Origin of the sequence: Desulfopila aestuarii DSM 18488 (genome assembly GCF_900143695.1) — a bacterium.
Classification (GTDB): Bacteria; Desulfobacterota; Desulfobulbia; order Desulfobulbales; family Desulfocapsaceae; genus Desulfopila; species Desulfopila aestuarii.
In genome coordinates this window covers 230,687-288,357 of record NZ_FRFE01000001.1, presented here as the reverse complement: position 1 = coordinate 288,357, position 57,671 = coordinate 230,687, and the positions used below count along the sequence as shown (strand labels likewise).

Here is a 57,671-nt window from a genome sequence, read left to right as displayed (position 1 = left end):
GTCAGCGGAGTTCCGGTGTATTCAATAGGTTGAACGTCCTTGGCGTTTCCCAGATCCGCGTTCTGGGAGGTGAGGGTCATCTTGTCATTATCAATCTTCAACTGGATGGTATGAAAGATATCCTCGGTAAAGAGATTGATTCTTTTCAACGATTCCAGAAAAGGGATCCTGTTGATCCTGGCGCAGTTTTCCAGCTGAACGGCATTGACAATGGCCCTATACTGCGGGAACTCTCCCTGTTTGAGTCGAATAACCATAACAGCCTGATTGTCGCGCACCACCATCTGCTTCTCTTCAAAAGAGATTTCGACACTGTCACGAGACTCACAAAACTTTTTCCATTCCTGAATACCTTTTTTGGGGATAAGGGTTACAGGATTCAACCGCAGATTATCTATCTCGCCAGCCACATCCTTTTCCATGATGGAGAGGCGGTGACCATCAGAAGATATCATTCGCAGATAGTTACCGTCCTCTTTCTTCTCCTTTTCAAAGAGGACAGACGTGAGCGAATAGATATTTTCCTGCTCACTGGCGATTGAAAAAATGACTTTGTCGATCAGATCGAGAAATATGTGGGACTCAAAGGAAACAAAATTATCGTCCTCATATTCAGGAAATTCGGGATACTCGTCATTGGCCATCCCTGCCAGGTTATAGGTACTGTGACCTGCAGTGATGACAACCCAGCTATTTTCAGTCTCTTCGATGGTGACACTCTCGGAGCCTGACTCACGGACAATCTCAAAAATTTTCTTTGAGGGAAGGGTTATGTTCCCGCTGCTCGCTATATCAGCCGGAACAAACAGCCGTAACCCCACTTCAAGATCAGTTCCAGTAAGTACGAGACCGTTACCCTGGGCTTCGATAAGAACATTGGAAAGAATGGCCATGGTGCCTTTCTTGTTGGTGATGTTCTGCAGGCTGTTGAGGCCATCCAGAAAAGCATTTTTTGCAACCGTGCATTGAAGCGGCATAGGGGACTCCTTTCGATGAAGCCGTAAATTTCTTTCAAGTTATATTTGCACTAGCACCCGGAGACATCAAAAACTACTTTATGTATTTGATATTGAATTAAATATGAAACAATATGCAGGAGAAAAAGATGTACCGGGTTGTGAAAATCATGCTATCAGCAGGTTCTTTGACTTCCTATATGGCGATAATATTGCTCGCTTTCCGAAGTGACTGATGATAACCAAATTCACCGTGGTTGATTTTGGTTCGTCCAATATGCAAAAAACGGTGTTAAAACAAAGTTATAAGGAAAAGTCAAATGACCCCGTAGTCTAGCCAAATTTGAAGAAAAATTCAATGAAATAATGGGTTGAAGGGCCGGTGGGAAGACAAAATCATCATGCTCATTTTCAAATAGACACGTATTTTGCATAGAGTTTTTTTTAAAGAAAGACCTAAGAGACCTGTCTAGATGCACTTCCAGAGAAATGATGAAGCAAAAAAACATAAAATCAATTTGTTACTGTTTAGCATGTAAATCTTTTATGTAAAAAAATTATTGAAGAAGACCCTCTCTCCTTTACCTTAAGCGACGACCTTTTCTTTTATAGTATCTTTTTAAGATTATTTTTATTAAGCCTGTTGAAATGTTAGTAAAGTATTTAAAATACTGCTTTGCTTAAATAAAAAAGTAAACAATCAGAAAAGGATAAAAAGACGGTTTTGGTGGGAAATACCTTTTCAACAGGGTTTTCCACAATCCGTTAAAGGGTTTTCCACATCGTATGGAGCAACGTGTTGTTGATATCCTGTTGATAGATGTTGATAACTCATATTTAACGTGTTTTTTTAATAAGTTATTTTGTTTTTGTAGAAGATATTGGTATCAACTACGAGTAGTGAATCTGCAGCAGGAAGGACGGCCATCAAGAGAGGAAATGTGCGTGGAGATTCAAGGAAGGGCTAACCTCAAAGATGTCATTGACCAGTTGTTGACAGCGGCGGTTACTGATGGTGTAACGCCCGGAGCGGTTGCCGGGGTAGCGGTTGTTTCTAAAAAATACGAGAGGAAGAGCTGTATATGCAGTTCCGGCTTTACTACAAGAGAAAGGACCAGGACCAAGGTCACAGCGAAAACTGTTTATGATCTGGCTTCACTGACAAAACCCCTTGTGACGGTGCTCTGTACCTTGCATTTGGTTGAGAGAAAGGTGTTAACCCTGGATATGGTCCTTTCCGACCTACTTCCTTTTTCCACAGTTCCTGACGATAAAAAAAATATTCAACTCAGACAGCTTCTCGGCCATTGTTCAGGGTTTCCGGCGCACCGCCCGTATTTTATAGAGGCTTTGGCTGTTAAAAAGGGTGGGCGAAAAGATTTCTTTTTACAAAGTATCCTGGATGAACCTCTCGAATATTCTCCTGGAAAAATGAATATTTATAGTGATCTCGGTTTTATATTGCTTGGTTACATTATTGAGCAAAAGACAGGCAAGAGTCTTGAACAATTCCATAGGAAAAACATTCTGGAGCCCCTGGGACTGCAAAATCATTTTTGGTTCACCCCCTCAGTCGAAAAAAGAAACATCGACCATTGTGCAGCCACTGAGATATGTCCTTGGACGGAAAAACCGTTGTGTGGTGTCGTTCATGATGACAACTGTAGGGTAATGGGTGGTATGGCCGGTCATGCTGGTCTATTCGGTACCGTTGAAGGTGTACTGCAAATGGGCCAATTTATGGTTGAGGTGTGGAATGGCTGGAGGACGACAGAACTTTTTTCCAGAGAACTTTTGAAACTCTTTCTAACACGTTTTCCAGGATCAACCTGGACCTGTGGCTTTGATACACCTTCAGCCGAAAATTCAAGCAGTGGCAGATATTTTGGTCCTGCAAGCATTGGTCATCTCGGTTTTACCGGCTGTTCAATATGGATTGATCTGGCAAGGGGATGTGTCGTCGTGCTTTTGACGAACAGGGTTAATCCATCACGAAAGAATATTAAGATAAGGCAGTTTCGACCGCTCTATCATGATGCGGTGATGAAACATTTATGCCTTTAAAGAATGGATTTGGGAAAAGAAGCTTGGATAAAAAAAATCCCTGCTCACAAAATATGAGCAGGGATGGTCTTACTCTGCAACGAAGAACTTCTTACCACCAGGAGATGGTCTGGTCGGCTTCAAATATCATATCAACTAATTTATCGTAGTCGGGAGCTTCCACGTTAAGGTCAAATGACATTGATTCCCTGTCACGGGTAACAATCTCAACCAGTTTTTTTACGGTTTCATCGGGTTCTGATCTGTAGACATTGAGTATTTTCATAGTGGTGGTTCCCCGGATCTATTTAATTCCGTACGGAATGATATGGGTCATTTCACGCAGCTTCTCACCAAGTTCTTCAATGGTAATGGCGGTGAAATCGCACTTTTCAACATTGGCGGGGACTGTTGTAAGAATATCACCCTCCATATCTCTCAACATTTCGATGGTTTCCATACCATGCTCGTCAAATGGCGGCAGTTCGGTATCCATCACTACCCCGTAGGCGTACATATTCTCCACGGCCAGTCCTAATGCTGAGCGGATACCATCTACGGCGTAATCCTCATGTCTGTACATCAAACATACTTTTTTATATTCCATTGTCCTTACCTCCTACAGACTGAGATAGCAGTCGAAGTCTTCAATGATGATGCCATGCTGCGCCTGGGTAGCCATTTTTTTCACGGTCAGCCCTTTAGGGATGTCCTCGATGTCGTAACCCTGCTTTTTATAACTGTCGACACAGATGGATACATCGTCAGCAATTTCGCAAAGCTCAGGAAAGGCAGGATCTTTGGCAAGATGGGTAGCTTTCCAGGTGAAAAAGACTTTGACGTTTGATCCCTTGGCTTTGGCAGCCTTGGTTATGCCCATTACATGCTTCATGCAGCTTTCGGTAGTGACAAATATTCCTAAACTTTTTGCCATGATATACTCCTGTTGGAAAGATAAGGCGAGGTTGACGCACCTCTACTAGACTTGTTTTCGATGGAACTCGAAAAAGACAAGACCCTCCGGCGAAAAAATTTCTTACCGGAGGGGGAGGGAGATATCAGCCTTTCTTGATAAAAAAGGAGATGTAACCGGTTTCTTCTTTTTCACCAAGGTACTCGTGTCCGGCACGTTCACACCAGCCGGGGATATCGTTACGGGAGCCGGGATCGGTACCGTCGATCTGGAGAACTTCACCGGCGGCGAGTTTTCCTATCTCTTTTTTGGTTCTCAAAAGCGGCATGGGGCAGCTCAAACCTTTGGCATCCAGAACCGCGTTGGCAGTTGTCCCTTCGGCAACTTTTTTGAAATCACTCATGATGATCCTCCTGACAAAAAATAGTAGAGGTTGTACTACTGGGTAGTATGTTAGGAATTGAACACAATATTTTGGCGTCTTCGGAAGTATTTAATGACCTATACTGTAGAGGCAAAATTCTGTCAAGAGTTAAAAAATATGGAACAATTTACTGGTATAACATAAAAAAATAGCTGTTTTGTACGACAGGGTGGTGTTTTTGGTAGAAATGAATGACTATTCATTGTTGTGGTTCTTGACAAAAAAAAATAGGCTGTGTAAAGCAGTCATTATTTACGACTCCAATAATTACTTTTTTAATGTCTCGTCAGGAGGACAATAATGAGTGAAGAATCGGTATTAAAGAAGAAAGTTCAAGGCTTGTATAAGATATTCTGCCAGAGTGAGTGGAATCCTACTGTAACCGGTGTTGTTGTAGGATTTTTTTCCGTTATGATGATGGCCTGGTGGAGACCCTGGGGTGCGGTTGGTGCTATCCGTAACTGGGGTGACTGGATAATGTATGGAATAGGATCTATCTTTGGCACCGATTCCGGAATACTTTCCCTGTACGAAGAGGCTCCGGCCGCAATTTTTGCTAATTCCGGTTCCGTTATTGGCCTCGGTTTTATAGGCGGGGCATTTGTCTCCGCCTGTCTTGGCAATGAATTTGCTCTGAGGGTTCCGCCTTATCGTGAAATGGTTAAGGCGGTTATCGCAGGTATTTTGATGGGTGTAGGTGCATCCCTTGCCGGTGGCTGCAACGTCGGTGGATTCTATAATGCCATCGGCAACTTAGCGGCAAACGGTTTTGCCATGATGTTGGGTTTGGTTTTTGGTGTCATTTTAGGTCTGAAACTTCTTTACCTGGAGATGGAACATATAAGCTGGGGTGAGGGTGGCTCGAAAACGATTTCTTTTACGCCGATGGTTATCCGCATCATGGCTGCCATTGGTATTTTGGCTCTCATTGCGGGATCATATATATATAGCGGCAATGAAGACAGTGATTATATGGCTTCTCTTGGTGGAGTTCTGCTGATTGCCGCAGCCCTTGGTTATTCCATGCAGCGTGGTCGCTGGTGCATGGTTCAGGGGTTCCGTGAGCCGCATATGACCGGTGACTGTACTATGGCCAAATCGGTCATGCTCTCTATCATCGTGGTGGCGATTGGTGCCGCCATTCTGAAATATGAAGTTCCGGTCAGGGCAGAAGGTGAGGCTATACTCAATCCCATTAACTATGTCCGCGGTACTTTCGGCTGGGGTGGTGTGGTTGGTGGCTTTATTTTCGGCCTTGGTGCCATGTTTGCCGGTGGTTGCGGATCGGGAACTCTCTGGCGGGTTGGTGAAGGGCAGGTCAAGCTTATGATGGTTGTTCCGTTTTTCGCAGTTGCCAATTCAATGATGACTGGCTGGATCAACGACAATGATTTTGAGGTGGACGGAGTTCTTGGATCCTATGTATATCTTCCCGATGTTTTGGGTTATGGACCGACCCTGACCCTTATCGTCGGTTTCATGATTATCTGGTACCTGTCTGTAACCTGGAATGAGGACACCAATAAATTTATTGTACCAATGTAATATATGATATTGCGTTAAAAAACGAAGTATAGCTGTATCAAATCGCAAAACCCCTTTTCATCAGGGTTTTGCGATTTTTTTTGGTCGTCATGTCTTCCTTTTTGTCCTGCGAAAGTGCGGCCATGACCATCGTGTTATTCAAGTTGAGGGGCGTTGCAAAAATCAGGCGGAAACTGTACTCTTGTCGGTGCTGATATTCACATCTTTTATGGAGATCCGTACTTGATTAAAGAGCAGTCGAAAATACTGGTGGCAGACGATGATCTGATGGTCCGATCAACAGTTTCCAAAATATTGGAAATGTTTGGACATCACGTTATAACCGCGGATGATGGCCGAAAGGTGCTCGATATTGTCGACGACAGTTTTGATGTTATCATCCTCGATATCAATATGCCGGATATGGATGGCTTTCAGACCATCACCGCCTTGAATAATCTCAATTTCGATATTCCCGTTCTCTTTCTCACCGGCGCGGGATCCATGGATTATGCGGTAAAGGCTATAAACCTTGGAGCTTACGACTTTCTCACCAAACCAATTGAGGATCTCGATATATTCAACGTCAAGATCCGCCGGGCTATTGAGAAAAGGATGTATGTCCTGCAGGAAAGGCGCTATAAAGAGGCCCTGGAAGATGACGTAAGGCTAAAGGCTGAACAGCTGGAGGATAAAAACCGGCTGCTTCTCACTTACAGCAAAAGTCTGGAACAGGCGACTGTTCAGCTCATGACCAGCCTGCAGAACGCGATGGAGGAGAAGGATTATTACACGGCCGGCCATACCATGCGGGTAACGGAATATGCGCTGTTGCTGGGCCGCGCTATGGATCTCTCGGAAGAGGATCTCACAGTATTGCGAAGAGCAGCCCAGTTCCATGATATAGGTAAACTGGTCATTGATCTTTCCTGCATACAGAAACCGGGAAAGCTTACCGATGAGGAATGGCTGCTGATAAAAAAACACCCCAGCGTCGGTGCAAATATCATAGAACCCCTTGGTTTCATGGACAGGGAACAGTTCATTATCCGTCACCACCATGAACGTATGGATGGTAAAGGCTATCCGGACGGTCTTTCTGGCAAAGATCTCGATCTGCTCACCCGGATTCTCATTGTGGTTGACAGTTATGATGCCATGACGTCTCGGAGGAACTATCGACGAAATCTCAGCATGCAGGAAGCTGTGGAAGAGTTGTATAACTGTAGTGGCAGCCAGTTCGACCCCGAGACCGTAGACTATTTTGCCAAAACTATTGTCGATTTCACCCCTGATAAGTCTGTCTTTTCAAACGAGTATCTCGATGGGGTTTATCCTGTTACTAAGAAGTAATTCCGCTTATTCATTATTAAATAAATTATGAAAATTACAGTAGAAGAGGTTTTGCATGTAGCCCATCTGGCCAGGCTCAATCTCAATGAAGAAGAATTAGTGAAAATGACCGGGCAGCTGGATACTATTCTCTCCTATGTCGACAAGCTTTCCGAGCTGGACACGACAGGTATCGAGCCCACTACCCACGCCCATAATTCTGTGAATGCCTTTCGTGAAGACGGGGTGGTTACCTCACTGCCGCGGGAGGAATCCCTTGCCAATGCCCCGGAAGAAAACGGGGAAATGTTCAAGGTTCCGCGAATTATCTGATTTCTCAAGATTCTCACACGTTATATACAAAATTACGGTCGAACGATAATCGGCCTGTTTTTCTTTGAGGTGGATATGCAGCCCTATGAATTGACCATGGCTCAGGCCCTGGTAAAGCTCGATGCAGGTGAACTCTCTTCACGCGAATTAACCCAGAGCTGCCTCGACAGAATTGAAAAGGTGGACAGCGACATCCACTCATTCATAACCTTGGATGGCGAGGCGGCACTTCTACAGGCTGATCAGGCAGATCAAAAGAGAAAGGAGGGAGATAATGGAAAACTCCTTGGTATCCCGCTTGGCCTAAAAGATCTGCTTTGTACCAGAAATCTGCGTACTACCTGCGGTTCGAATATTCTTTCTAATTTTATCCCGCCTTATGATGCGACGGTGGTGGAATCTATCAAAAAAGAGGGCGGGGTCATACTTGGCAAACTCACCATGGATGAATTTGCCATGGGCTCCACTTCCGAGACCTGCTCTTTCGGGGTCCCCGAAAATCCCTGGAAAAAAGGGTATGTGGCCGGAGGTTCTTCCGGAGGCTCAGCAACATCGGTTGCTTCAGGCGAGTGTTTTGTCACTCTTGGTTCTGATACCGGTGGCTCGATTCGACAGCCGGCATCGCTCTGTGGGGTGGTCGGACTAAAGCCGACGTATGGCAGGGTGTCTCGTTATGGACTGGTGGCTTATGCGTCCTCCCTCGATCAGATCGGCCCTTTTTCCAGAGATGTGGCCGATTCAGCATTGATGATGAACGTTATCAGTGGCTACGACCGGCGCGATTCTACATCTGTAAACAGGGAAGTACCAGACTATAGCCAGGCGCTGGTGGAAGGGGTCAAAGGATTGAAGGTGGGGGTGCCTCGTGAGTATTTCGGCGAAGGGCTCGATCCTGAAGTACGTACCATTGTTGAGAACGGCATCCGGATACTACAGGAGCAAGGAGCGGAAATTGTCGAGGTCTCGCTGCCCCATACCGAATATTGCATTGCCGTCTATTATCTGATAGCCCCAGCCGAAGCAAGTTCCAACCTTGCCCGCTATGACGGTGTGGCGTATGGATATCGGGAAAAAGAGGCCGAGACCCTCCTTGAGATGTATAAAGAGAGCAGGTCTGTCGGGTTTGGTGCAGAGGTCAAACGCCGCATCCTGATCGGTACATATGCGCTCTCTTCGGGTTACTATGATGCCTACTATAAAAAGGCATCCCAGGTGCGGACCCTTATTCTGGGCGATTTCAATAGAGCTTTTGAACAGTGTGACGTGCTCATTTCCCCTGTTGTCCCCACTCCAGCCTGGAAAAAAGGCGAGAATGTCGATGATCCGTTATCCTTATACCTCTCCGATATTCTGACTGTCTCGGCAAATCTTGCCGGGATTCCGGGAATGTCGGTGCCCGGCGGTTTCAGTAGCGAAGGGCTACCGGTGGGAATTCAATTGCAAGGGCCTCATTTTCGTGAAGATACTCTGCTGCGGGTTGCCTACAACATTGAAAAGGGCACAGGCCTTGGTGGAAAGCTGGCCTCACTGTAACAATTATCAAAGAATTTCACGAACAGGTTATAAAAAGGGGCTCCATGGCCGCAACAGCAGAGATTGTCACAATCGATGGCCCGTCAGGTGTCGGTAAGTCAACTATAAGTAGAAAGGTGTCGGCGGCTTTGGGCTTCACGTATCTCGATACGGGGGCCATGTATCGGGGGGTTGCTTGTTATCTTGAGGAGTGTGGTGTTGATATAGGTGATGAAACGGCTGTTGCGAAGGCTCTGGCCAACCTTGATTTGCAGCTTCTACCGGCAAAGGATGCCGATAGTGATGTCGGGGTTATCATCTGTGGCAAGGATGTGAGCGCGGTAATCAGGACACCGCAGATGTCCATGGCCGCATCAGCAGTATCAAAACTGCAGCCGGTCCGGGAAAAGCTGACGGCAATGCAGCAGCAGGCAGGTAGCAAGGGTAGAATAGTGGCTGAAGGTCGTGACACCGGAACCGTTGTGTTTCCAGAGGCTGCCTATAAATTTTTCCTGGATGCAACTCCGGAGGAACGGGCTCGTCGCCGTGTAAGACAATTGCATGAAAAGGGCCAGATTGTTGATGAAACGGAAATTCTGGCCTTGACTATAGAGCGGGACAAAAACGACCGGGAACGTTCGCTTGCCCCGTTGAAAAAGGCAGACGACGCACTGCTTATCGATACCACCGAAATCGACATCACAGAAGTGTGTGGTAGGGTTCTTGCCGCAGTTAAAGCTAAACGATCTGTATAAAAAGTCGGCACTGTCGTCACAAAATGAAAAAGCCGCAGAGGGGAATTCCTTCGGTCTGCGGCTTTTGAAGCATTAGGCAATTCTGTCGTTACTCAGCGACAAAGTCAGCTCTTCTGTTCTGGGCGTAGGAATCTTCATTCTGACCAAAAAAGAGGGGGCGCTCCTCGCCGTAGGATATAGTGCGCATCCGGGACCCATCTATTCCCAGTCTGACAAGATACTGTTTGGCATTCTGTGCGCGCCGCTCGGCCAGAGCGAGGTTGTATTCGTTGGTTCCCCGTTCATCGGTGTTGCCTTCCACAACGATGCGGGTGCCTGGCGATTGTTTTAAGAAGTCAGCGTTCATTACCATCCTGTCGGTCATGTCCCCACGGATGGCAGACTGGTCAAAGTCGAAATAGACCGGGCTCAAACCTTCAGATGAACGGCCGTGAAGTCGTTTATATTCATCGCTGGCATTATCACCCAGACCACCGGCTCCGCTGCCGGATGCGTCGTCAAGGCTGCCCACAGCGGGCAGGTTGTCCTGGGAAAATTCACTGCCGTCGGCAGGGGGAAAAGAGGTGGTTTTGCCTGAATTAAGACCGCCGGCATCGGGAGCTATAACCGGTTTTTTGGTGCAACCAGCGGCCAGAAGCAGTGATCCTGCACAGGCGGTGAGTAAAAGTAGAGTGCTGATCCTCTTCTTCATGGTGTCTCCTGTAAAACGGTAAAAGGAAAGTATATAGAAATTCCAGACCGGGACAATCCTGGGTATTAACCCGTCATTCTAGTCTCATTGCTTGCGAAATCAAGAGAATTTGATTCGATAAGATGAAGAATTACAGCGGTTGTCCTTCACCGTCGGTATCGTTGCGGCTATCTTTTGAAATGAATCTGCAGTAAATTGGCAAAAGTTTTTTTTGGCTGTTTTCCTGGAGAGATCGATGTGCTGACAGTCAACACACAGATCCATTGGGAAATATTATCCATGCCGAAAGGGTAGTCGCTGCTATACTATTACATATATAAACAACAATGACGTCAATGTGTTTCTCTCCCATCAACCTTGTACCGGTATTTGTTCATGACGCTTGAAAATGAAAAATCTCTGGTGTTTGCCGCGACCTGCGGGGCTGGCACCGAATCCATGGTGGCCGAGGAAGTTACTTCTTTTGGCGGCAGGGATATGGAATCCGGCAAAGGGGTGGTGAGTTGGCGTGGCTCCCTGGAGAGCGGTTATCGGGCTTGTCTTTGGTCTCGATTTGCTTCGCGGGTTTTTCTTGAACTGCACACTTTCACCATAACCGATCAGGATTCCATCTATCACGGTGCCAGACAAATCGACTGGGACAATCATTTTGATCCACAGACCACCTTTGCGGTGGACTGTACGGTAACCGGTGACACTGTCGAGTCTATCCACAGTCGTTTTGCCGCTCTACGAGTAAAAGATGGTCTGGTCGATCAGTTTCGGGAGCGGTTTGGTGAAAGACCCTCCGTTGATGCTGAACGACCAGGCGTTCGGGTTCATTTATTGGTAAGGAACACCACAGCGATTCTATCTCTGGATCTTTCCGGCGACAGCCTCCATAAACGGGGATACCGGGTGGAGAATTCGCTTGCACCATTAAAGGAAAACCTGGCAGCCGCTATTGTCCAGGTGAGTGGCTGGCCGCAAATGCAGAAGTCTGGTGCCTCTCTGGTGGATCCAATGTGTGGGTCGGGAACGCTCCTTATTGAAGCTGCCTTGATGTTCGGGGATAGCGCTCCGGGACTTTTCCGCAAATATTTCGGTTTTATGGGCTGGAAGGGGCACGACAAAAATATCTGGAGTCGTCTGGTGGATGAAGCAATGGCCCGGGAGGAAGCTGGTACCAATCAGGTCTGGCCGGTGATTGTCGGCTATGATGCAGATCACCTTGCGGTGCGGGCGGCCCGGATGAACGTGAAGCGGGCTGGCCTTGACGACCGGATCCGCATTGAGCGGGCTGAGCTTGCGCAACTTCCGTCACCTCCCGAAAAGGGACTGGTTCTCTCTAACCTGCCATTTGGCGAACGCTTATCGGAGACTGAAGAGGTTTCCTGGCTTTATCGGGCGCTTGGGCGGATAATGAGAGAGCGTTTTTCCGGCTGGCGGCTGGCTGTTTTTATCTCGAATCCGGATTTGACCGACAGCTTCAACCTGCAGTGGGAAGAAAAATTTCGTCTCTATAATGGACCGTTGCATTGCCGGGTTCTGACAACCCTCGTTCCACCTCCGGAAGAACAGGACTTTCGCTGGCAGATGACCGGCTGGGTTCCAGAGGGTGATGGGGCTGATTTTGCCAACAGGCTAAAGAAAAACCTGAAAAAAATGCTAAAATGGTCTGTAAAAGAACAGATCAGCTGCTATCGCGTCTATGATCGTGATTTGTTAGAGTATAATGTCAGTATAGACATTTATGAGAAATGGGTTCATGTGCAGGAATATGCACCTCCTGTCTCAGTAAAAGCTGAGAGTGCCGCGGCCAGGTTCCAGTTGGTGTTGAGATGTGTACGGGAGATTCTCGGCATCAGGGCTGACAGGGTTTTTATCAAGACTCGAGAGAGGCAGCGCGGTAAGCAGCAGTACCAGCAGAAATCGGCTAGAAAAAAGATGGTTGAGGTACGTGAAGGCAGCTGCAGTTACCTGGCAAATTTTACCGATTATCTGGACACCGGTGTTTTCCTTGACCACCGGCCCATACGTATGCGGATTCATGAGGAGGCCGTGAATAAGCGCTTTCTCAACCTGTTCGGTTATACCGGAACAGCAACCGTTCAGGCTGCTGCCGGAGGTGCGGTGTCGACGACTACAGTTGACTTGTCAACTACCTATTGCCGCTGGGCGAAGATGAATCTTGCCTTGAACGGTTTTGCCTTTGAGAGAAATCGGGTTATCAGTGCGGACTGTATGGTGTGGCTGGCAGAGGAGAGAGGGGAGTATGACCTTATTTTTGTCGATCCTCCAACCTTTTCCAACACCAAGAAAGAGAGGCGGGTGTTTGACCTTCAGCGCGATCATTATAATCTCCTGACGCTTGCCATGGCTCGGTTGGCGGATAACGGTCTACTTATCTTTTCAACCAATTTTCGCAAGTTTGAGCTTGATTCCCGGCTTCGTGAGGAGTACCAGGTTTCAGATATCAGCCGAGCCTCTATTCCATTTGATTTTGAACGAAACCGGAAAATCCACATGTGCTGGGAGTTTAGAAAAAACGAGGTTTGAAAGTTTTTCCCCTGGCAATAGAAAGGAGTTTAATGTTGCGGGAAAGTTATCGATATATTACGGATAATGAAAAGTTGGACATATTTACCTCATCAACCAGGCAATTGGACATTTCATGACTGAAACGACGCCCTTTCCGCATCCTGCACCCGTGACCATAGCTGGGTTGAGAAACCATTTCCACTCTACTTACCAGCTGGGTGAAAAGCAGGTCGAGCTGATGGTCAACAGCTCCAGGAAGTCTCTCGACAAGATTCTGGCGGAGGCCAGGACAGCCCTTCAGTCGGATAATGTTCCGGCGGAGATGGTGAATATTGGTCACAGTTTGAAGGGCTTGCTGTTAAATATGGGAGAGCCGGAATGGGCTGAGATAGCCAGAGACCTGGAAAAATCGGCAAGAGCCGGTGAGGTGCGAGACTATAGCGCTCTGGTTGCTCTTTTGACTGAAGGGATGGCGACGGTTCTCGCCTATGATGAGAAAGAGTGACAGGTTATTGTGTGTGTTGGAGTATCAAGAGAGCTGGATCGCAGTTTTTTTTTGATTTTCCCGTTTGTTTACCGGGTTTGTGAAGAAACCGACTATTTCTAAAAAGGGTGAAATCGTGTCGTTGATTGAAAGCGAGATAGACAAACTACAGAAAAAGACTGTCGATCTGAAAAGCACCAACGCAAAGTTGAAGAAACGGATCAAAGCGCTGGAGAGTGCCCTGGAAAAAGCTGAGCAGAACAGCAGGGTCAAGAGCGAATTCCTGGAAAATATGAGCCATGAAATCCGCACGTCCATGAACGGCATTGTCGGGATGACCAGTCTGGTGCTTGAAACGAAGCTCACCTCCGAGCAGCAGCAGTACCTGGAAATGGTGAACACTTCAGTCGATCGTTTGCAGGAGGTGGTGAGTGAGGTGCTTGACTATTCCAAGATCGAGGCGGGCTTGCTTGACCTGGAACCCCAGGACTTTAATCTCAAGGAGAGCCTCGACCACGATCTCTATCTGCTCCGTCTGGCTGCCGAGCAGAAGGGGATAACCCTCACCTGCAAGGTCGACCCTGACGTTCCGGAAAGCGTCTATGGTGACCCGAAGCGGCTGGTGCAGGTACTCACCAACCTGGTGAACAATGCCATCCGCCACACGGAATCGGGCGGGGTTTCAATTTTTGTCAAAAATGACGGTTACGACGACAGTAACCGTTTATCCCTCCATTTTTCAGTGCATGATACTGGTACTGGCATCGATCTCGAGAAACAGCAGCGGATTTTCCAGGCCTTCAGCCAACCAGGCTCCCGACAGACCGCTTCTGCAGAAGGGATTGGCGTCGGTTTGACTATCTGCTCCCAGCTGGTGAAAATGATGGGTGGCGAGCTCGGATTGGCAAGCAGCCGCAAGGGCTCTACCTTCTGGTTTTCTGTACCATTTAGGGAGGTGGTTGATATTGATCTCGAATTTGAAATGGATCAGCTGGCGGCAGAGCGCGAAGCCCGAACCTCCACGTACGCCCTGCAGGGGGCCAGGGTCCTGCTGGCAGAAGATGATCCGATCAACAGACTCCTCACCGAGACCTTGCTCACCCAGGCTGGGGTTGAGGTGACCAGTGTGGAAAATGGCGAGGAAGCGAGTCGTTTAGCTGAGGTCAACGATTATCAGATCATCCTGATGGATGTACAGATGCCGGTGGTGGATGGCCTTGAGGCAACCAGAAAAATACGACAGGTGGAAAAAAAGAGCGGAAAACGACGGACCACCATTATTGCTCTGACCGCCCTTGCCATGCAGGGTGACCGTGAGAAATGTCTGCAGGCGGGGATGGATGATTACATATCTAAACCGATCGAGAAAAAGCAGCTTTTGAACATGCTCACCACATATCTCACCAGTTCGGCACTTGTGGTTGACGGCGATGTGGAGAGCAAGCAGCAACTGGTCCAGTGTCTGGTCGAAAATGGTTGGAATGTGACCATCGCCGAGTCGGGTCGATCGGCGATGTACGAGGCCTCGCTCAACCCCTTTGATCTCATTCTGCTTGATACCCGCATGCCGCAGATGGGTGGAATCGAGGCGGCAAAAGTGATCCGCCGGCTTGAGGAGTATTCCGGCCGTCATGCCCATATTGTCGGCATTGGCTGGGGCGGGAGTGGTGAAGAGCAGCGCTGCCTTGAAAATGGTATCGACGGCTATATTGCCCGGCCATTCACCAGGGAGAAAATTACCGAACGATTAAAGCAATTGCGGGTCTGAATGAAACATTGACTTATTCAAGGTAACCCAAACCAGGTAAAAGCTCTTCTGTTGAACCACAGAGCTGGCAACGCAGTGGGCGGTTGATTACGCTACAAGGCACTATAAATACACGTTAAGGAATGCGGCGGGAACTGAATTGGCATGATGATGTATACGCAGGTTTGTTTAGACACGTTTGGTTATGAGCTTCCGCCCAGGGTGCTTACCTCAGAAGAGATTGAAAACAGGCTGGCCCCCTTATATGACAGGCTAAAGCTGCCGGTCGGACGGCTGGAGCTGATGAGTGGTATTCGTGAACGACGACTCTGGCTGGACGGTACCCGCCCGAGTGAGGCTGCCACCTTGGCCGGTCGTGATGTGTTGCGACGAGCCGATGTCGACCCGGCGGAGATCGAGTGTCTGATCTTCACCTCGGTGTCCCGCGATATGATGGAGCCTGCCACCGCCTCCTTTGTCCATAACCGTCTGGGGCTGCCCACCACTTGCCTGATTTTCGATATTTCCAACGCCTGCCTCGGTTTTTTGGATGGCATGGTGATGCTCGCCAATATGATCGAGCTGGGTCAGGTGAAAAATGGGTTAGTGGTTTCCGGCGAAACGGCGGAAGAGCTTCTGGAGTCAACTCTTCGCACCTTGGTTGTGGACCAGACCCTCACTCGAAAAGCGATAAAACCCGCCTTTGCCTCGCTTACCATCGGCTCGGGTTCTATCGGTTTGTATATGCGTAAAGCTCAGGCTGAAGAAACCAGGCCACTATTGAGACATGGTGCCTGGCGGGCCAATACGGTTCATTCTGACCTCTGTCACGGTAATCAGGCCGGCAGCAATACCACCCTGATGGAGACCGATTCAGAGGAGTTGCTGCATCGTGGTGTGGAAACGGCAGAGCTTACCTGGCAGGGATTTTCGGCCACACCTGGCTGGGCTGCAGGTGATATCGACGCCTTTTTCTGCCATCAGGTCGGCACGGCCCATGCACGATTGCTATTTGAACGCCTGGGTCTCGATATCGGTAAAAATTTTGAAACACTGGGGTCCTTGGGCAATGTCGGCTCCGTTTCAGCACCTATCACCCTGGCCATGGCAATGGAAGAAGATGTTTTCCGGCCAGGACACAAAGGGGCCTTATTGGGGATCGGTAGCGGTATCAACTGTCTGATGCTGGGCATAGAGTGGGAGGCACGACGATAGTGGAGATAACCAGGAGTCAGGCCGAGCTGCTGCTGCAGCTCGCCCGGAGGACCATAGAGTCGAGACTGAAGAACAGAGCTGTTACTGATACTCCACCCGCCGATCCTGTTTTCCAGGAGGAGGCTGCAACCTTTGTCACCCTGAAGATAGGCGGCGAGCTGCGCGGCTGTATCGGTAGCCTGGAGCCGTCGGGTTCGCTCTGGGACAACGTGCGGTCGAATGCCAATAATGCAGCTTTTCATGATGGCCGTTTCAGGCCGCTCAGTGAGGAAGAGCTTGCAAGCGTTCATATAGATATCTCTCTTCTTACCCAGCCGAAGGTACTTGAGTATCTTGATGGTGATGATTTGGCTGCAAAGCTAAGGCCCGGTATCGATGGGGTCATTTTGCGCCATGGTCGTGCCGGAGCAACCTTTCTTCCCCAGGTCTGGGAGCAGCTGCCGACACCTGAGCTGTTTCTTGGCCATCTCTGTCGGAAGGCCGGTCTTCGGGAAAGCTGCTGGCGAGAGGAGCATCCAAGGATTGAGCTGTATCAGGTGCAGCATTTTGAGGAGCAGAAGTAATGATGGAATTGGTATTACCCGAACATCTGGCCGAGCGTATCACCGAACTCTATGCCCGGATGGAAGATGATTACAATAAAGTTGCCGGAGCGCTTGATTTCAGCTGTGTGGGATGTCCCGATAACTGCTGCGACTCCTATTTTCAGCACCATACCTACGTTGAATGGGCGTATCTCTGGCGCGGTCTCAGAATGCTGAGTGATGAGAAACGTGAAAAAATCCAGAAATGGGCAACAGATTACCGCGAAAAATGCCGGCAGGCGGAGTCCCGGGGCGAACGTCCCCAGGTCATGTGTCCGCTCAATGAGGATGGTCTCTGTATTTTGTATGCCCACCGCCTCCTGGTCTGCCGGACCCACGGGGTTCCAGCCCGGATGCGTCGGCCCGATGGGCAGATGTTGCGGTTTCCCGGTTGCTTTCGCTGTCAGGAGCTGGTTGACGAACGGGAGAAAACCGGTTTGAAAACCCCGAGCGTTGAACGGACATCGCTTCTTATGGAACTGGCCAAGATCGAACAGGAACTGCTCACATATCGACGGGACCTTTACCCCAAGGTCAAAATGACGATTGCCGACATGATTCTCGAAGGGCCGCCGACCATCCCACCTCATTGCGAGGGGTAGCCGTACAAGACTACCCCAATTAACGAACTATAATGTCATCTGCACACCACCCACCGTCTCCCGGAGATCTCTGGGAAAAGCTTGGCGATCTGGAAGAGCTGGAGTCCATCTCCGTGCTGACCGGTCTCTTTTCCACCTATGAGACCCGGCTGCAGAACAATCCGGATGATGTGGCGGCCAACGATTTCTTCCATCATCTGGCTCTGGTACTGGAAAGGGCCGTTTCCTGCAATCTGAACAGGCGCTGAAACTGAGTCCATCAGTTCCGAGTCTTTTCCTCTATCGACGCTTCAATATTTTCCACATCAAGGGGGAGGGTCAAGGTAAAGATCGTTCCTCTATCGGGCTCGGAGACAAACGAGAGGTTGCCGCCGTGGTGGCGGGCGATACCGTAGGAAATAGAAAGACCGAGTCCGGTCCCGTCCTCTTCTTTCTTGGTGGAAAAGAACGGTTCGAAAATCTGTTCCTGATGTTGGGGGGCGATGCCGCTACCGGTATCGCCGATTTCAATAACCATGTCATTTCCGTCCCGCCTGGTGATAATGGTCAGAACCCCACCTTCCTTGGCCATGGCGTCCACCGCATTCATGGTCAGATTGAACAGCACCTGGGTGATCTGATCGACGATGATCTCTATCTGGGGCAGGTCGATATCAAAGGTGGTTTGCAGTTTGATTCGGTTGGAAGAGAAGTGTTTTTTCTGGAAAAGCAGGACATGCTCGATGAGCGGGTGGATATCGGTTCTGCTCTTTTTACCGCTTGAGGGCTTGTTCAGCCGCTGCAGATCGCCGATCAGGGTTTTCATCCTGTCACACTCTTCAAGTCCCAGTTCCAGCAGCTTCTGATCGTCTGAGGTGAGGGTGTCGCGTTTACGAAAATCGTCCAGCAGATATTTTACCCCCATCAGCGGGTTGCCGAATTCATGGGCTATTGAAGCGGAGAGCCGGCCCAGGGCGCTGAGTTTTTCCGCGTGGAGCAGTTGTTGCTGAGTGTTCTGCCGTTTTTCGATCTCCTGATTGAGCCTGGTGACCGTTTGTTCCAGCTCTTCGAACAACAGGGCATTTTTCAAGGAGATGGCGGACTGCACCCCGAGAAGCTGCAGTAACTCCTGCCTGTCCGGCGGAAAGGTCCCCGAAGCCAGGTTGTTCTCCAAATAGAGGATACTGAAGATCTCCCCCTGATGGATAATCGGCATACAGAGGACGGAACGGGGTCTGTTCTCCAGGACGTAAACATCGTTGGTAAAGCCGCCGTCTCTGCAGGCATCATCCAGCACGACTTCTTTTGCGGCATGGGCCACATAGTTAATAATGGACGTCGGGGCGATGTTCTGGGTGTTGACCGGAATGCGAGTAAGGGTGATGATGGCCTTTCTGCTCGTGTTTCCCCATACTTTTATCAGCCATTCTCCTCCCTCCATGAAGATCAGAGCACCTTTCTGGGCCCCACCACTTTCCAGCATGATTCGCATCATTTTCATCAGCAGCTCGTCGAGAACCATCTCACTGGAGAGAACCCTGGAAGCCTTGATGACCGTCAACATGTCAAGTCGGGATGCACCTTCTCCTGGACTAAAGGAAGCCGGAGATTCCGGCCGGGGGAGTATGGTGCTGTTATCGTCATTGGAGTTACTGTCGAGTTGGTTGATTTTCGCAGAAGTACCCCAACGGTAATAGCAGTATCGGGCTTCCCGTAGATAAAGACGGGCGATGTGGGTTTTTTTTCTTTCGCTGTAGAACCGGGAGGCAAGTTCGTAGGCTAGCGCCTCTTCATTGGTATACTGGTGCTCGTGGGCCAGGTGAATGGCGTTGTCGTAGAGCTCCATCGCCTTTTCACCTTCGCTGAGTACCCTTTTGCACTCGGCTTCAACCAAGAGATATTTATGGGCGTAATTTTGCGGCGCCAACCGAGCCCAACGTTTCATTGTACGCTGCTGCCTGGTAACGGTCAGCCGGGTACGCAGCCTGTCCATCGGGCCCTGTTCGTTATAGGAGGCAAGTCGCGCCAGGGAATCATAGAAATAGAAGAGCGGGAGCAATGCAGAGGCGGTGAGGTGTTTCAGGTATGGTCGCGCCTGGTCAGAAAAACGGATGGCGTGCGCATGGTCTTGAAACAGCACGGCATGGACGAGTTTTAGCACCATCGCGATTGCGTAGGAGGTTTTGTCTCCTGTAGTAAGGCAACGTTGAAGTTCCTCTTTCTCGTCGAAGAAACTCCCGGACAGTGTCGCCTGATCTGCTGTTTTTCCCTGGAGGGCGGCAACAGCTTCGCCGATTATTTTTAATCGTCTTGCGGCAATTCTTTGGTCGAGGGTTTGAACCAGTTCAAGATGTTCATCAATTCGTGATCCCAGTCTGCTCAAATTCGTACCGATCAGGTAATGACGTGCACAAATAAAAAAAGCGGTATGTGCCGTAGACTCAAGATTGCTCTGTTCAAAAAGGTCGAGCATGGTCTGCCTGAGAGGAGGAAGCGTCTTGCGAATATGCTCCTTCCAGTGGCTGATAAAATTGTAGTAGGCAAACATTGCCTGATTGATCTTTACGGTGCTGTTGTTACGCGTGTTTTCAAATTTCATCGCCAGTTGCCCGAATCGGTAGCCCTCTTCGATTGTCCTGGTCGAAAGACCGCAGAGCAAAAAGCCATAGGTAAGATAGCCGATGAGGTACGATTCCTGGCATTGGCCATATTGGAGAGTCAGCCGGATGGCGTGGCCGGCGAGAAATGGAAGGAGCCTGGGGGTGCAGGCATAGGCTGCTATGGCCCCCTCGCGCAAAAGACCCATGGTTGCAAGGGCCGTTGGGTCGGTCATTTCTGGCAGACCAGTCAATTTTTTATCGTTGTAGGGGTGTAACCGTATCCAGGTGGTCAAGAGCGACCAAAGGCACTTGGTTTGGGACGGGGTCTCGGGCAGAGTAGTCCCAAGTTGTTTCAGGATTGTCAGGGTGGTTGCAACGGCCTGCTCAGGCTTTCCTATGGCTTTAAGGGATTTTATTCGCAGGCGGTACACCAGGCAAGAGTCGAGAGTAGTGGTGATGTTGGCACATACTTCATGGAAACAGCGGTCGATGGCAATATGATCACTTATCTGCAACCCGCTTGCGCAGGTCAGGGTGTGGAGGCGAAGGGTGAGAGCATAGTCTGTCTCCCAGCTATCTTCAGGCAGAGCCGCAAGCCCGGTGAGAAAGGACTGGTGTGCTCCGTGAAAGTTTTCGCGCCCCATCTTCTGTCTGCCGGCGTCAAGCTGGACCTTGGCAATTTCCATGCGCTCGGCTCGCGAGGCGACCCGGCGCACATCATCGCCTTCGAGGTATTCGGAAATTTCCGGCAGTCTGTGATTATATTCTTCGGGCGAAAGGGTGTAGAGCAGATGTCTGCCTGCTCGTAGCCTTATAGCAGAGCGTTCGTCTAAACTCAGTGGTAGCAAGGCTTCTTCACGAATCTGGACGTGGGCGAAATGGAGGGACGGCGGGGTGGTAATGTCGTCCGTTGTGAACATGAGCCCTTCGCGGAACAATTGCGCCAGCTCTCGTTCCGGATGGTGGCCGATAATTGCCGCAACCAGTTCCAGGGAGCACGAGTTACCAAGGGCGGCGGCAGTCCTGAGTAATTCGGTGGTTGCAGCCGATAGAGCCGGGACCTTTTTTTTCACCGCCTCTGCGGTGTTAGGGGTGAGCTGGCTGGAATTGATGCCGGAAATATCCCACTCCCAGCGCTGGGCGGGGTGAGAAAAGATGATATGTCCATTTTTGTTAGCGGCAGCAAGAAACTGACGGAGAAAATAGGGGTTTCCCCCGGTCTTCTGGAGGCAGAGTGCGGCCAGTTCCCCAACTTCCCGTCGATTCCTGGTGAGCATGGTTGACAACAGTTCGGCGATGTCGGGAAGTTGAAGGTTTTCAAGCTGCAACTCATACACATTGGGATTGGTGACGTTAAGAGCTTCGAGAAACTTCTGCAGGGGACCAGGAATGGTTGCGGCTTTTTTCCGGAAAGCGCCAAGAAAGAGCAGGCGGCCAATTCTTGCTGAGCTTAAAATATGGTGAAGTGGGTTGAGATGTTCAGCTTTGGCAAAGTGCAGATCATCCAGGAAGATAATGAGTGCTGGCCCTGTTTCACAACAAACCCGCAGGAATTTTCCCAAAACACGGAAGAGCCGATTGTCGTTTTCGGCCTGGGTGAGTTGGGGTACCGATCCTTGCTGGCCGAGTAATTGTTCTGTTTCGGGAAATACGGCTGCCAGCACCGACCCTTCGTTTCCCAGTGCCTGGAGTATCTGGGTTTTACGGCGGCTGATTGAGTCACTATCTTCCGAGAGAATCAGGCCGACCAGTTGCCGGACAACCATATCAAGGGGAGAGTGTGGCGTGGTGGTTCGGTCAAATTTGGCGGAGATACAGTAGGTTTCCTCCCGGACTTGTCTGTTGATAAACGTTTGTACGAGTGAACTTTTTCCGACCCCCTCTTCACCGGAGATACTAACGGCAACCAGTTGTCCACTGGCGGCTTCGTCATGTTTTGCTGCAAGGAATTTCAGCTCTTTGTCCCGGTTGGAGAGTTGAGCGGGGATTTCCAGGGTCTGGAAGGCATCGTGACGGCCCAGGGGGAAATCTGCAATACTTCCCCTTTGCTGGAGTTGCTGCTGGCAGTGCTGCAGGTCATAAAGAAGACCATGACTGGTCTGATATCTTCGCTCAGGAATTTTCTCCAGAAGCCGGAGGATGATGGCCGAAACGGTTTTGGGGAGGGAACGGTTAATGTCGTCTGGTAAGGGAGGCTTTCTGGCCAGGTGGGCGTGGTAAAGCTCACCTACGCTTTCCCCTGTAAAGGGCAGGGTTCTGGTGGCCAGTTGAAAAAGGGTGATTCCAAGAGAATAGAGATCCGAGCGGTAATCGACGGGATGTTCGATTCTGCCGGTCTGTTCCGGCGATATGTAGGGGACGATTGCATCCGGCAGCGCCACTTCCCTGCTTGAAGGTCCCGGTGCGTCCTCTTCCGTGGCGAGTCGAAAGTCGTAGAACTTGATGCGGCGCCGGTCTTTGCTGATCAGGATACCGGTTGGGTTGCAGTTGCGATAGATGATGTTGCTGTCGTGAACAGTGGCAAGGGTCTGGGCGATTGCCGCTCCAAGTTCGAGAAACTGCTCAAGAGAAAACGGGTTGTGTTGAATAACCTCGCTGAGCATGTCATACGTGTCAAGGCAGTCTTCCAGAACGATTACCAGGCTGTTGAGGTGTTTCTCCAGACCGTATGTTTGGATGATGAAGGGGGAATCAAATGAGGAGAGTAGCGAGTATTCCTGCCTCAAACGGTTGATCCGCTCATTCTTCGGATGCTCCCCTTTCAACAGCTTCAGCAATACCGTTTTTCCGGTGGCTGAGTGCTGTGCCCTGAGAAGCAACGTGGTGTGGTTCTCAAAGAGTCTTTGTCTGGGGTGGTATCCGGCAATGGTCTGCACAGAAGCTTCCTGCTGGTGATGGGGCCGTGAAAAGATCGGTTGGTGTCGTCAGACTGCTATAGTACCAGTCAGCACCAAAGGATGGCAAATGTAAAACAATATGACTGTCATCGAGATATCAGAGGGAGCAGCAGATCTGCGATGCAATCTGCACCGTTGAACGTTGCGGGCTGCGGCCGTGGTCGTAAGAGGAGCTCTGGTAGTTGGTCGATCCAGGTGCCGGCCAGAAAGGTTTCTTCATCAAGGAGGGTACCATCGAGCTTTTCTTGGACGAAACGGCCGAGCACCCTTGATTCGGCAAAGGTGGGTCTGGTTATACAGACGGCGCGAGTTCCCGCCTGGAGACATTCAGCCGCAGTGGAGTAGCCGCTTTTAAACACCACCAGATCGGCGGCTTTAATCAGGTCCGGATGATAGAGCTGGGAGTGACGGGAAATCGCCAGACAGTTTGGGGTGATAAGGCGGTTTTCCTGCTGGCCGGCCAGAACAAAAAGGCAGTCGGTCATCCGTTTTAGCTGCTGCCATCCGGGGAGTGTGAAATCAATACCACCCAGCGAGACGAGTACGATTCTTCTCGTACCCGCACCTATATGTTCACGGATCTCTTCCGGTCCAGTTCGTGCTTTTCTAAAGACAGGCGGACAGGTTTTGGTGCCGGGGATCGGATTGCAGACCGGCTCGGTCTGGATATGTACGGTGGCTCGACTGTAGATTGCAGCGAGATTTTGGGCATGGGGTTTCAGCTCGGGGCATTCGGCAATGTAGGGTTGGTAGATCCAGTCCCAGGTGAAGTTTTCTAACAGTATTGAAGGGATGCCCATACGTTCGGCTACCAGGATACCAAGTGGAGCGATATCGCAGAGAATACAACAGCAGTCTTTGAGGGTCAGGGCAAGGCTGGCAATCTGCTCCTCAGGAAAAGGTAACAGAGCGTCCAGTGCTGCCACAGTGGCGGGCAGATCGTTTACCAGGGCGTTATGCTGGACAAGGCCGACATCAGGCACTACGGGGTGCAAGGTCACGTTGACCAGCGATTCGGCGAAGAGGTGCTTCGGTATTGTGGTACATATCTCGATGCCAAGGTTGGGCAGGCGGTGTTGGAGCGCTTCAAGCACCGCAATGGACCTGGTGGCGTGGCCGAATCCGTGGGGCGTGATAAAGGCGCCTATACGTTGCACAATACTTTCTTTCCTTGTCGTTGATGTGTAAGTTGTCATTTCAATCAATCGGGTCGAACAACCCCTTATAACGCCTACCGTACAGAGTAAATGAACCAGTCACAACAAGATATTGTTCTTACACCCATCGGCCGGGTATTTTCCTGCTGGCCCGAAAAGTTCGGCATTCCCAAGCAACCCGGCCTGGTGATGGAGGCAACGGCTACTGTCGAATTTTTCCCTCCCTATGACCGTGAGGAGATGTTCCGTGGCCTTGAAGATTTTTCCCACATCTGGGTGGTCTTTCTCTTTCATGACACAGTCAGTGAAGGTTGGAAGCCGACAGTGCGTCCGCCCCGGCTGGGTGGGCAGAAGCGGGTCGGCGTCTTTGCCAGCCGCAGTCCTCACCGTCCGAACCATCTGGGCATGTCGGTGGTACGCCTTGTACGTGTTGTGGTGGCCAACGGATCGGTGAAACTTGAGCTTGCCGGGGTGGATCTGCTCGATGGTACCCCGGTAGTCGATATCAAACCCTACATCCCATATGCCGAGAGTCTCCCCAATGCTTCCTGCGGTTTTACCATGGAGGCTATCCCCGAGGTCGCAGTGTCCTTTACTACAGCTGCAGAACGGTTCTTGGCTGAATATCAGCAGCGGACCGGTCGCAATCTTCGTGAACTGGTGTACCAGACTCTTATCAGTGATCCCCGGCCGGCAAGTCAACGAAGCATAGGGCGGGAATATGGCGCCCTGTTCTGGAACGTGAATGTCCGCTGGCGGGTGGTAGACCAGGGCTTTGAAGTATTTGACAGCGAAGAGGTTACGGTGAAATAGACCCTTGTGTGTTGCAGAAAACGCGTCCGCCCAGGTCATAGGTGCCCTTGGCGATATCGTGGCTGAGACCGGTGCCGGTGATGGAAGCATCCTGGCCTTCGATCAACACTTTGTTGGGGCAAAAGACGAGTTTTTTTGTGTCGTCGTAATAGAGCAGGTCGGTATAGAGGTGCTGGTTGTCGCTCTCTTTGGCGATAACCACATTGTCTATCAAGGTGAGCTGTTGGCTTGCCCCGTTGAAGACCCCCTGTCTGGCCGTTATGTTAGTGACTTCGCCTTTGGTGTTATAGATATCCCCGTCGACAATCTCGAGGGAGTACTCGTCGGGATTGTCGGTGGTGAATGCTCTTTCTGCCCTGATTTCCGCTGAAATCTTCCCGTTCTTGTTTTGCAGAATTCTGACAGTCTCCATCTTGAAGTTCTGGCGTTTTGGGTCTTCGGTTCGCGGTGGTTCGTAGGTGACCCGGGGGGTGAGAAAGGATGCGACCGGGATGCGCCAAACCGGAAAGGTGACGATAAGCGAAAGGGGCACGAGCCAGATATAGTTGCGTCGTTTGATCATCCCAACGAGTAGCTCTGCAGCAATTTCTGGAGTTCGCCCTTGGCGCTGAGCAACAGGTCGCAGGCGTCACGAACTGCTCCGTTTCCACCTGTTCTCGGGGTCACGTAATGGGCTCTCTCTTTCACTTGAACGGCACCATTGGCCGGTGCAAGTGCCAGGCCGACCTGTTGCAGCAGCACTAGATCCAGCCAGTCGTCGCCCATATAGGCGACCTCGACGGGTTTGAAGCCGGTTGCTTTCAGGATTGCGCGAAAGGCTTCGTTTTTTTTGCGGGCACCCTGGTAGATATGCTGCATCTTCAATTCTTCAGCTCTTCGCTGCACCATCTCCGACTTTCGCGCGGTGATAATGCCGCACTCAATGCCAGCCTGGCGCAAAAGGGTTATGCCGAAACCATCCTGGGTGTTGAATGCCTTGTATTCCGCGCCACTGCTTGAGTAGAGCAGGGTGCCATCGGTGAGAACGCCGTCGACATCGAGGAGCAGGAGTCTGATCCCTTTGGCTCGTTCGATGGCCAGCGAGCTGGCTCCGGCCGGCAGGGTATTTTCCCCACGTTCTCTGGCTTTTTGGCGGTAACCGTCCATAACGTCGCAATCTGAGAGATATTCACCTTCTTTCGGAAGGTTGGGTGTGCAGGGTTCTGTCATTTTGGTTGGTGGGCTATTGTCGCTGATGTGTTGCCGCCGAACAGCAGCTCAGCTCAGTGCGAAAAGGTCCTGTTTGGACGGCAGCAGCGAAAGTTGTAACGAATCGAACAGTTGTCAGAAAGTGTCTCCAACGGCCTCGCGAATACGCAGCAGCCGGGTGAGCAGTTCCTCAACCTGATCCAGCGGTATCGAGTTGGGACCGTCACAGAGCGCCTTGTCCGGGTCCGGGTGGATTTCCATGAACAGGCCGTCGATCCCGGCTGCCATGGCCGCTCTGGTGAGCGGGGCGATAAATTCCCGCTGGCCGCTGGATGAACCACCGGCGCCTCCCGGCAACTGTACCGAATGGGTTGCATCGAAAATAACGGGGCAGCCCAGGGAGCGCATCACCGGCAGGGAACGCATATCCACCACGAGATTGTTGTAACCAAAGCTTGCCCCCCGTTCCACCAGCATCACTTTGTCGCTGCCCGATTCGTGGAGTTTGTTGACGACGTTTTTCATGTCCCAGGGAGAGACAAACTGACCTTTCTTGACATTGACCGGTTTTCCGGTTTTCGCGGCAGCAGAAAGCAGATCGGTCTGGCGGCAGAGAAAGGCTGGAATCTGGAGGATGTCAAGCACCTCAGCGGCAGCTGCAACCTGATGCACCTCATGGATATCGGAGACCACCGGAACCTGCAGGTCTTCCCTGATACGGGCCAGCGTTGCCAGACCCGCTTCAAGGCCGGGGCCACGGTAGGATGTGATGGAGGTGCGGTTGGCCTTGTCAAACGACGCCTTGAACACGTAGTTGATGCCGAGCCGAGCGCAGATCTCCTGCATGGTTGAGGCGACGGCGCGAGCCAGCTCTTCTGATTCCAAGGCGCAGGGGCCACCAATCAATAAGAGTGGTTGACCACTGCCGACCAGAAATCGGCCAGCAGGCGTATTGACGGCGACAGGTGAGATATCTGTCATCTGTCTATTTACCAAGTTTTCTGGCGAGCGCAGCGCTGATGAAATCCCTGAACAGCGGGTGTGGCTTCATAGGCTTGGACTTGAATTCCGGATGGAACTGACAGCCAAGGAACCATGGATGATCGGCGATCTCGACAATCTCCACCAGCTCGTTATTGGGTGAGGTTCCGGAAATCGTCAGGCCATGCTGCTCAAGAGGCTCCCGATACTCGTTGTTGAATTCGAACCGGTGCCGGTGGCGCTCGGAAATCTCTTCCTGTCCATAGGCTTTAAAGGCGTTGGTCTTTTCTTTCAGAATGCAGGGGTAGGCGCCAAGTCTGAGTGTCCCGCCCATGTCGGAGCTTTCGTCTCTGGTCTGGATCTTCTGGGTCCGGTAGTCAAACCACTCCTTGATCAAATAGATCACAGGATCTTTGGCTTCTTTTTCGAATTCGGTGGAGTTGGCTCCGGCCAGTCCGGCCACGTTGCGAGAGTATTCTACTACAGCCAGTTGCATACCAAGGCAGATACCGAAGAACGGGATCTTGTTTTCCCGGGCATGGGTGATGGCCTTAATTTTGCCTTCAGCGCCGCGCTTGCCGAAGCCGCCCGGTACAAGAATACCGTCGCATCCTTCTAACAGCTCGCCTGGGTTTTTCACTTCAATGTCTTCAGCGCTGAGATAACGCAGTTCTACTTTGATACCATTGGCGAGGCCGCCGTGTACCAGTGCCTCGTGCAGACTCTTGTAGGACTCTGTGAGGTCGACATACTTACCGGTAATGGCGATGGTGACCGTATTCTTCGGATTCTTGATGGTATGGACCAGTTTTTCCCAGGCCTTGATGTTGGGTTGACCTGTCCAGATGTTCAACAATTCAAGAATCTTGGTGTCGAGACCCTCGCGGTAGAGGTTGATCGGCAGTTCATAGATGGTGTCGCAGTCGATGGCGGTGATGACCGCATCTTTCGGAACGTTACAAAACAGACCAATTTTCGCCTTGAGGCTATCCTCGAGCGGTACCTCTGTACGGCAGATCAAGATGTCGGGCTGGATGCCGTCTGCACGCAGTTCTCGGACCGAGTGTTGGGTTGGTTTAGTCTTCACCTCGCCAGCAGTCTTGATATACGGAACCAGGGTCAGGTGGATAAAGAGGGTGTATTCCCGGCCTAGATCGCCACGCAACTGACGAATTGCCTCGATAAAGGGTAACCCCTCGATGTCGCCTACTGTGCCGCCAATCTCAATGATTGCCACATCAACGCTGCCGTCGAGCTGCAAGACCGCCGCCTTGATCTCGTCGGTGATGTGCGGGATAACCTGCACCGTGCCGCCCAGGTACTCACCGCGCCGTTCCTTGGTGATGACCGAGTAATAGATGCGACCCGAGGTGTAATTGTTCTTCTGAGCCATCACGGCGTTGGTATAGCGCTCGTAATGTCCCATGTCGAGATCGGTCTCGGCCCCGTCGTCTGTCACATACACCTCCCCGTGCTGGAACGGGTTCATGGTGCCCGGATCGACGTTGATATACGGGTCGAGCTTTTGAAAGGTTACTGTAAGGCCACGGCTTTCAAGCAGGGCTCCCAGTGCGGCTGAGGCCAGGCCTTTGCCGAGAGATGAGAGTACGCCGCCGGTGACGAAAATAAACTTGGTCCGTTTGGTATTTTGTGTGGTTTTCATGTCCGGCACTATAGCAATGGAGGCCTCTTTTTGAAACAGAAAAATCGCGTGAAAGCACGAAAGACCGGGTCGATTCTTATACCATTTTTGTTGTGAAATGATGGCGTGAGATAACTTGTCCTCCAGAGATGTCGTGCATAAAGTTAGAGAACTGAGAATTTTTCTCACATGGAGGATAACAATGCAATTCACATTGATTGTTTGTTTGTTGACGGGGGTGCTCATGGTTGGAGTGACAAGCGGTGCTGTAGCAGAGGAACATCAGGAGACCGCCATCTTTGGGGGCGGTTGTTTCTGGTGCATGGAACCACCTTTTGAGCAGGTGGAGGGGGTGATCGAGGTCAAGGCCGGTTATTCGGGTGGCGACGAGGTTGATCCCACCTATGAACAGGTCTCATCGGGACGGACTTCTCATTTGGAGGCGGTGCAGGTTGTGTTTGATCCGGCGAAGGTGAGCTATCGCGAGCTGGTGGAGGTCTTCTGGCATCAGGTTGACCCCACCGATGATGGTGGCCAATTTGCCGACCGTGGTAACCACTACCGGACGGCAATCTTCGTCAGCAGTGACGAGCAGCGTCGGGTCGCCGAGGAATCAAAAGCAGCCTTGGAGCAATCCGGTATTTTCAGTCGACCGGTGGTAACGAGGATTTTACCGGCAAAGACCTTTTATCCGGCCGAGGAGTATCATCAGGATTACTACCTTAAAAATGTGCTTCACTATTCGGCCTATAAGGTCGGCTCCGGACGGGCTGGTTTTATAGAAAAGACCTGGAAAAAGGATACGGTTGAGACGAGTTGGGTCAAGCCGGACGACAAGACGCTCAAAGAGAGGCTCACCCCGGTCCAGTATGATGTGACCCAGAATGAGGGAACCGAGCCGCCGTTTGACAATATGTACTGGAATAACCATGAACCGGGTATCTATGTCGATATAGTCTCCGGTGAACCGCTTTTCAGCTCAACAGACAAGTTTGATTCGGGAACGGGCTGGCCAAGCTTTAGCCGACCGCTGGAAAAAGGCAACGTTGTTGAACATACCGACCGCAGCCTGTTTATGGTCCGCACCGAGGTAAGGAGTGCGGCGGCCGACTCACATCTCGGCCATGTCTTTGAGGATGGTCCACCGCCCACCGGGCTCCGTTACTGTATCAATTCGGCGGCACTGAAATTTATTCCGGTGGGAAAACTCGAAGCTGAAGGGTATGGCAAATACCAGGAACTCTTTAAGTGAAACCGGCTACCTGCCATTGAGTATTGTCTCAATAGTGCGACCACCCACAGATGTTAAGAAGATGCGTTCGAGGAGTGGCGCAACCTGATCATATTCGTCCGGTCCCAGCATAAAACCTGGTAGTGGTTGGGACCGGAGGGTGTGACGGGTACCGTTTCCATTTTCCCCTTCTTTCCTTTCATTGAGCAGCAATGTAAGTATATCCAGCATGTTGCCCCAGGCTTTTCCCTGATCAAGATGTTCGAGCAGCTGGTTGATGGCCGTGGCGGCGGCCAGGTGAGCGCCATCTACCAGGGCCGGTTGTAGCGGATTGCAGCTTTTCAGAGAGAGAAATGAGCGACAGGCAAAGGGGCGCACCGGATAGATGGTGCAGCAGCTCTCTAGGAGAAAAGGGCAGGGTACAGGTGTTGATGGTGTTTCTTCAGCCAGTTCCTTGCCAGCCAGGCAGGCGCGGGCCAGGGTGTTGATGGTGTAATTCGGTCGGTGAGGGGAGAGTTTACTGTCAAGTATGGCGGCCAGCCACTCCTTCCTATTGTTCTCACGGATAAACGTTACAATCTGTTGTGCTTCGAGTGTGGTGAGAGTCACATTCTGGGTGCAGCAGGAGGCGCAACCCTTCCGACAGGCCCAGGTGCGATCCTTGCACCAGTCAGAGAAAATCGCAAAGATACGTTCAACAACTGCTGTTGTCTGGTGCATGGTGTGGACCGCCTTGATATGTTATTTATCGGATGGGATTTCTCTGTTGTTCTGACTGCCGGCCTTCGGTTCGGTCGCAGGTTTTTCGATATAGCCGGTGCCAAGGCAGTCAGGACAGTCATCCCAATCCATGACAAATCTGCTCACACCCCGAAAAAAAGAGATCTGGCCGGAACCGCCGCAGCCATTACATGTGATGCGGGCGCTCTTGGGGGTAGGTTGTTGTTCTGCCATCTCGCCCTCCTATGTTACATGCCCTCAGGAACGAATATCGTGATTGCTCCTCAAGTCGTATTGTTGCCACTATAAATCACTGCTTTTATAAGTACAATACGAAGCTGTTGTTGGTCTGGCCCTGATGGTCTTCCAGAGTGATATTTTTTGCATCAAACATTTTTTCTGGTTATGTTGGCTTATCGAACATCTGGAAACAAATAGACAATTTCTATCAATGGAGAACAAGATGGTGAAGTATCACAGCTGGTCCGAGTTGGTGTTACTGGCGTGGTTGGCAATTCTACCGATCATGCTGAGCGGCTGCGCCGATACCTATTACGGGGCCATGGAAAAGGTGGGCATCCATAAACGGGATATTATGATCGACAGAGTGGAGAATGCCCGTGATGCCCAGGAGGATGCCCAGGAACAGTTCAAGTCGGCGCTGGAACAGTTTAATGCCGTGGTGCAGTTGAAGGATACCGATCTGAAGCGGGCCTATGACAAACTGAACGCTGAATATGAAGATACGAAGGATGCCGCTGATAATGTCTCAGAGCGCATCGATAAGGTGGAGGCCGTGGCAGGCGCCCTGTTCGAGGAGTGGCAGGCCGAGCTTGATCTCTACCAGAACGCCGAACTTCGTCGTTCAAGCAAAGTGAAGCTTGAGAAGACCAAAGGGCGTTATAAAGAGATGATATCCTCCATGCATCAGGCAGAAAAGAGCATGGAACCGGTGTTACGCATTTTCCAGGACAATGTGCTTTACCTTAAGCATAATCTCAATGCTCAGGCAATTGGTTCCTTGAAAGAGGAGTTCGCTTCACTCAAAGGTGAAATCAACAGACTGGTGACCCAGATGAACCGGGCCATTGAAAAGTCAAATACGTTTATCGCCGATATCAAATAGCCACCCCTTCCAACTTCACCGCCGGTCACGTTTCGACCGGCGGTCTTGCCATTTAGCAATTCAGGTTTGTCGCGCCAATCATGGCGGCGCCTATGGCGTTGCCCACTTCGCAGTTGTCGGGAAAGCTGATGCTCGTTCCCAGCCGCTCGGCCACTGCCGGCAGCAGGTGGCGGGCGGCGGCGCCGATGCCGATCAGCGGGATCTTCAGTGAAAAGTTGACGCCTAGAACCGGATGATCGTTTCGCGCATTCAGAAAACCGGCAAGTGAGTTACCCCAGTAGTGCTGGATCAAGTAGTCGATAATGAGGTTTTCGATTTTCTCTTCAGCCTTGGCGATGATGCTGCGGCTGAATTCCTCGGCATCAAGACCTGCTGCCGCACCAAGAATCTCGGCTCCCAGGCGGGCGGCAGCCGCATCGCCGATATCGATGCGGCCAAGAACGTGCAACGCGTCGGTGGGGGTAAAGCCGCATTCATAGATATGCTGCAGGTTGGCCATTTGCTCCAGCGTCTTCTCTAATGGCACACCGGCAAGACCTGTTGCTGCCTTGATTCCGTGCAAGGTAGTGGGGCCCAGGCGGAGCAGACAGTCGGCAACTTCGTGATCCTGGCCTGCGAGTTTTTCGGGACGGCCGACGATGAGTTTGGCCTTTTCACCGGTGCCGAGCCAGCTTGCTATATCGGGGGTGTTCCTGCTCATTGCCAGCGGCATCACCCGACCGGGACCAAGCGAGATGCTGCCTTTGGTGTCCACCATGACATGGCTGTCGCCGCCAATGCCGCCGGTGACCATATCCACCGCCTCCACATGGGTGCGCCATCCGCCTATCTGGCATCCTTCTGCCGCGAGTATCGGTGCACCGTCTTTGATCATGGCGATATCGGTGGTAGTGCCGCCTACATCGATTACCAGGGCATCTTCACGTGTCTGTAGCGCACCAAAGTGGGCGGTGCAGGCGGGTCCGCTGGCCACGGTGGAGCCGGCAAACTCCACCGCCTTATCACTGCTGATGGTGGAGCCGTTACCGCTGACGATAGAGATCGGGCAAGTTAGGCCCAGCGTGCGCATGGCCTCTTTGATGCCGGCCAGATATTCCTGCATGATGGGCATGAGTTTGGCGTGAAGACCAGCGGTGGCGGCGCGTTCTTTCATGCCGGCGACGTCGCTGGTCCGGTGCGAGCAGAAAACAGGCTTCGGGTCGATCATCGAGATGGCTTTTTCAGCCACCAGTTCGTGGGTCGGATTTTTAATCGACATGGCAGAGCAGACACCGTAAGCATCCACCTCGTTTTTCAGGCCGTTGACGATCTCCACCAGATAGTCGAGGTCGAGAGGTTCTTCTTCATCCCCGGTGATGGTATGACCGCCCTTGATGTAGATGACGGCTTTTACCGGCAGCCGAAAATGACGTACGTAGCCAATGATAAGCAGGGCTACCCTTGCCCCTTTGTTTTCCACCACGGAGTTGGTGGCAAGAGTTGAGGAAACCGTCAGTGAACTGATGTTTTCAGGGGTGATCTGCGCTGTCTCGAGCAGGGCAGCCAGCGCCTCACCCGTACCGATGGCGAGCTGTTGGTGAGTGGTTGCCTTTTTGGCTGAGGCGATAATTCTACCGGTTGCTTGTTCAAGGAGAACTGCGTCGGTGAAGGTGCCGCCGGTGTCGATTCCGATAATATATTTCTGCATGTTAAATGGGAAGAGAGGGTGATGGGGAATAGGCAAACGTCATTTTCTGCAGTTCATATACCGTAAACTGTGGAGAAAGAACAACGCAAAAGTCCGATCAACAACCAGGTTGTGAGCAGATGAATGGGCGGATTGTTCCTTGTACCGCTGATTTGGGTAGTGTATCCTGAGCCGATCACACCTTCATCCGAAACATTACCAACAGAGCCTTTTGCAAAATGAGGATTTTTGCTCAAAATCAGGTAAGCGTAGACTCCGAGGCATGCTAAAAATTTTACAACAGGCATATACATAATATTCCGAGGATAAAATTATTAGCATAACGCTGAGTTTGGGCGAAAAGACCTTTTTGCAAGAGGCTCAACAGACAACGGAACACATGAGCTTTTTAGATATTACCGGCAGAAAATTTATTGTCTTTGGCCTGGCCAACAAAAAATCTGTGGCTTGCGCAATCGCCCGGACCCTGGTCGCGGAAGGGGCTGAGGTGATCCATGTGGTGCGCTCCGAGGAGCGGCGGACGACTGCGACCAAGCTCTTTCCCGATTGCCCAGTTTTTCTTTGCGATGTCGAAGAAGAAGAGAATATCGTGCGGGTAAGAGACGAGATAGCCGGCTATTTAAAAAATCAGGGCGGAGCCAAAATTGACGGGATTGTGCACTCCATTGCCTTTGCCAACTATTCGGAAGGGTTGAAACCGTTTCACTCCACCCTGAAAAAAGATTTTCTCCAGGCTGTCGATATTTCCTGCTTTTCGTTCATCAGCATTGCCAATCACTTCAAGGATCTGTTGTCCCAAGATGCCTCAATGGTCACCATTTCCATTTCCACCACCAGAATGGCGGCGGAGAATTACGGCTATATGGCACCGATCAAGGCGGCACTTGATTCTTCCTGCTGTTTTCTGGCCAAGAGTTTTTCAGCCTTTTCCCATATCCGCTTTAATGCAGTGGCGCCTGGTCTTCTGAAAACCTCGGCTTCGGCTGGAATTCCCGGTTATGTGGACAGCTATCTTTTTGCTGAGAAGGCTATCTTGCGGAAAGCGGCACTCACCACCCGGGAGGCGGCGGATACCGCTGTATTTCTGCTTTCGCCCCGTGCTTCGGGGATCAATGCCCAGACCATCGTGGTGGACGCCGGCATGGCTATCAACTATTTCGACAAAGAGATTATCAAGGGCGCCGTCGGTTGAGCCTGTGGGGAGAAATGAAGAGCTGGTGGTGAATTGTCCGAGACGTCACATCCTCTTCGTGGAAATTCATGAGTTCGTCCGTTAAGCGATTCTGATCCTGTAATCCTCATAGCCAAAGCTTTTAATAAGTGTCGGTGCACTGTTCTCCAGTGAACAGGTGTAGATGGATGGCAGCTCCACTCCGTTGAAGGTGTTGTTCTTCACAAAGGAGTAGAGGGCCATATCGGTCAGCACCAGCTTCCGTCCCGGTTCAAGGGGGGCTGGGAACGAGTAGTCGCCGACAACATCACCGGCGAGACAGGAGATACCGCCCAGCCGGTAGGTGTGCATCAGTTCGCCGGCCTGACCGCTGCCGACAATGTGAGGGCGATAGGGCATGGCCAGCACGTCGGGCATATGGGTTTCGGCCGAAGAGTCGAGTATGGCGATATCCATGCCGTTGTACATGGTGTCAACCACGCTGGTGACAAAAACCCCGCCGTTCAGGACCACAGCTTCGCCGGGCTCAAGATAAACCGGAATATTGTTGTAACGTCTCCTAAAATCAATAATCGTTTCACAGAGCAGATCGACATCATAATCGGCCCGGGTAATATGATGGCCGCCGCCGAAGTTGATCCACTGCATCTTGTCGATATAGTTGCCGAATCGACGTTCGAAATGATCGAGCACCCGCACCAGCACATCGGCATTCTGCTCGCACAGTGCATGAAAGTGCAGGCCGGAAATACCTGAGAGGTCAACACCTTGTAAATCTTCAGGACCAAGGCCGAATCGCGATCCAGGCTGGCAGGGGTTGTAGAGATCTACCTCCACCTCGGCGTGGCCGGGATTGACGCGCAAACCTACTTCAATATCCCGCTCTGCCGTATCGATGGCATGACGATGGGTCTGCCACTGACGGATGGAGTTAAAGAGGATGTGGTCCGAGTAGCTGATTACCCGTTCCATCTGGTTTGCAGTATAGGCCGGGGCATAGGTGTGTACCTCGCGGCCGAACTCCTCACGCCCCAGTTGAGCCTCGATGGGGCCGCTGGCGCAGACCCCGTGCAGATAGCTGCGGATAATCGGAAACAGTGCCGGCAGGGCAAAAGCTTTCAAGGCCAGCAGGATCTTGGCGCCGGTGCGCTGCTGGACGGTGTCCAGCAGTTCGCAGTTGCGGCGCACCGCGTCCTCGCTGATCAGGTAGCAGGGTGTCTGCACCTGGCGGATGATATCCAGGGGGAAATCCGCCAGGGTCTGCCGGTCAAGAGTCTTGGTTCGTGTTGGACTTGTCACGTTGGGCCTATTCCGGCAGCTTGCCTTCAAAATCGACGACCTGCCAGGGCAGTCCGTTCTTGTTCAGCTCGTCCATGAAGACATCCGGGTCGAGCTGTTCGACGTTAAAAACACCCTCACCTTTCCAGATGCCTTTCAGCATCATCATCGCCCCGATCATGGCCGGAACGCCGGTGGTGTAGGAGACCGCCTGAGCCTGCACTTCTTTGTAGCATTCGGCGTGATCACAGACATTGTAGATGTATTTATGTAATTCCTTGCCGTCCTTTTCGCCCTTGAACACGCAGCCGATTACCGCCTTGCCTGTGTAGTTGCTGCCGAGTGAGCCCGGATCGGGCAGGAGCGCTTTCAGAAAACGGATCGGCACGATTTTCTGGCCTTCGAACTCCACTTCGTCGATGCGGGTCATGCCCACATTCTCCAGGACCTTCAAATGGGTGAGGTAGGGCTGGCCGAAGGTCATCCAGAAGCGGATGCGTTTTAAGCCGTTGATATGTTTGACCAGTGACTCCATCTCTTCATGGTAGAGAAGGTAGCTCTCGCGCGGTCCCGCCACCGGATAGTCGAAGGTGAAATGAACACATTCATCACTCATGATGGGCGGAGTCTCGATCCATTCGCCATCCTGCCAGTGACGGACGACCTGGGTCACTTCCCGGATATTGATCTCCGGGTTGAAGTTGGTGGCAAAGGGATGGCCGTGGTCGCCGGCGTTGCAGTCGAGGATGTCGATGGTCTCAATCGAGCTGTAGAGATGCTTTTGGGCCCAGGCGCAGAAAATGTTGGTAACACCCGGGTCAAAGCCGCAACCGAGCACGGCCATAAGCCCCTTCTCCTTGAAGCGGTCCTGATAGGCCCACTGCCAGCTGTATTCGAAATGGGCGGTATCTTCCGGCTCGTAGTTGGCGGTGTCGAGATAGTTGATTCCGCACTCGAGGCAGGCATCCATAATCGTCAGGTCCTGATAGGGCAGGGCCACGTTGATCACCAACACCGGCTTCACTTTGTTCAACAATGCCACCAGTTCCGGCACGCTGTCAGCGTCCACCGCGGCGGTCTGAACCTTCACCCCATAGAGCTTGTCGACTTCGGCGGCGATGGCCTCACACTTGGAAACTGTCCGGCTGGCGACCCAGAGTTCGGTGAAGACTTCCGGATGCTGAGCGCATTTCTTGACGACAACATTGCCGACACCGCCGGCTCCAATGATAAGTACCCGTGACATATTCTTTCCTCTCTTCTAAACTTTTTACGAGCCCATCCGCATGGCTAAGCTGACTGTTTTCAAGATCATCAACGTTGATGGTGAAAATGCAGTTACTCTTTTTCGAAATAGGTGTAGCCTCGCAAGCCCTCTTCAAAGATCGCGAGAATTGATTTTCGCTCCCGGGCCGAAATAAAGCCCTGGTCAATGGCGTCTTCGGCCAGATCCTTCAGCCTGTTTTTCATGGCCCGGATGTCATATTCCACATAGGTCAACACATCGGCCACCGAGTCGCCTTCGAGCTCGCGGATGAATTTATAGCTGCCGTCGTCGTTGACATGGATGGAGACCACGTTGGTATCCCCAAAGAGATTATGCAGATCCCCAAGAGTCTCCTGATAGGCACCCACCAGGAAGACACCCAGATAATACTCCTCGTTATCCTTCAACGGATGGAGCATGACACTGGTTTTTTCCTGGGAAATATCGGGGAACTTGTCGATCTTGCCATCGCAGTCGCAGGTGATGTCAGAGATAATGGCCGGCCTCGTCGGCATTTCATTCAAACGGTGAATCGGCATCACCGGCAGGATCTGATCAATGGCCCACACGTCTGGCAGTGACTGGAACAGACTGAAGTTGCCGTAGTAGATGTCGTAGATCAGCTTGTTGATCTTCTGCACGTCCTTCGGAATATGGTCAAGCTCCTTGGAGATTTTCGAAATCTTCATCAAGGTATGCTGGACCAGGTTTTCTGCCAGAGCCCTTTCACGGAGGGTGATCCCCCCGTGTTTGAACAGCTGGCGTGCCTGAGTTCGGTAGAAAAGGGCGTCGTTGCAGCACTCCTGAATGTTCCTGGTTGAGACCATGTTATAGGTGAGCATCAGGTTTTCGAGGAGGTCGTTATCGACTACCGGCAGCTTGTCGGGAATCGGTGGCGGCTCAAACGAACTGATATCCAGGATGTTGAAGAGCAGCACTGAGTAGTAGGCGACAATGGCCCGGCCCGATTCGGTAATAATGGTCGGGTGCGGGATGTCGTTTTTATCGAGTACCGTGATGATAGATTCGACGATATCCGAACAATACTCTTCCATTGAATAGTTACGACTCGAATTGGAGTTGGTATTGGAGCCGTCATAGTCTACCGCCAGACCGCCGCCCAGATCGAGATAGCCCATGGGCGCTCCCTCCAGTACCAGCTCTTCATAGAGCCGGCAGGCCTCCATGGCACCGGCGCGTATATCGCTGATGTTGGGGATCTGCGAACCGATGTGGTAGTGGAGGAGCTGTAGACAGTCGAGCATGCCTTCTGCTCTCAGCCGGTCGAGGGCGTCAATGGTGTGGCTCATTGTGAGGCCGAAGACGCTGGCGTCACCGCCCGATTCATTCCACTTGCCCTCCGCCTGGGTGGAGAGTTTGATGCGAAAACCTATGGCCGGTTTGATATTGTGAACCTTGGAGCGCTCAATGATGAGATCCACTTCGCCCGGGACTTCCACCACGAAAAATACCTGAAATCCCATTTTGACGGCGTAGAGACCGAGATCGATGAACTCCTCGTCCTTATAGCCGTTGCAGATCAGGCAGGCACTTCGGTTCTGCAGCATGGAGATGGCGGCAATCAATTCGGATTTGGAACCCGCTTCAAGACCGTGGTTGAAGGTCTTACCTAACTGGCTGATTGTTTCGATGACTTGTTCCTGCTGGTTCACCTTGATGGGGAACACGCCTTTGTAAACGCCACGGTAGTTGTTCTCGAGGATGACTTTGCGGAAGGTCTCGTGCAACAGCTTAATCTGGGAGCCGAGAATATTTTCAATGCGCAGCAATACCGGCATGGAAAGACCACGCGCCTCGATCTCCTTGGCGACCTCATGCAGACTGAGGCTTGGACCGTTGTCCGCACCGGAAGGAGTTACCACCACATCACCGGTCGAGTTGATGGAAAAATAACCTGCGCCCCATTTTTCGATACCGTAATGCTCGGTCGCGTCTTTGATGGTCCAGCTGTTTATACGAGAAATATCATGCCACATTTCAGATACCTCGGGAGTCTGTACGAGAAGTTGCGGAGCGGCCTGGGCCACCTGTGTGCTTGTCTTGATGAGAGAATGGCATTTAGCTGAAAAGGACTGTAAAGTCAACACAATTGTACCGGAAAATTCCACAAAAATATAGAGATAGATCCATTTTTCGGACGATTCGTCCATTATGAATAATCTGTTACGATACTATTATTTTATCATCGACTTGATGTGTGTGGTCTGTATGCCTATTTTGGGGGTGCGGGAAGCTGTGAAAAAGATCGGTGACTGTGCGAATGAGGACGGTTGATGTTTACTGGTTCCGGCAGCAATAAACATTCGGAAAAATATAGAATTTGTGATATGTGGTGATAAGTGAGATTGTTGTTTCCAATGAGCGTATGGATTTGTGATAATTCAAGGTGAAAGGAGAGGCGGCAATGGGGAAACAGAGCAAGCACAATGAGAGTGCAGAGCAGTTCGGACGTTGCGAAATCTGTCTTGAACTCATTCCTATCGAATACTATTTTCATAAAGGCGATATTATCGCGTGCCAGGAATGTGGTACCGAATATGAGATCATCTCCAAGACTCCTGTTAAGCTGCTCAGGCAGGAGGAAGGGTACGACGACGAAGATTATCAGGAAATGAGTTTTGATGACGATTGAAGTACAAAGATAGCGAAATTTCATCACGGTGATGATGATTTGAGGCCGGATTTCCAATGGGGAATCCGGCCTTTTTTGTTGGACCAGGAACAGGGGAATTGCTTTGCGAGCTGCTTCGGAAGTACCTCCCTTGCGTTTCCGGGCGCCTCATGCTAAATCGGTCCAACCAATTAATGCGGGCTTGCAGATTTATGAAAGCCTGCAAGTGTCAACGCGGCAACGATAATCGGACGCCGGTCCGGTTACGTGTTTTTTTAATAAGATACATGATGCACCGGAGATCAAAGACGTTTCTGGAAGGAGCACACGATATGCAGGAAATAGAGAATAATCGTATACAGGTTGGCCATCTCGCGATCTCAGAACCACTCTTTACGGTCATTGAAAAGCGGATCGGGCCTTTTACAGGGGTTGCTCCAACCAGGTTCTGGGCGTCCCTCGAGACGTTGGTACGAGAGATGGCACCAACGAATCAGGTGCTCCTTGCTAAACGTGATGAGTTGCAGACAAAAATTGATGACTATCATCGACAGCGAGCGGGACAGCCCCATGATGCGCTTGCCTACAAAACATTTCTGGAAGAGATAGGTTATCTGCTGCCCGAGGGTGAGGATTTTACGATTACCACCGGAAACGTCGATCCGGAGATCGCCACCATTGCCGGGCCGCAACTGGTGGTACCGGTGACCAACGCCCGCTACGCGGTAAACGCTGTGAATGGCCGCTGGGGTAGTCTTTATGACGCGCTCTATGGCACTGATGTGTTGCCGGTGACGACGGGTGCTGCACCGGGATCGGGCTACAATCCGCTGCGAGGCAAGGAGGTTATGGCTTACGCTTCGTCCTTTCTCGATCGTTCCGTACCGCTTAATAACGGCAAACATGCGGAAGTGGTTGAATACAAGCTTACCGAAAATGGTGGATCGAGGCAGCTGGCGGCTGTGCTGGCATCTGGTTCAGTAGCAGGTCTTGTCGACGGTAAGCAGTTTACAGGTTACCGCAAAACTGACGATCACTTGAAGGCGATCCTACTTAAAAACAACGGCCTGCACCTAGAGATCCAGATCGATCGCGACCATCCCATAGGTAAAGATCATCCAGCCGGGGTGAAGGATCTGCTCATGGAATCGGCGATTACCACTATTTGCGACTGTGAGGATTCGGTCGCGGTGGTGGATGGTGGTGATAAGGCGCTTACCTACAGTAACTGGTTTGGCCTCATCCGGGGCGATTTGACCGCGACATTACATAAGGGTGGTAAAACCATAACTCGCAGACTTAACCCGGACCGCCAGTATACGGCGCCGGACGGTGCACCGCTGACCCTTTCAGGGCGTAGCCTGATGCTGATCAGAAATGTCGGTCATCTCATGACGACCGATGCCGTTCTCATGGATGGGTGCGAGATTCCGGAAGGGATGCTCGACACCATGGTTACCGCCTATGTGGCACTCAGCGAGCAGCGGGGCGAAGTGCAGTATGCCAACAGCCGCCATGGTAGTGTCTATATTGTGAAGCCAAAGATGCATGGCCCGGAAGAGGTAGCTTTTACCTGCAGTCTCTTTACCCGTACAGAAGAACTACTGGGGTTGCCGTCAGGAACACTCAAAATCGGCATCATGGATGAGGAGCGACGTACTTCGGTTAACCTCAAAGCGTGCATCCGTGAAGCACGCGACCGGATTATCTTCATCAATACCGGATTTCTTGATCGGACCGGCGACGAAATCCACACCAGTATGGAAGCTGGGCCTATGGTGAAGAAGGAAGCCATGAAAAACGCCCGATGGATTGGTGCCTATGAGGACCGCAATGTCGACATCGGCCTCGCTGCCGGTTTTACCGGCCGGGCCCAGATTGGCAAAGGCATGTGGCCAAAACCCGACATGATGGCGGAGATGGTGAAGGCCAAAATCGGCCATCTCCGCGCAGGTGCAAACTGTGCATGGGTGCCGTCACCCACTGCGGCAACACTGCATGCCATGCACTATCATGAGGTGGATGTCTTTGCACGGCAGCGCGAACTTTCTGGTAGGGCGACCGCAGGTCTTGAGTCTCTTTTGGAGTTGCCCCTGTTGACTGAGCCGCTCACCCCTGAAGAGATACAGCGGGAACTCGAAAATAATGCCCAGTCAATTCTTGGTTATGTGGTGCGTTGGGTTGAGCAGGGAATCGGTTGTTCCAAGGTGCCGGATATTACCGATGTCGGGCTAATGGAAGACCGGGCGACGCTCCGCATCTCCAGCCAGTACCTGGCCAACTGGATGCATCACGGCATCTGTACCAAAGAGGAGGTGCTGGCGACGTTTCAACGGATGGCGGTGGTGGTCGACCGCCAGAACGAGAACGATCCAGCCTACCGGCCAATGGCCGAAAGCTTTGCAACCAGCGTGGCCTTTCAGGCGGCTTGTGATCTGGTCTTTTGCGGACGTGAGCAGCCAAACGGTTATACCGAACCGATTCTGCATGCCCGTAGACGGGAGGCAAAAAGGCTGATCAGATAGATGCTGGGAAAAAGCTTTCCTGCATCTGCCCTTGTTTCCGGCAGAAATCGGCCTTAGATTTGCTCGAACGGAGGAATCCCGCATTGGGATTCCTCTTTTTCTTCCGGAAACGAAAACAGGGAACTTCATGATCATGAATCAAGATACTATAGAAGTGGCAGTAATTGGCGGTGGTCCCGCTGGGCTGATGGCGGCGGAGGTGCTTCTCGGCAAGGGGGCAAAGGTCCATTTATATGACGGGATGCCGGCGGTGGCCAGAAAGCTGGTTGTGGCGGGGCAGAGTAATTTGAGCTTGACCCGTGCTCAGTCGGTTGACGAGCTGGTGAAGAATTATGGTGAGAGTGCGGCAGCGCTCCACCCCTTTTTGGCAGGGTTTACACCTGAGGATCTGCGGGCCTGGGCGGTAGAGCTTGGGGTGGAGACCTTTGTGGGGTCCACAGGGCAGGTTTTTCCCACCGAGATGACCTCGGATATGCTGCTTACCCGTTGGCTTACGCGGCTTGGAAAGGCGGGCCTCGTCATCCATACGCGTCATCAATGGCATGGCTGGGATGACAGCGGGGCGCTCGTTTTCAATACCGAAGAGGGCGAGAGTCATGTTGTCACCAAAGCGACTGTGCTGGCACTCGGCGGTGGCAGCTGGCCCCAGCTCGGTTCAACCGGTGAGTGGCTGTCACTACTCAGGAATAAAGGTGTTTCCGTGAACGCGCTGGAGCCTGCAAACTGTGGCTTCGATGCCAATTTTTCCGATCACTTTCGGGATCATTTTCAGGGACAGGCGATCAAGAATGTGGTGGTGACCATCGTTGATGAAAAAGATACATCTTTTTCGAGGCGAGGCGAGTTCATCGTTACTGCAACCGGTTTTGAGGGCAGCCTGCTCTATAGCTGCGGACCGATTCTGCGTCGTGAACTGGCAGAAAAGGGGAGGATGCTCATTCATCTTGACCTCTGTCCCGACCGATCAGAAGAAGCACTTGTCACGAGCCTTTCAACACCAAGGGGCAAGCGGTCTACCTCTTCGCATCTGCGCAAAACCGTGGGTATCGATGGCGTTAGAGCCGGGTTGCTGAACGAATATGCGGACCGTGGTGATTTTGGTGATCCTCAGAAACTGGCCCGCTGGATAAAAAAATTGCCGGTGGTATTGACCGGAGTACGACCCATTGCTGAGGCGATATCCACTGCTGGCGGAGTCAGTTTTGCCAGCCTTGATGACCAGCTGATGCTGCGTGATCTGCCCGGGGTCTTCTGTGCCGGCGAGATGCTGGACTGGGAAGCTCCCACCGGTGGCTATCTGCTTACCGCCTGTTTTGCCACCGGTCGGGCGGCCGGGTTTGGGGCAGCGGACTGGCTCAACCTGTAATCATCACAAGAAGAGCGAATACCCGGCACCGATCTAATTGACGGGTATTCGATTTACCTTCTTCGCTTTTATCAGAGCATACAGTTCTGATCGATCTGAAAGGCCTCCATCATAATGGAGTGATCGATCATACCCACCCCTTGGGCCAGGGCCTCCACCATCTCTTTTTCTTCCCAGCCTAATGCTTTCAATTGGGCAATATCTTCGGTGGTGGTTGAACCGGGAGTCTTCATTGCCTTCATCACAAAGACCAGCATGGCGATTTCATTTTCCTCCAGCAATGCTTTGGCAGGATCTTTTTCCATAGCCTGGATATCCTCATCGGCGAGACCCTGCTTTTTCAACATGTGTCTGTTGAAGTCCATGCAGAACGAGTAGTTGAGACTGTGAGCCGCTAAGTAACGGATATGGGACAGAAGGGCAAAGCTCAGCTTCGGATGTTTGGCAAAATAGCCAATACGTTTTAGCTGCAGTTCAAAAAGGGCGGGGCTGCAGCTGAGTACCTCCATTGGTCGTGGAATGGAACCGACATTTTTAAAAAACATATCATACCCTTCCTTGATAATTCCTGTGGCTTCTTCAGGTGCTACTGTGCTGATTAATGCCATGATTGTCTCCTGTTAAATGGTGGAATGTGCGTTTTACGGCCGCTGATTTTGCGGCGCTGCTGATTGAATTGACAATATATGGAGATTGTGTAGATAAGTAAAATGGATTAACATTATTAAATCAATTAGTAGATCTAATCGTAACGCCATGAATCAATTAGAAATCAAACATCTACGCATGGTCAGTGCCATTGCCGAGACCGGCAATATGACCCGGGCGGCGGAGAATCTCTGTCTTTCGCAGTCTGCGCTCAGCCAGCAGCTGAAGGATATTGAGAGTAAACTCGGTGCGGATCTTTTTTTTAGGGCGAGAAAGAAGATGATCCTTACACCCATTGGCAGAAAGCTGCTCGACACCGCCAGACTGGTGACCCGGCTGATGGAGGATACCGAACTCGACATCGCCAGAAGAGTCTCAGGCGATCGGGGAGAGCTCAAGATCGGGGTACAGTGCCTGTTCTGCTACAAATGGTTGCCTCAGGCTATCCATATTTTCCAGAGAAAGTTTCCGAAGGTTGAATTGATTATCGGCACAGCCGTTGATCTTGTGGAAGAGCTTGAAGCGCGAAAGTTCGACCTCATCGTCACTGCTGCGCCGGTTGGGGATGATCGTTTCAGGTATGTCCCTCTCTTTGGCGATACAATGGTTTGTGTACTCCCTATTGATCATCCCCTGAGAAGTCAGCAATATGTTGGTATCGAAGATTTTAGCCGGGTAAAGCTGATCACTCATGCCGAACGTGGAAAAAATCGATTATATCAGGCGTTGCTGAAACCGCAGGGGATTGAACCCAAGAGGTATTTGACAGTGGATCAACCACAGGCCATGCTGGAGATGGTCATGGCGGGGCTGGGCATCGGTATTTTCCCGGCATGGGCGGTCCGGGAAGCTGTGAGGACCGGTCGAGTTGTCTCCCTGCCCATAACTGATCAGGGGATACCTGTCCGTTGGCATGCGGTATCGTTACCCTCATCCACTGTGCCGGTTTTCCAGGAAGAGTTTGTCAGAATAATCGGACAGATGAAAATCAATGGTGAAGATCCACCCCAAGAAGCCGTAGCGGAGCTATTGTCAGTCGAGGTAGAATAAATCGAAAAATATACAAGGGTACTCACCCTGTGCTACCCCAGATGTGCTAGATTTTCCGTAAGAGCAGTCATGGCATGATGCCAAACCTGTCCATATCGTAGTCGAAAGAAAATGAAAACTTCGGAAAAACTTACCATTCTGGCGGATGCCGCAAAATATGATGCCTCTTGCTCCTCGAGTGGCAGCAGCCGAAGCAATACGGCTGGCGGTATCGGCAGTGCGGCAATGAGCGGTATCTGCCATAGCTGGTCGGCGGATGGCCGCTGTATCTCGCTGCTGAAAATTCTCCTGAGTAATGATTGCATCTTCGACTGTGCCTATTGCCTGAGCCGTCGCTCCAACACCCTGCCTCGGGCTACCTTCACTGCAGAAGAAGTTGCTGATCTCACCATCAACTTTTACCTGCGCAACTATATAGAAGGACTTTTTTTAAGTTCCGCTGTGTATGGTTCTCCTGACCGGACAATGGCCGATATGGTCGATGTTTGCAGATTATTGAGGAAAAAACATCGGTTCAACGGTTATATCCACCTGAAAGTCATTCCAGGATCATCACCGGAACTGGTGCGTCAGGCTGGGTTTCTGGCAGACAGGTTGAGCGTCAATATCGAGCTGCCCTCGGAGCAGTCTCTTAAGATGCTGGCCCCCCAGAAGACAAAGCGCACAATCATGGTTCCGATGCAGCAGATCGGTGAGGAGTATTCTGGTTTTCAGCGGGACCGGATGAAAAGTCGGAATGTGCCCTGTTTCTGCCCGGCGGGTCAGTCCACTCAGATGATTGTCGGTGCTTCGGCGGAGAGTGATCTGCAGATCCTGACACTTACCGAAAATCTCTATACCAGGATGCAACTGAAGCGGGTTTATTATTCAGCGTATATGGCGGTAAACACCAGCCCCAACCTGCCAGCATTGACAAGTGGGCCGCCTCTCGTGCGTGAGCACCGACTCTATCAGGCAGATTGGCTGCTCAGGTTCTACCGGTTTCAGGCCCATGAGATTCTTTCAGCCGCTCATCCCTTCCTTGATGACCGGTTGGACCCGAAAGTTGCTTGGGCACTGAGGAATTTCGACCTTTTCCCCATCGATATCAATCGAGCGAGCTATGAGGAGTTGCTGCGAGTCCCGGGCATCGGTGTCACCTCGGCCAGGCGGATTATAGCTACCCGCAGACTGTGTGCTATTCGTGAAGAGGACTTAAAAAAGATAGGGTTGGTGGTGAAACGGGCCAGACATTTCATAACCATTGGCGGAAAATATCTTGGCGATCACACCATGTCCCACCAGCAACTGGTGGGTGCCATGCGCTCGGCCGAAAAACCGGGCAGCATCAAACTTCTGCGTGAAACCCGCCAACTGCGCCTTTTTTAACATATGACATCTTCCATCTATCTTCACGACGGTTCCTTTGAGGGCATGCTCTCGGCGGTGGCTTTTGCGGTCAAGTCAGGGGGATCCGTACATGGGATATATGATGAAAAAAGCTATTCCGTTCAGCTGTTTGATATGGTCGTAACGGTGCCAACTGATTCTCTACAGGCCGAAAAACTCTTTTCCTATCTCAAAAATCTCGGGGAATACGCTGTTCAGTTCACCATCAACGGATTTCTTGGCGAGGAGAGGGCGGTCGGATTTCATCTCTACCAGATGGTCCAGCTCTGTCTGCGCCACGGGGCCAGGGCATTGGAGTTGTACCGTGACGATTCCATCCGTTATCTCTCACAGCTGTCGCGCCGGGTGAACGGCGAGGCACACCGGCTCTCCGGGCTCATCCGTTTCCGGGAGCTAAAAGAAGATATCTATTACGCCCCTTTCGAATCAGACTGTAACGTGATCGGTTACCTGGCCCGCCATTTTTCCTGCAGGATGGGCAGCCGTCAGTGGATCCTCCACGATGTTGGGCGGAATATCAGTCTGCATTGGGATGGCAGCAAGGTGCAGAGTATCGAGGTGGATTCAGCCTTTACCACCTATGTACTGGAGAACGGTGAGGTTCCTGACACCCATCTTGGCAATACCGAACGGTACTATCAGCAACTCTGGCAGTCATTTCATGCCACCATCGCGAATCCGGACCGGGAAAATCGTAAACTGCAGCGACAGCTCATGCCGAAAAGGTATTGGCGTTATCTGGTTGAGATGCGCGGGAATTGAAATCCCGTGTATTTATTGTAATGTAAACTATTTATTTCATAGAGTAAGATTTGTTTTCCACCGTGTTTGGTGTGCTGATTCGTGGTGTGAGAAAGAAGAGGTGTGGTGAGTATCCTGTTTGAATGTTTTTAATAAAAATTCTCTCAAAGCTATCCCTCAGATGCCGACATTATGCTATCATCGTTTCCTTTTTGTAGGCAAAAAAAGGTCAGCGTAGCAGCCGAAGCTGCCGGTCAGGAGCTTGGTTGGAATAAATAATCTGGAAGTCTGAATATCATAGAAGGAGTTGTAATGAGTGAGGTGAAAAAGGTGAGTATTACGGTGTTGCTTCCTTCGGGAATGTTGCCGCTGGAGTGGATGGCCGCTGCACAAAGGATCGCCGTGCAATATTCTTTAAGAATATATTTATCAAACGCTCAGAACCTGCGTTTCATTGATGTACCCGAGGATGTGGCGGATACCATAAAAGCAGAATTACAAGCTTTGGGTTGTGAGCTGAAGGGGCCTGGAAAATTCCCTATTCCAAAGGTTTGCATCGGCCAAGGGCATTGTAATCTCGGTCTTATAGATACCGAGAAGCTGAGTAACAGAATTCTCGAAAAATTTTCTTCACGTGCCCACACCAAAGCAAAATTTAAAATTGCTGTTGCTGCCTGTCCGCTGTCCTGCTCCGATACCAAGACCAGTGATATCGGCATCGTGGCCACCCGTATCGGGTTTGAGGTGTTTGCCGGCGGCAAGGGGGGACCCTTCCCTAAGGTCGGGCGAAGGATAGAACGAAATTGCGATGAAGAGCGAATGCTTGAGATTATTGCAGAACTGGTTGAGTTTCACGACCAGAAGACAGAACAAAAGCAGCGGATGAATAAACTGTTGGACGATGCTGAGTTCCCATTTGCCGAAATGTGATCTGGGGTACCTTTTCGTGCCGGGGGCTACCTGGATTTCAGACCCCGTTTCGCTGTTATTCGGTACCTTCGACCTGTTCAAAGTCAAAGCTTTTAGCAGCTGAACGCGCCTTGTGTTCAGCTCTTTGGCTTGCAGTCGGTGGCGTTCCGAGCCATTCTATCATGCGCTTTCTGAACCGGCTGACCTTGCTGAGGACTCTCAGTTTCGCAAACCATGTTGCATAATCGGCAAAAGGAATGAGATCAGCACATCCAATGGCGTCAATGTGGTAGAGGCGGATCTCATTCTCGTTCAGTCGGCAGATCATAATGTTGGTGTAGGCCATTTCCCGGAGCATGATCCCGTGATCAAGCTGCCAGGAAAAGAAATCCTGTAGGGCCATCCAGAGTTTGTCCCTTTCCTCTGCAGTCAAGGGCTGGCCGCGATGTTTGATATCTTTGAGTGTCGTGCAGGGTTTTCCATCAAAGTCCTGAATACGCTGCCAGACAACTCCAACCCCAAGATCGGTTTCAACAAAGCCATAGCACCGGGGAATATGCTGAAACATGTTTCCGTCTTTTCTACGTTCCAGTCTCTCTGCATACCTCACATCGACGAAATTATAGTCGAGAGATTCTTTACGGCATATTCGGGAAAGATAGAAGATTGTATCGCGCATCCCTCGGATATTGAGGTTATCGAGCGAGCGCTGGGGGATTTTGATGCAGAGATCGGGTCTTTCAGGATGCGGGTAGACCACCCGGTCTTCGCCGCTGCCAAGGGGAGGTATGTTACTAAGTGTAATCACTGGGAGTAGAGAAAGGGGAAATCTGTTGAGATGCGTTGGTCGGATTGTGTATCCGGTCCTCATGCAAACTTCATGAAGTCTTCATATCTGACCTAACTTACCAGTGGGCTGGCAAAAAGCAAATTGAAAAGACCATTTGAGTAAAGCTTTTTCGCGGACTGAACATCCTGCTGTTGAATAAAAAAAGGCGCGTATCCGATCTGAACTGATCAAATACGCGCCCTTAATGGTGCATTGTTCTGGCGTTTGTTACAATAGGGCCAAAAGTACACCAGCGGCAACGGCCGAACCGATGACGCCGGAGACGTTGGCTCCCATGGCGTGCATGAGCAGGTGATTCTGGGGGTTGGCTTCAAGGCCCACTTTGTTGACTACGCGGGCTGCCATGGGTACGGCTGAAACACCTGCCGCGCCAATGAGTGGATTAATCGGGGTCTTGGACAGCTTGTTCATCAGCTTGGCCATGAGCACACCGCCGGCAGTACCGATACCAAAAGCGATCATGCCAAGCATCAGGATGCCAAGGGTCTCGACATTCAGAAACTTGTCAGCGGAGAGTTTGGAACCGACACCAAGTCCTAAGAAAATTGTCACGGTATACATCAGTGCATTTTTAATGGTATCGGCCATCCTGTCGATTACTCCGCATTCCTTAGCCAGATTGCCGAGCATGAACATACCGATCAGAGGTGCTGCGGAAGGCAGCAGCGTTGCGCAGATGCCTAATACCAGAAGCGGCAGGATGATTTTCTCGACCCGTGACACGTGTCTCAGCTGAACCATCTTGATCTTTCGCTCTTCACTGGTGGTCAGCCATTTCATGATCGGTGGCTGGATGATCGGTACCAAGGCCATATAGGAATACGCGGCGATGGCGATGGAGCCGAGCAAGCGCGGCGACAGCTGGCTAGAAAGGAAGATGGCAGTCGGTCCGTCCGCACCGCCGATGATGCCAATGGATGCGGCGTCACGCAGTGAGAAGTTGATGCCAGGAACAAAATCTGAAAGAAAAAGCGCACCAAGGAGGGTGGTAAAGATACCGAGCTGAGCAGCGCCGCCAAGCAGAATTGTCTTCGGGTTGGCGATCATCGGCCCGAAGTCGGTCAGCGCGCCGACACCCATGAAGATGAGCAGCGGGAAGACGCCGGTCATAATGCCGATTTCGTAGATATAATAAAGAATTCCGCCAGGCTCGGCAATACCGGCAAGAGGGATGTTCGAGAGAACGGCACCAAAACCAATAGGGATCAGCAGCAGCGGTTCGAATCCCTTGGCGATGCCAAGATAGAGCAGTAACAGGCCGACTCCGATCATGAGTACCCGGCCGATGCCCACCGTCCAGTCTTTGTTTATCTGGCCGTCAATAATGCCGTACACACCGGTGGTCTTGAACAGGTTACCAAAGAGTTCGGAGATGGAGGGCAATTCATGCGAGGCTCCAGTCACCGGTACGTCAGCGACGATTACCGATGGCTCCATAGTCGCAATGACTTCGTTTTCCTTGACTTTTTGATATGATTCGACAGAAAGCGTGGCGATTTTGCCGGCGATGCCGGCTTTCAGCACGATTAATGTCCCGTCTTCTTTTTTTAGGGTGGCGATATGGTCACCACTGTAGATGTATTCACCGGATGCGACATCGATCCGGATAACCTTGCCATCTGCAGGAGACACAATGTCCACCGTCGTCTCCGCTCCCATAACCTGGCCTGCCCCGAAAAGGACGCCAAGTGTAAAAAGGAGCGTGAGCAATCGTATCTTCATATTGCTTTCCTAGAATAAACGACAGAGTATAGGCTCCCGCAAAAAACAGGAGCCTGTGAATAGGTGTTTCCCTTAAGCGATAGTCACCAGCGGCTCACCGGTCTGGACCGTGTCACCAACAGCTACATGGAGGGCCACTATTTTGCCGGCGCTGGGTGACTTGACATCGGATTCCATTTTCATGGCTTCCATTACCACCAGCGGCTGGTCCTTCGCGACCGTATCGCCAACGGCTACCAGGACTTTCAGGATATTGCCCGGGGTAGGTGCATCGACGTCGGTGCCTTCGACAGCTGTAGCCGGGGCAGCGGCAGGCGCTGCTGCCGCAGGGGTAGCCTGAATGCCACCCGCCTCAGAAACGGAAACGTTGTAGGGGCGGCTGTTGACGGTAATGGTGTAGTTACGCGGACCCATCGGCGCTGGAGCCGCAGCGGCAACTGCTTTTCCGGCAGCTTTCTTTTCCGCCGGTTTTTCATCGGTGATCTTGCGGACGTTGACCTTCGCGTTCCCGAGTAGGAAGTCGAGCCCTTTGGATTCGCAGCTGGCAATGATGAAGATGTTTTCATCTGTTACCGGCAGCTTGTTTTCCTCAAGGATCTTGGTGGCCTTCGGAATGCCTGGCTCAAGGATATCCAGAGGATCGTCGGTAAAGACCGGCATTTCAAGTTGTTCGGAGGCGAGTTTCACGATTTCGGGGTCGGCAGGTACCGGAGTGCGGCCGAAGTAGCCGAGCACCATCTTACCATAGCTCGGGTTGATCTTCTTCCACTTGCCCTGGGTAACGTTGAGATAGGCCTGCTGGAAATAGAACTGGGAAACCGGGGTAACGGAGGTGCCAAAGCCACCGCGGGCCACGACCTCGGACATTTCTTTGATGACCTGGGGGTAGAGATGCAGGGTGCCGGTATCGCGCATCATCATGGTATTGGCTGTAAGCGCTCCGCCCGGCATGGGCGACAGGGTAACGGCCGGAGAGACCATTTTGGCTTCCGGTGGGAAAAAGTAGTCTTTCATTGCATCTTCAAAGGCATCGACAGCCACCAGTATTTTCTCGTAGTCGAGATCAAGGGTGTAGTCGGTTCCTTTTAAGGCGTGCATCATTGAGAGGATGTCCGGCTGGCAGGTACCACCGGAAACCGGTGATTTGGCGAGGTCGACACCGTCGGCTCCGCCTTCTATAGCTGCCATGTTCTGGGAGATGCCAAGGCCAGCAGTATCGTGGGTGTGGAACCAGAGGATGGTGTCCTCTGAGACGATCTGGCGGGCAGCCTTCAGGGTCTCATAAACTTTTCTTGGATTTGAGGTTCCGGAGGCATCCTTGAAGCAGATGGAGTGAAACGGGATGCCTGCGGCCAGAATCTGCTTGAGCCGATCAATATAGAATTCGGGATCGTGGGCGCCGGAGCAACCAGGAGGCAATTCCATCATCGAGATTACCACCTGATGGTTCAGGCCATGATGGGCAATGCGCTCGCCGGAATATTCGAGGTTACGCACGTCGTTTAAGGCATCGAAGTTACGGATCGTGGTCATGCCGTGCTTTTTAAACATTTTGGCATGCAGATCGATAATATCGCGCGGGCACTGGCTGAGTGCCACCACATTGATACCGCGGGCGAGGGTCTGGAGGGCGACGTTGGGGCCGACTTCGGTCCGGAAACGATCCATCATGTCGAACGCCGACTCACCACAATAAAAAAACAGACTCTGGAACCGGGCACCCCCGCCGGCTTCGATGTTATCAATACCTGCTTCGACGCTGGCTTTTACTGCCGGCATGAAATCGTCTGTCAATACCCTTGCCCCGAAAACGGATTGAAAACCATCCCGGAAGGATGTGTCCATAAATTTGATGACTTTCTTGCCCACGTTTTTCTCCTCGCTTGAGTTTGTATTTCTTGCTCTCGTTCCGTGAAAGAGGCGCACAACCTTATGTCTTTCGGAAACGATTTAGATCATTGCAAATTTTTCAGCTTCATAGGCCGCTACCGCTGCGGCGATTGCAGCTATCTCCTCATCTGCATCTGCGTTAACAGCTGTATCTTGCTTGGCCTGTTTTTCGCGTCGTGTTCGGGCCAGCAGTTCACGTTCGAGCTTGATTGCGTCAAGCTCTCGTGCTGCTGCGCCACGGGTGAGACGGGAAACGAGACCAATGAGATAGATCATCAGCGTGAGGAAGAGCATGACGGTTGTCATGCCGATGAACATCAGTTTAATGCCTTCAATGATCATGCCGGGTACACCTCCCTTGTGAAGGATGACTGGTATAAAAAACAAACCACACGCGCCACTCTACACTATGCATAGAGGGCGTACAAATGCATTGCAATAATTGAAATAATCAGAATATCTGATAGATATGCGAGAAGTAACATATTTCAAAGGAATTCCTAGCAACTTCTCGCACAAAATCAAGGGTGGTGGGCTGCAGGAGAAATGGGGAAATACCAGATAGTTAAATCTCGTAAATTGCGTATTCCGTTTTCTCTCCGAGCAGATTGTCTATTTCGGCTTGAATTTTTATGCGCTGCTCGTTGTTGAACCAGGCGTTCCAATCTTCCTGTGAACGCCAAGTGCTGATTACCATACACTCGTCATCATGGTCAAGGCGCTTGAGTGTTTCTCCATAAATATAGCCAGGTTGGCTCAATGTGAGCGCTCTCAGCTTTTTGAGCAATACCGTCAGCTCAAGGATGTTTGCCGGGGCTACTTTACGTCGGATGAAGATTTTTACGGTCATGATGTTTTCTCCTTATCTGTAAAGTCCGGTAACATCGGTGATAAACAGCTGTGCACCGTAAGAATTACCGAAATAACGACGCAATACCCGAAGGGTCTGCGCTGCAGAATGGCTACAGTTTCTCCTGTGCCATAGAGAAATGGTATAGAGAAATTGTTATTTTGTAAAGGTGTCTGCGGATTCCGTAAAGGGGTGAGAGGGGATGCGTCGGTGTGGCTGACGCATCCCGGATAGAAAGCAGGTGTCCAGTCATGCGTGATCAGTCGTTCCTTAGTGACTGATCAGTTCAGCCATTTCCAGCAAACGTATAAACTCCGCCCGGTAGCCATCGTCATCCTGGCCGCGACTGTTTCGGGCCAGTTTGAGTAGCTCGGCATACTGCAGATCCTTTATATGGTTCGATTGTTTCAGGTACATGCCAAAACCAGCCACCGAGGCGGCAAACCGGAAATCATCCGAGGTCTGGTAAAGAGCTTTCACTCCATTCGTTACCGCCAATTCCTGGGCCACTGAGGTTTCCTGTCCTTTTGGTTTATAGCGCAGTTTGACGGTCATGAGTTCGCCCTTATGGCTGGTGGACTGTGCTGGCATGCGGTATTTGAGACCATCAACGTCAGGGATGCCGGCGCCGCCGGGAGGGATTATCTCATAGAGGGCGGTGACGGTATGGCCGAGGCCGATCTCTCCGGCATCCTTGCTGTCATCCTTGAAATCCTCATCTGCCAATACCCTGTTCTCATAACCGATCAGCCGGTAGGCCCCGACCAGGGCCGGGTTGAATTCGACCTGGATCTTGACGTCACTCGCCAGGGTGAACAGGGTGGACGCGCGCTCTTTAATCAGCACCTTCTTGGCCTCGAGCAGCGAGTCGATATAGGCATAGTTGCCGTTGCCGCTGTCGGCCAGAATCTCCATGGTGTCGTCGTGGTAATTACCCATGCCGAAACCGAGCACGGTGAGAAAGACTCCGGTTTTACGTTTCTCGGTGATCAACTGCTGGAGGTCGCCGCGGTCGGTGACTCCAACGTTGAAGTCGCCGTCGGAGGCAAGAATCACCCGGTTGTTGCCGCTGGGCATAAATGTCTGCCCGGCAAGGGCATAGGCGGTCTGGATGCCGCTGGAGGCGTGGGTGGAACCACCGGAAGTGAGCTGGCTGATCGCTTTGCGGATTTCTTCTTTTTTGTCTCCCGAGGTGGGGAGCAGTACAACACTGTCGTTTCCTGCGTAGACCACAATTGACAGCCTGTCACGGGCGGTAAGCTGGTCGGCAAGGAGCAGCATCGATTGCTGCAGGAGCGGCAACTTGTTCTGATCCTGCATCGAGCCGGATACATCGATCAGAAAAACGAGGTTTGAAGGAACCATTGCTTCTTGTTGCATGCTTTTTGCCTTAAGACCGATCTTGACCAGCTGGTGGCCGGAGTGCCAGGGGGCAGGCCCGGCCTCAGCAATGAGATTAAAGGGGCCCGATTCGGGCTCAGGGTAATTGTAGGTAAAATAGTTGATCATCTCTTCGATTCGTACCGCCCCTGTCGGCGGCAGGCTACCTTCGTTGATAAATCGTCTGATGTTGGCGTAGGAGGCGGTATCGACGTCGATGGAGAAAGTGGAGAGCGGATCGTTGCTGGCGTTGATAAAGGTGTTTTCCCGAACAGGGGTGTACGATTCGCTGTTAAGCTGTATCGGCTGGGGCCTGGTGTAATCAGCCATAACGTTGGGAGCTGTTGCCGGGAGGGCCATGTCTACGGAGCACGCCACAAAGTCGGCGTCACGCTCCTCGTATCGGCCCGCTTTGGCTACCGGCTGTGAGGGTGCTGAAACTGACGACTCCTGGACTGCGAGCCGGGTTGTTGGTGGTGGTTGAGGTTCTTCTTTTTTACGTTTCTCTACGTATGCTGGGGTTGTTGAAATCGTAGTCTGGTCTGTGGGCTGCCTCGTATCGGTGCAGCCGGAAAAAAAGGTGAGGGCAGTTGCCAGGGCGATGAGGCAAGTGGCGTTTGGTCGTGACATTGATCTTCTCCTTGAGATGGTAGTGTGAACTCAAACTGCTGTCTGCTCTCAATGACGGACCTGTTAGGAGAATGTGTCGCAACCGATATTGAAACTTTCGGGCGGTAGATAAAAAAAAAGAAGGATACTCTCCTTTCGTTGTTTGTAACATATTGAATTTATGAGTTTATATTGTTCACATTTGACTTTTTTGTTTTTCTTTTCAGAAAAGCAGGTATATCTGCAGCATGGACCTGGTGAAGAAGAAAGAGGAGACCGGCTCATTTGGTTGGAAAGAGAAAATCCTGGCAAATTGGGAGCTGATCAACCGGTTGGCGCGGCGACGTTTTGGCAATAGCCCGTTGGCTGAGGAGGCGGCGCTTCGAGTGCTTGATCAGCTGATGGAAAAAGATGCGGATCGCCTCCAGAGCTATACGGGAAAGGGGGAACCCGCTGCTTTTCTGGCGGCGGTCAGTTGGCGCCTTCTGGAGGATTTTGCCCGCAGCCGGTTTGGTCGCAGGCGGCCTCCGCGCTGGATCCGTCATTTGGGAGGATTCTGGGAGAACCTCTATACATTGCTCTGTCTCGAGCGGGTTGATATCATGGAAGCAATCGCCATGGTCTCTCAGCGCGAGACAGCAGTATTCAATGCCGAAGTCGAAGAGGCCGCCTGGGCTATCCGCCAGCAGGTGCGTGACTGCGGCGCCCACCAGGGGCTCGAAGTACAGTTCGACGAAGAGGAGACCTCGGCGGCTAAAAGTTCCGGTGGAGCTGGAGCACAGGTAGAGTTCCTGGAAATGAAGGAGAAAAAGGAGCTTTTTGCCGAACTTTTTTCCGCCCTGACTGCACTTTCGGAAGATCGCATTGAAGAAAACGCTGGCCGTCTCAGTCTGCTCAACATTCGCCTCAGTACGGAGGAGCGGTTGTTGCTCCGGCTCTGTTTCTGTGATGACCTGCCAATTGCCCGGGCAGGCGAGATGCTTGGGTTGAACCGGCATCAGGTCAATGGGCGGTTGCGTCGGCTCCTTGGTCGGTTGCGCAGCGAGCTGACGGCTGTTGGACTTGACCGTGAGCTGCAGGAGTTACTGAGATAGTGTTTGCAACACAATTGTCGTCGCGGTCCGTCATACAGGAGAACAGCGATCACTAACACTCATTGGGATATCCCTCATGGCGAAAATTGATAAACTTGATGATCGGAAAAAAGGCGACAGGCTGACGGCGCAGCTGGGGCTGGGCGCAGCCGAGCAGGTTGAGGCTACAGGAGCATGTCTCACCCCTGACCAGCTGGCCGATGTGGCCACCAACCACTGTTCCCCTGAAGAAAGAAAGGCGGCGCTTGCTCATTTCAGTAGTTGTCGAAGGTGCTATGATGCCTGGGTGGGGGTGAGCCTTTCTCTGGTGGCTATGGAGAGCGGACTCGAGCGGCGGAAACGGCCGCTGCTGTCACTTCGCAATATGGGGTATCTCGGCTCTGCCGTAGCCATAGCTGCCAGCGTCGTTGTCTTCTTCAATATCAAAGGTGACCTTATCCAGACCACCATGCCGGTTCCTGCTGAGAAAGCGTTGGAGCAGGTACAGCCGTCTGAGGCGGAGAGACCAGAGCAGCAGTTGTTGATGAAGGAGGAGGATAATGCTCCCTCGGCGACTACGCCATCAGCAGAGACCCGAAACAAAGCAAAAAGAGCTGAGATGCCGTTAGCCGAGCCCGCAGCGAAAAGCGTTGTAGGAAAAAGTG

51 protein-coding genes (2 of these 51 running past the window's edge) are annotated in these 57,671 nt (G+C 51.5%); 26 read left to right on the top strand and 25 right to left on the bottom strand.

The features are described from left to right. On the bottom strand, positions 1–977 hold the 5' portion of the coding sequence (gene dnaN / locus BUF15_RS01180; RefSeq protein WP_073611597.1) for a DNA polymerase III subunit beta. The gene continues 154 nt to the left of window position 1, outside the view; the window shows 977 of its 1,131 coding nt (coding positions 1–977); its start codon is at positions 975–977; the stop codon falls past the left edge of the window. A gap of 765 nt (positions 978–1,742) precedes the next feature. Between dnaN and BUF15_RS01175 the strand changes: the two genes are divergently transcribed. Further along, on the top strand, positions 1,743–3,020 hold the full coding sequence (locus BUF15_RS01175) for a serine hydrolase domain-containing protein (RefSeq protein ID WP_084553318.1): 1,278 nt from the start codon (positions 1,743–1,745) through the stop codon (positions 3,018–3,020). Between the two features lie 91 nt (positions 3,021–3,111). Here the strand turns inward: BUF15_RS01175 and BUF15_RS27305 are convergent, their stop codons facing one another. The 4 genes from BUF15_RS27305 to BUF15_RS01160 form a co-directional block, all read right to left on the bottom strand. Beyond that, a complete protein-coding gene (locus BUF15_RS27305) occupies positions 3,112–3,285 on the bottom strand; it encodes a hypothetical protein (protein ID WP_200802302.1) in 174 nt (57 codons plus the stop codon). A gap of 18 nt (positions 3,286–3,303) precedes the next feature. Continuing rightward, complete coding sequence (locus BUF15_RS01170; protein ID WP_073611595.1) at positions 3,304–3,606, bottom strand: hypothetical protein; 303 nt, start codon at positions 3,604–3,606, stop codon at positions 3,304–3,306. A gap of 12 nt (positions 3,607–3,618) precedes the next feature. Then, positions 3,619–3,933, bottom strand: coding sequence for a peroxiredoxin (locus tag BUF15_RS01165; RefSeq protein ID WP_073611594.1), 315 nt, complete (start codon positions 3,931–3,933; stop codon positions 3,619–3,621). A 124-nt stretch (positions 3,934–4,057) separates the two neighbouring features. Further along, positions 4,058–4,315, bottom strand: a complete 258-nt coding sequence (locus tag BUF15_RS01160) for a sulfurtransferase TusA family protein (protein WP_073611593.1) — start codon at positions 4,313–4,315, stop codon at positions 4,058–4,060. A gap of 321 nt (positions 4,316–4,636) precedes the next feature. On the opposite strand from BUF15_RS01160, the gene BUF15_RS01155 reads away from it, so the two are divergent. The 5 genes from BUF15_RS01155 (at position 4,637) to cmk (ending at position 9,792) form a co-directional block, all read left to right on the top strand. Continuing rightward, positions 4,637–5,881, top strand: coding sequence for a YeeE/YedE thiosulfate transporter family protein (locus BUF15_RS01155; RefSeq protein ID WP_073611592.1), 1,245 nt, complete (start codon positions 4,637–4,639; stop codon positions 5,879–5,881). A gap of 222 nt (positions 5,882–6,103) precedes the next feature. Beyond that, positions 6,104–7,213, top strand: a complete 1,110-nt coding sequence (locus tag BUF15_RS01150) for an HD domain-containing phosphohydrolase (protein WP_073611739.1) — start codon at positions 6,104–6,106, stop codon at positions 7,211–7,213. Between the two features lie 27 nt (positions 7,214–7,240). After that, complete coding sequence (gene gatC / locus BUF15_RS01145; RefSeq protein WP_073611591.1) at positions 7,241–7,525, top strand: Asp-tRNA(Asn)/Glu-tRNA(Gln) amidotransferase subunit GatC; 285 nt, start codon at positions 7,241–7,243, stop codon at positions 7,523–7,525. Between the two features lie 75 nt (positions 7,526–7,600). Further along, complete coding sequence (gene gatA, locus BUF15_RS01140) at positions 7,601–9,058, top strand: Asp-tRNA(Asn)/Glu-tRNA(Gln) amidotransferase subunit GatA (protein WP_073611590.1); 1,458 nt, start codon at positions 7,601–7,603, stop codon at positions 9,056–9,058. Positions 9,059–9,102: 44 nt separating this feature from the next. Then, the gene (gene cmk, locus BUF15_RS01135; protein WP_073611589.1) at positions 9,103–9,792 is read left to right on the top strand and encodes a (d)CMP kinase; all 690 of its coding nucleotides are present in this window, start codon (positions 9,103–9,105) and stop codon (positions 9,790–9,792) included. 88 nt (positions 9,793–9,880) lie between these two features. On the opposite strand, the gene pal is transcribed toward cmk, so the two are convergent. Next, entirely contained in the window at positions 9,881–10,483 is a 603-nt protein-coding gene (pal, locus tag BUF15_RS01130) for a peptidoglycan-associated lipoprotein Pal (protein ID WP_073611588.1), read from the bottom strand. Between the two features lie 375 nt (positions 10,484–10,858). Here pal and rlmKL point away from each other — a divergent pair, with 375 nt between their 5' ends. The 7 genes from rlmKL to BUF15_RS01095 all read left to right on the top strand — a co-directional run bounded on the left by rlmKL (position 10,859) and on the right by BUF15_RS01095 (position 17,883). Next, the gene (gene rlmKL / locus BUF15_RS01125; RefSeq protein ID WP_073611587.1) at positions 10,859–13,021 is read left to right on the top strand and encodes a bifunctional 23S rRNA (guanine(2069)-N(7))-methyltransferase RlmK/23S rRNA (guanine(2445)-N(2))-methyltransferase RlmL; all 2,163 of its coding nucleotides are present in this window, start codon (positions 10,859–10,861) and stop codon (positions 13,019–13,021) included. A gap of 115 nt (positions 13,022–13,136) precedes the next feature. After that, positions 13,137–13,508, top strand: coding sequence for an Hpt domain-containing protein (locus tag BUF15_RS01120; protein WP_084553317.1), 372 nt, complete (start codon positions 13,137–13,139; stop codon positions 13,506–13,508). 115 nt (positions 13,509–13,623) lie between these two features. After that, positions 13,624–15,255 carry a response regulator gene (locus BUF15_RS01115; RefSeq protein ID WP_143170594.1) on the top strand — a complete coding sequence of 544 codons (1,632 nt, stop codon included), beginning with the start codon at positions 13,624–13,626 and terminating at the stop codon, positions 15,253–15,255. A 144-nt stretch (positions 15,256–15,399) separates the two neighbouring features. Beyond that, positions 15,400–16,449, top strand: coding sequence for a 3-oxoacyl-ACP synthase III (locus BUF15_RS01110; protein WP_234981074.1), 1,050 nt, complete (start codon positions 15,400–15,402; stop codon positions 16,447–16,449). Continuing rightward, a complete protein-coding gene (gene amrA / locus BUF15_RS01105) occupies positions 16,449–17,012 on the top strand; it encodes an AmmeMemoRadiSam system protein A (RefSeq protein WP_234981073.1) in 564 nt (187 codons plus the stop codon). Before BUF15_RS01110 ends, amrA begins: the two co-directional genes overlap by 1 nt. Continuing rightward, a complete protein-coding gene (locus BUF15_RS01100; protein ID WP_073611584.1) occupies positions 17,012–17,635 on the top strand; it encodes a hypothetical protein in 624 nt (207 codons plus the stop codon). The genes amrA and BUF15_RS01100 overlap by 1 nt, the downstream gene beginning before the upstream one ends. Positions 17,636–17,667: 32 nt before the next feature. Next, positions 17,668–17,883, top strand: coding sequence for a hypothetical protein (locus BUF15_RS01095; RefSeq protein ID WP_073611583.1), 216 nt, complete (start codon positions 17,668–17,670; stop codon positions 17,881–17,883). A gap of 11 nt (positions 17,884–17,894) precedes the next feature. Here BUF15_RS01095 and BUF15_RS01090 read toward each other — a convergent pair whose 3' ends face one another. Beyond that, positions 17,895–23,090 (bottom strand): trifunctional serine/threonine-protein kinase/ATP-binding protein/sensor histidine kinase, encoded by a 5,196-nt coding sequence (locus BUF15_RS01090; RefSeq protein ID WP_073611582.1) that lies wholly within the window; start codon positions 23,088–23,090, stop codon positions 17,895–17,897. A 107-nt stretch (positions 23,091–23,197) separates the two neighbouring features. Continuing rightward, complete coding sequence (locus tag BUF15_RS01085) at positions 23,198–24,268, bottom strand: hypothetical protein (protein WP_073611581.1); 1,071 nt, start codon at positions 24,266–24,268, stop codon at positions 23,198–23,200. 90 nt (positions 24,269–24,358) lie between these two features. Between BUF15_RS01085 and tsaA the strand changes: the two genes are divergently transcribed. Continuing rightward, positions 24,359–25,081 carry a tRNA (N6-threonylcarbamoyladenosine(37)-N6)-methyltransferase TrmO gene (gene tsaA / locus BUF15_RS01080; RefSeq protein WP_073611580.1) on the top strand — a complete coding sequence of 241 codons (723 nt, stop codon included), beginning with the start codon at positions 24,359–24,361 and terminating at the stop codon, positions 25,079–25,081. On the opposite strand, the gene lptC is transcribed toward tsaA, so the two are convergent. The 4 genes from lptC to BUF15_RS01060 form a co-directional block, all read right to left on the bottom strand. Next, positions 25,068–25,643: an LPS export ABC transporter periplasmic protein LptC gene (lptC, locus tag BUF15_RS01075; RefSeq protein ID WP_073611579.1), complete on the bottom strand. Its 576-nt coding sequence runs from the start codon at positions 25,641–25,643 to the stop codon at positions 25,068–25,070. The two genes, tsaA and lptC, sit on opposite strands and share 14 nt — an antisense overlap. Further along, complete coding sequence (locus BUF15_RS01070) at positions 25,640–26,290, bottom strand: KdsC family phosphatase (RefSeq protein WP_084553313.1); 651 nt, start codon at positions 26,288–26,290, stop codon at positions 25,640–25,642. The genes lptC and BUF15_RS01070 overlap by 4 nt, the downstream gene beginning before the upstream one ends. 114 nt (positions 26,291–26,404) lie before the next feature. Continuing rightward, positions 26,405–27,250: a 3-deoxy-8-phosphooctulonate synthase gene (gene kdsA / locus BUF15_RS01065; protein WP_073611578.1), complete on the bottom strand. Its 846-nt coding sequence runs from the start codon at positions 27,248–27,250 to the stop codon at positions 26,405–26,407. 4 nt (positions 27,251–27,254) lie between these two features. Beyond that, positions 27,255–28,913: a CTP synthase gene (locus BUF15_RS01060; protein WP_073611577.1), complete on the bottom strand. Its 1,659-nt coding sequence runs from the start codon at positions 28,911–28,913 to the stop codon at positions 27,255–27,257. Positions 28,914–29,094: 181 nt separating this feature from the next. Here BUF15_RS01060 and msrB point away from each other — a divergent pair, with 181 nt between their 5' ends. After that, entirely contained in the window at positions 29,095–30,144 is a 1,050-nt protein-coding gene (gene msrB / locus BUF15_RS01055) for a peptide-methionine (R)-S-oxide reductase MsrB (protein WP_084553311.1), read from the top strand. 6 nt (positions 30,145–30,150) lie between these two features. On the opposite strand, the gene BUF15_RS01050 is transcribed toward msrB, so the two are convergent. Beyond that, positions 30,151–30,843 (bottom strand): YkgJ family cysteine cluster protein, encoded by a 693-nt coding sequence (locus BUF15_RS01050; protein WP_073611576.1) that lies wholly within the window; start codon positions 30,841–30,843, stop codon positions 30,151–30,153. Between the two features lie 21 nt (positions 30,844–30,864). After that, positions 30,865–31,077: a hypothetical protein gene (locus BUF15_RS01045; RefSeq protein ID WP_073611575.1), complete on the bottom strand. Its 213-nt coding sequence runs from the start codon at positions 31,075–31,077 to the stop codon at positions 30,865–30,867. 229 nt (positions 31,078–31,306) lie between these two features. Between BUF15_RS01045 and BUF15_RS01040 the strand changes: the two genes are divergently transcribed. After that, positions 31,307–31,969: a DUF2959 domain-containing protein gene (locus BUF15_RS01040; RefSeq protein WP_143170593.1), complete on the top strand. Its 663-nt coding sequence runs from the start codon at positions 31,307–31,309 to the stop codon at positions 31,967–31,969. Positions 31,970–32,021: 52 nt separating this feature from the next. Here the strand turns inward: BUF15_RS01040 and BUF15_RS01035 are convergent, their stop codons facing one another. Further along, on the bottom strand, positions 32,022–33,656 hold the full coding sequence (locus BUF15_RS01035; protein ID WP_073611573.1) for a hydantoinase/oxoprolinase family protein: 1,635 nt from the start codon (positions 33,654–33,656) through the stop codon (positions 32,022–32,024). A gap of 379 nt (positions 33,657–34,035) precedes the next feature. On the opposite strand from BUF15_RS01035, the gene BUF15_RS01025 reads away from it, so the two are divergent. After that, on the top strand, positions 34,036–34,848 hold the full coding sequence (locus tag BUF15_RS01025) for an enoyl-ACP reductase FabI (protein WP_073611571.1): 813 nt from the start codon (positions 34,036–34,038) through the stop codon (positions 34,846–34,848). An 81-nt stretch (positions 34,849–34,929) separates the two neighbouring features. Here the strand turns inward: BUF15_RS01025 and nspC are convergent, their stop codons facing one another. The 3 genes from nspC to speA form a co-directional block, all read right to left on the bottom strand. Continuing rightward, complete coding sequence (gene nspC / locus BUF15_RS01020; RefSeq protein WP_143170592.1) at positions 34,930–36,126, bottom strand: carboxynorspermidine decarboxylase; 1,197 nt, start codon at positions 36,124–36,126, stop codon at positions 34,930–34,932. Between the two features lie 7 nt (positions 36,127–36,133). Next, positions 36,134–37,351 carry a saccharopine dehydrogenase family protein gene (locus BUF15_RS01015; protein ID WP_073611570.1) on the bottom strand — a complete coding sequence of 406 codons (1,218 nt, stop codon included), beginning with the start codon at positions 37,349–37,351 and terminating at the stop codon, positions 36,134–36,136. 92 nt (positions 37,352–37,443) lie between these two features. Then, positions 37,444–39,369 (bottom strand): biosynthetic arginine decarboxylase, encoded by a 1,926-nt coding sequence (speA, locus tag BUF15_RS01010; protein ID WP_073611733.1) that lies wholly within the window; start codon positions 39,367–39,369, stop codon positions 37,444–37,446. A 428-nt stretch (positions 39,370–39,797) separates the two neighbouring features. Here speA and BUF15_RS01005 point away from each other — a divergent pair, with 428 nt between their 5' ends. The 3 genes from BUF15_RS01005 to BUF15_RS00995 all read left to right on the top strand — a co-directional run bounded on the left by BUF15_RS01005 (position 39,798) and on the right by BUF15_RS00995 (position 43,895). Further along, positions 39,798–40,025: a hypothetical protein gene (locus tag BUF15_RS01005; protein WP_073611569.1), complete on the top strand. Its 228-nt coding sequence runs from the start codon at positions 39,798–39,800 to the stop codon at positions 40,023–40,025. A 311-nt stretch (positions 40,026–40,336) separates the two neighbouring features. Continuing rightward, positions 40,337–42,529 (top strand): malate synthase G, encoded by a 2,193-nt coding sequence (locus tag BUF15_RS01000; RefSeq protein WP_073611568.1) that lies wholly within the window; start codon positions 40,337–40,339, stop codon positions 42,527–42,529. Between the two features lie 127 nt (positions 42,530–42,656). Next, positions 42,657–43,895: a BaiN/RdsA family NAD(P)/FAD-dependent oxidoreductase gene (locus BUF15_RS00995; protein ID WP_073611732.1), complete on the top strand. Its 1,239-nt coding sequence runs from the start codon at positions 42,657–42,659 to the stop codon at positions 43,893–43,895. Positions 43,896–43,966: 71 nt separating this feature from the next. Here BUF15_RS00995 and BUF15_RS00990 read toward each other — a convergent pair whose 3' ends face one another. Then, the gene (locus BUF15_RS00990; RefSeq protein WP_073611567.1) at positions 43,967–44,503 is read right to left on the bottom strand and encodes a carboxymuconolactone decarboxylase family protein; all 537 of its coding nucleotides are present in this window, start codon (positions 44,501–44,503) and stop codon (positions 43,967–43,969) included. A gap of 148 nt (positions 44,504–44,651) precedes the next feature. On the opposite strand from BUF15_RS00990, the gene BUF15_RS00985 reads away from it, so the two are divergent. The 4 genes from BUF15_RS00985 to BUF15_RS00970 all read left to right on the top strand — a co-directional run bounded on the left by BUF15_RS00985 (position 44,652) and on the right by BUF15_RS00970 (position 48,653). After that, positions 44,652–45,593, top strand: coding sequence for a LysR family transcriptional regulator (locus BUF15_RS00985; RefSeq protein WP_084553309.1), 942 nt, complete (start codon positions 44,652–44,654; stop codon positions 45,591–45,593). A 111-nt stretch (positions 45,594–45,704) separates the two neighbouring features. Further along, the gene (locus tag BUF15_RS00980; protein WP_073611565.1) at positions 45,705–46,961 is read left to right on the top strand and encodes a putative DNA modification/repair radical SAM protein; all 1,257 of its coding nucleotides are present in this window, start codon (positions 45,705–45,707) and stop codon (positions 46,959–46,961) included. A 3-nt stretch (positions 46,962–46,964) separates the two neighbouring features. Continuing rightward, the gene (locus BUF15_RS00975; RefSeq protein WP_073611564.1) at positions 46,965–47,744 is read left to right on the top strand and encodes a TIGR03915 family putative DNA repair protein; all 780 of its coding nucleotides are present in this window, start codon (positions 46,965–46,967) and stop codon (positions 47,742–47,744) included. 291 nt (positions 47,745–48,035) lie between these two features. Further along, positions 48,036–48,653: a nitrite reductase gene (locus BUF15_RS00970; protein ID WP_073611563.1), complete on the top strand. Its 618-nt coding sequence runs from the start codon at positions 48,036–48,038 to the stop codon at positions 48,651–48,653. Between the two features lie 55 nt (positions 48,654–48,708). On the opposite strand, the gene BUF15_RS00965 is transcribed toward BUF15_RS00970, so the two are convergent. The 6 genes from BUF15_RS00965 to BUF15_RS00940 form a co-directional block, all read right to left on the bottom strand. After that, entirely contained in the window at positions 48,709–49,503 is a 795-nt protein-coding gene (locus BUF15_RS00965; protein WP_073611562.1) for a YrbL family protein, read from the bottom strand. A 186-nt stretch (positions 49,504–49,689) separates the two neighbouring features. Further along, positions 49,690–50,805 carry a sodium ion-translocating decarboxylase subunit beta gene (locus BUF15_RS00960; RefSeq protein WP_073611731.1) on the bottom strand — a complete coding sequence of 372 codons (1,116 nt, stop codon included), beginning with the start codon at positions 50,803–50,805 and terminating at the stop codon, positions 49,690–49,692. Positions 50,806–51,276: 471 nt separating this feature from the next. Then, a complete protein-coding gene (locus BUF15_RS00955) occupies positions 51,277–53,049 on the bottom strand; it encodes a biotin/lipoyl-containing protein (protein WP_073611730.1) in 1,773 nt (590 codons plus the stop codon). A gap of 105 nt (positions 53,050–53,154) precedes the next feature. Continuing rightward, positions 53,155–53,436: an OadG family protein gene (locus BUF15_RS00950; RefSeq protein WP_073611561.1), complete on the bottom strand. Its 282-nt coding sequence runs from the start codon at positions 53,434–53,436 to the stop codon at positions 53,155–53,157. A gap of 223 nt (positions 53,437–53,659) precedes the next feature. Next, positions 53,660–53,944 (bottom strand): antibiotic biosynthesis monooxygenase family protein, encoded by a 285-nt coding sequence (locus tag BUF15_RS00945; RefSeq protein ID WP_073611560.1) that lies wholly within the window; start codon positions 53,942–53,944, stop codon positions 53,660–53,662. Between the two features lie 270 nt (positions 53,945–54,214). After that, positions 54,215–55,954 carry a vWA domain-containing protein gene (locus BUF15_RS00940; RefSeq protein ID WP_073611559.1) on the bottom strand — a complete coding sequence of 580 codons (1,740 nt, stop codon included), beginning with the start codon at positions 55,952–55,954 and terminating at the stop codon, positions 54,215–54,217. 227 nt (positions 55,955–56,181) lie between these two features. On the opposite strand from BUF15_RS00940, the gene BUF15_RS00935 reads away from it, so the two are divergent. Both BUF15_RS00935 and BUF15_RS00930 read left to right on the top strand, forming a co-directional pair. Then, positions 56,182–57,027, top strand: coding sequence for a sigma factor-like helix-turn-helix DNA-binding protein (locus BUF15_RS00935; protein ID WP_073611558.1), 846 nt, complete (start codon positions 56,182–56,184; stop codon positions 57,025–57,027). 76 nt (positions 57,028–57,103) lie between these two features. Next, on the top strand, positions 57,104–57,671 hold the 5' portion of the coding sequence (locus BUF15_RS00930) for a hypothetical protein (RefSeq protein WP_073611557.1). It continues 320 nt past the right edge of the window; only the first 568 of its 888 coding nucleotides appear in the window; its start codon is at positions 57,104–57,106; its stop codon lies off the right edge, out of view.

Coding starts and splice junctions, on each gene's coding strand:
- BUF15_RS01025 (WP_073611571.1), top strand. CDS start 34,036: ATGAGCTTTTTAGATATTACCGGCAGAAAATTTATTGTCTTTGGCCTG.
- speA (WP_073611733.1), bottom strand. CDS start 39,369: ATGTGGCATGATATTTCTCGTATAAACAGCTGGACCATCAAAGACGCG.
- tsaA (WP_073611580.1), top strand. CDS start 24,359: ATGAACCAGTCACAACAAGATATTGTTCTTACACCCATCGGCCGGGTA.
- BUF15_RS01035 (WP_073611573.1), bottom strand. CDS start 33,656: ATGCAGAAATATATTATCGGAATCGACACCGGCGGCACCTTCACCGAC.
- BUF15_RS01095 (WP_073611583.1), top strand. CDS start 17,668: ATGTCATCTGCACACCACCCACCGTCTCCCGGAGATCTCTGGGAAAAG.
- BUF15_RS01000 (WP_073611568.1), top strand. CDS start 40,337: ATGCAGGAAATAGAGAATAATCGTATACAGGTTGGCCATCTCGCGATC.
- BUF15_RS01160 (WP_073611593.1), bottom strand. CDS start 4,315: ATGAGTGATTTCAAAAAAGTTGCCGAAGGGACAACTGCCAACGCGGTT.
- BUF15_RS00975 (WP_073611564.1), top strand. CDS start 46,965: ATGACATCTTCCATCTATCTTCACGACGGTTCCTTTGAGGGCATGCTC.
- BUF15_RS01070 (WP_084553313.1), bottom strand. CDS start 26,290: ATGACAGAACCCTGCACACCCAACCTTCCGAAAGAAGGTGAATATCTC.
- BUF15_RS01045 (WP_073611575.1), bottom strand. CDS start 31,077: ATGGCAGAACAACAACCTACCCCCAAGAGCGCCCGCATCACATGTAAT.
- BUF15_RS00990 (WP_073611567.1), bottom strand. CDS start 44,503: ATGGCATTAATCAGCACAGTAGCACCTGAAGAAGCCACAGGAATTATC.
- BUF15_RS00945 (WP_073611560.1), bottom strand. CDS start 53,944: ATGACCGTAAAAATCTTCATCCGACGTAAAGTAGCCCCGGCAAACATC.
- BUF15_RS01015 (WP_073611570.1), bottom strand. CDS start 37,351: ATGTCACGGGTACTTATCATTGGAGCCGGCGGTGTCGGCAATGTTGTC.
- BUF15_RS01050 (WP_073611576.1), bottom strand. CDS start 30,843: ATGCACCAGACAACAGCAGTTGTTGAACGTATCTTTGCGATTTTCTCT.
- BUF15_RS00935 (WP_073611558.1), top strand. CDS start 56,182: ATGGACCTGGTGAAGAAGAAAGAGGAGACCGGCTCATTTGGTTGGAAA.
- BUF15_RS01060 (WP_073611577.1), bottom strand. CDS start 28,913: ATGAAAACCACACAAAATACCAAACGGACCAAGTTTATTTTCGTCACC.
- BUF15_RS01110 (WP_234981074.1), top strand. CDS start 15,400: ATGATGATGTATACGCAGGTTTGTTTAGACACGTTTGGTTATGAGCTT.
- BUF15_RS00955 (WP_073611730.1), bottom strand. CDS start 53,049: ATGGACACATCCTTCCGGGATGGTTTTCAATCCGTTTTCGGGGCAAGG.
- BUF15_RS00950 (WP_073611561.1), bottom strand. CDS start 53,436: ATGATCATTGAAGGCATTAAACTGATGTTCATCGGCATGACAACCGTC.
- BUF15_RS01040 (WP_143170593.1), top strand. CDS start 31,307: ATGGTGAAGTATCACAGCTGGTCCGAGTTGGTGTTACTGGCGTGGTTG.
- BUF15_RS00985 (WP_084553309.1), top strand. CDS start 44,652: ATGAATCAATTAGAAATCAAACATCTACGCATGGTCAGTGCCATTGCC.
- BUF15_RS01170 (WP_073611595.1), bottom strand. CDS start 3,606: ATGGAATATAAAAAAGTATGTTTGATGTACAGACATGAGGATTACGCC.
- BUF15_RS01120 (WP_084553317.1), top strand. CDS start 13,137: ATGACTGAAACGACGCCCTTTCCGCATCCTGCACCCGTGACCATAGCT.
- BUF15_RS27305 (WP_200802302.1), bottom strand. CDS start 3,285: ATGAAAATACTCAATGTCTACAGATCAGAACCCGATGAAACCGTAAAA.
- BUF15_RS01005 (WP_073611569.1), top strand. CDS start 39,798: ATGGGGAAACAGAGCAAGCACAATGAGAGTGCAGAGCAGTTCGGACGT.
- BUF15_RS01175 (WP_084553318.1), top strand. CDS start 1,743: ATGGAGCAACGTGTTGTTGATATCCTGTTGATAGATGTTGATAACTCA.
- BUF15_RS00965 (WP_073611562.1), bottom strand. CDS start 49,503: ATGAGGACCGGATACACAATCCGACCAACGCATCTCAACAGATTTCCC.
- gatA (WP_073611590.1), top strand. CDS start 7,601: ATGCAGCCCTATGAATTGACCATGGCTCAGGCCCTGGTAAAGCTCGAT.
- BUF15_RS01100 (WP_073611584.1), top strand. CDS start 17,012: ATGATGGAATTGGTATTACCCGAACATCTGGCCGAGCGTATCACCGAA.
- BUF15_RS00970 (WP_073611563.1), top strand. CDS start 48,036: ATGAGTGAGGTGAAAAAGGTGAGTATTACGGTGTTGCTTCCTTCGGGA.
- BUF15_RS00980 (WP_073611565.1), top strand. CDS start 45,705: ATGAAAACTTCGGAAAAACTTACCATTCTGGCGGATGCCGCAAAATAT.
- BUF15_RS00940 (WP_073611559.1), bottom strand. CDS start 55,954: ATGTCACGACCAAACGCCACTTGCCTCATCGCCCTGGCAACTGCCCTC.
- BUF15_RS00995 (WP_073611732.1), top strand. CDS start 42,657: ATGATCATGAATCAAGATACTATAGAAGTGGCAGTAATTGGCGGTGGT.
- kdsA (WP_073611578.1), bottom strand. CDS start 27,250: ATGACAGATATCTCACCTGTCGCCGTCAATACGCCTGCTGGCCGATTT.
- BUF15_RS01155 (WP_073611592.1), top strand. CDS start 4,637: ATGAGTGAAGAATCGGTATTAAAGAAGAAAGTTCAAGGCTTGTATAAG.
- BUF15_RS01165 (WP_073611594.1), bottom strand. CDS start 3,933: ATGGCAAAAAGTTTAGGAATATTTGTCACTACCGAAAGCTGCATGAAG.
- rlmKL (WP_073611587.1), top strand. CDS start 10,859: ATGACGCTTGAAAATGAAAAATCTCTGGTGTTTGCCGCGACCTGCGGG.
- cmk (WP_073611589.1), top strand. CDS start 9,103: ATGGCCGCAACAGCAGAGATTGTCACAATCGATGGCCCGTCAGGTGTC.
- gatC (WP_073611591.1), top strand. CDS start 7,241: ATGAAAATTACAGTAGAAGAGGTTTTGCATGTAGCCCATCTGGCCAGG.
- pal (WP_073611588.1), bottom strand. CDS start 10,483: ATGAAGAAGAGGATCAGCACTCTACTTTTACTCACCGCCTGTGCAGGA.
- msrB (WP_084553311.1), top strand. CDS start 29,095: ATGCAATTCACATTGATTGTTTGTTTGTTGACGGGGGTGCTCATGGTT.
- lptC (WP_073611579.1), bottom strand. CDS start 25,643: ATGATCAAACGACGCAACTATATCTGGCTCGTGCCCCTTTCGCTTATC.